This window comes from Leucothrix arctica, assembly GCF_003172895.1.
Classification (GTDB): Bacteria; Pseudomonadota; Gammaproteobacteria; order Thiotrichales; family Thiotrichaceae; genus Leucothrix; species Leucothrix arctica.
In genome coordinates, this window is sequence record NZ_QGKL01000029.1 from 173,015 (window position 1) to 230,685 (window position 57,671).

Annotated in this window: 53 protein-coding genes and 1 tRNA gene (2 of these 54 running past the window's edge); 26 read left to right on the plus strand and 28 right to left on the minus strand. The window is 43.7% G+C overall.

The annotated features are described in order from the left end of the window. The 7 genes from DKT75_RS09900 to DKT75_RS09930 all read right to left on the minus strand — a co-directional run. On the minus strand, positions 1-824 hold the 5' portion of the coding sequence (locus DKT75_RS09900; RefSeq protein ID WP_109823263.1) for an aspartate aminotransferase family protein. Its footprint begins 511 nt before the window's first position; the window shows 824 of its 1,335 coding nt (coding positions 1-824); its start codon is at positions 822-824; the stop codon falls past the left edge of the window. A gap of 111 nt (positions 825-935) precedes the next feature. Next, positions 936-2,156 (minus strand): CmpA/NrtA family ABC transporter substrate-binding protein, encoded by a 1,221-nt coding sequence (locus DKT75_RS09905; protein WP_109823264.1) that lies wholly within the window; start codon positions 2,154-2,156, stop codon positions 936-938. Further along, positions 2,156-2,737, minus strand: a complete 582-nt coding sequence (locus DKT75_RS09910) for an ANTAR domain-containing response regulator (protein WP_109823265.1) — start codon at positions 2,735-2,737, stop codon at positions 2,156-2,158. The genes DKT75_RS09905 and DKT75_RS09910 overlap by 1 nt, the downstream gene beginning before the upstream one ends. A 111-nt stretch (positions 2,738-2,848) precedes the next feature. Further along, positions 2,849-3,535: a tRNA (guanosine(46)-N7)-methyltransferase TrmB gene (gene trmB / locus DKT75_RS09915; RefSeq protein ID WP_109823266.1), complete on the minus strand. Its 687-nt coding sequence runs from the start codon at positions 3,533-3,535 to the stop codon at positions 2,849-2,851. Positions 3,536-3,677: 142 nt separating this feature from the next. After that, a complete protein-coding gene (locus DKT75_RS09920; protein WP_109823267.1) occupies positions 3,678-5,090 on the minus strand; it encodes an alpha/beta hydrolase family protein in 1,413 nt (470 codons plus the stop codon). 11 nt (positions 5,091-5,101) lie between these two features. Then, positions 5,102-6,484: an OmpP1/FadL family transporter gene (locus tag DKT75_RS09925; RefSeq protein ID WP_109823268.1), complete on the minus strand. Its 1,383-nt coding sequence runs from the start codon at positions 6,482-6,484 to the stop codon at positions 5,102-5,104. Positions 6,485-6,678: 194 nt separating this feature from the next. Then, positions 6,679-7,728: a DUF3549 family protein gene (locus tag DKT75_RS09930; protein WP_109823269.1), complete on the minus strand. Its 1,050-nt coding sequence runs from the start codon at positions 7,726-7,728 to the stop codon at positions 6,679-6,681. 133 nt (positions 7,729-7,861) lie between these two features. Between DKT75_RS09930 and DKT75_RS09935 the strand changes: the two genes are divergently transcribed. The 3 genes from DKT75_RS09935 (at position 7,862) to ubiA (ending at position 10,164) form a co-directional block, all read left to right on the plus strand. After that, positions 7,862-8,911: a hotdog family protein gene (locus DKT75_RS09935; RefSeq protein WP_109823270.1), complete on the plus strand. Its 1,050-nt coding sequence runs from the start codon at positions 7,862-7,864 to the stop codon at positions 8,909-8,911. A 70-nt stretch (positions 8,912-8,981) separates the two neighbouring features. Beyond that, positions 8,982-9,299 carry a (2Fe-2S) ferredoxin domain-containing protein gene (locus tag DKT75_RS09940; protein ID WP_109823271.1) on the plus strand — a complete coding sequence of 106 codons (318 nt, stop codon included), beginning with the start codon at positions 8,982-8,984 and terminating at the stop codon, positions 9,297-9,299. Further along, a complete protein-coding gene (ubiA, locus tag DKT75_RS09945) occupies positions 9,292-10,164 on the plus strand; it encodes a 4-hydroxybenzoate octaprenyltransferase (protein WP_109823272.1) in 873 nt (290 codons plus the stop codon). Before DKT75_RS09940 ends, ubiA begins: the two co-directional genes overlap by 8 nt. Before the next feature lie 51 nt (positions 10,165-10,215). On the opposite strand, the gene DKT75_RS09950 is transcribed toward ubiA, so the two are convergent. Both DKT75_RS09950 and dinB read right to left on the minus strand, forming a co-directional pair. Continuing rightward, a complete protein-coding gene (locus tag DKT75_RS09950) occupies positions 10,216-10,821 on the minus strand; it encodes an outer membrane beta-barrel protein (protein WP_158278832.1) in 606 nt (201 codons plus the stop codon). Between the two features lie 175 nt (positions 10,822-10,996). Next, positions 10,997-12,052 carry a DNA polymerase IV gene (gene dinB / locus DKT75_RS09955; protein ID WP_109823274.1) on the minus strand — a complete coding sequence of 352 codons (1,056 nt, stop codon included), beginning with the start codon at positions 12,050-12,052 and terminating at the stop codon, positions 10,997-10,999. 189 nt (positions 12,053-12,241) lie between these two features. On the opposite strand from dinB, the gene DKT75_RS09960 reads away from it, so the two are divergent. Both DKT75_RS09960 and DKT75_RS21815 read left to right on the plus strand, forming a co-directional pair. Beyond that, complete coding sequence (locus DKT75_RS09960; RefSeq protein ID WP_109823275.1) at positions 12,242-12,910, plus strand: hypothetical protein; 669 nt, start codon at positions 12,242-12,244, stop codon at positions 12,908-12,910. Positions 12,911-12,945: 35 nt separating this feature from the next. After that, entirely contained in the window at positions 12,946-14,244 is a 1,299-nt protein-coding gene (locus DKT75_RS21815) for a FimV/HubP family polar landmark protein (RefSeq protein WP_158278833.1), read from the plus strand. 135 nt (positions 14,245-14,379) lie between these two features. Here DKT75_RS21815 and DKT75_RS09970 read toward each other — a convergent pair whose 3' ends face one another. Further along, entirely contained in the window at positions 14,380-14,544 is a 165-nt protein-coding gene (locus DKT75_RS09970) for a 4Fe-4S dicluster domain-containing protein (RefSeq protein WP_211665344.1), read from the minus strand. A 16-nt stretch (positions 14,545-14,560) separates the two neighbouring features. After that, positions 14,561-15,580: an EF-P beta-lysylation protein EpmB gene (epmB, locus tag DKT75_RS09975; RefSeq protein ID WP_109823276.1), complete on the minus strand. Its 1,020-nt coding sequence runs from the start codon at positions 15,578-15,580 to the stop codon at positions 14,561-14,563. A 137-nt stretch (positions 15,581-15,717) separates the two neighbouring features. On the opposite strand from epmB, the gene DKT75_RS09980 reads away from it, so the two are divergent. The 4 genes from DKT75_RS09980 (at position 15,718) to DKT75_RS09995 (ending at position 18,340) form a co-directional block, all read left to right on the plus strand. Beyond that, positions 15,718-16,443 carry a hypothetical protein gene (locus DKT75_RS09980; RefSeq protein ID WP_109823277.1) on the plus strand — a complete coding sequence of 242 codons (726 nt, stop codon included), beginning with the start codon at positions 15,718-15,720 and terminating at the stop codon, positions 16,441-16,443. 69 nt (positions 16,444-16,512) lie between these two features. After that, positions 16,513-17,106: a HupE/UreJ family protein gene (locus DKT75_RS09985; RefSeq protein ID WP_109823278.1), complete on the plus strand. Its 594-nt coding sequence runs from the start codon at positions 16,513-16,515 to the stop codon at positions 17,104-17,106. Next, a complete protein-coding gene (locus tag DKT75_RS09990; protein WP_109823279.1) occupies positions 17,103-17,705 on the plus strand; it encodes a hypothetical protein in 603 nt (200 codons plus the stop codon). Before DKT75_RS09985 ends, DKT75_RS09990 begins: the two co-directional genes overlap by 4 nt. Before the next feature lie 20 nt (positions 17,706-17,725). Further along, on the plus strand, positions 17,726-18,340 hold the full coding sequence (locus DKT75_RS09995) for a DUF1007 family protein (protein WP_109823280.1): 615 nt from the start codon (positions 17,726-17,728) through the stop codon (positions 18,338-18,340). A gap of 19 nt (positions 18,341-18,359) precedes the next feature. Here the strand turns inward: DKT75_RS09995 and DKT75_RS10000 are convergent, their stop codons facing one another. The 3 genes from DKT75_RS10000 to DKT75_RS10010 all read right to left on the minus strand — a co-directional run bounded on the left by DKT75_RS10000 (position 18,360) and on the right by DKT75_RS10010 (position 20,117). Then, complete coding sequence (locus DKT75_RS10000) at positions 18,360-18,773, minus strand: hypothetical protein (protein ID WP_146201351.1); 414 nt, start codon at positions 18,771-18,773, stop codon at positions 18,360-18,362. Between the two features lie 167 nt (positions 18,774-18,940). Next, positions 18,941-19,348: a MerR family transcriptional regulator gene (locus DKT75_RS10005; RefSeq protein ID WP_109823282.1), complete on the minus strand. Its 408-nt coding sequence runs from the start codon at positions 19,346-19,348 to the stop codon at positions 18,941-18,943. A gap of 64 nt (positions 19,349-19,412) precedes the next feature. Further along, entirely contained in the window at positions 19,413-20,117 is a 705-nt protein-coding gene (locus DKT75_RS10010; RefSeq protein ID WP_109823283.1) for a M23 family metallopeptidase, read from the minus strand. 219 nt (positions 20,118-20,336) lie between these two features. Here DKT75_RS10010 and DKT75_RS10015 point away from each other — a divergent pair, with 219 nt between their 5' ends. After that, positions 20,337-21,659, plus strand: coding sequence for a ribonuclease J (locus DKT75_RS10015; RefSeq protein ID WP_245923157.1), 1,323 nt, complete (start codon positions 20,337-20,339; stop codon positions 21,657-21,659). Here the strand turns inward: DKT75_RS10015 and DKT75_RS10020 are convergent. From DKT75_RS10020 to DKT75_RS10035, 4 genes are all read right to left on the minus strand, one after another. Continuing rightward, positions 21,656-23,302 (minus strand): diguanylate cyclase, encoded by a 1,647-nt coding sequence (locus DKT75_RS10020; protein ID WP_109823285.1) that lies wholly within the window; start codon positions 23,300-23,302, stop codon positions 21,656-21,658. The two genes, DKT75_RS10015 and DKT75_RS10020, sit on opposite strands and share 4 nt — an antisense overlap. A 101-nt stretch (positions 23,303-23,403) precedes the next feature. Then, complete coding sequence (locus DKT75_RS10025; protein ID WP_109823286.1) at positions 23,404-24,162, minus strand: phytanoyl-CoA dioxygenase family protein; 759 nt, start codon at positions 24,160-24,162, stop codon at positions 23,404-23,406. A gap of 41 nt (positions 24,163-24,203) precedes the next feature. Beyond that, positions 24,204-24,965, minus strand: coding sequence for an ABC transporter permease (locus DKT75_RS10030; protein ID WP_109823287.1), 762 nt, complete (start codon positions 24,963-24,965; stop codon positions 24,204-24,206). After that, positions 24,962-25,888, minus strand: coding sequence for an ABC transporter ATP-binding protein (locus tag DKT75_RS10035; protein ID WP_109823288.1), 927 nt, complete (start codon positions 25,886-25,888; stop codon positions 24,962-24,964). The genes DKT75_RS10030 and DKT75_RS10035 overlap by 4 nt, the downstream gene beginning before the upstream one ends. A 368-nt stretch (positions 25,889-26,256) precedes the next feature. On the opposite strand from DKT75_RS10035, the gene DKT75_RS10040 reads away from it, so the two are divergent. From DKT75_RS10040 to DKT75_RS10050, 3 genes are read left to right on the plus strand one after another with little or no spacing between them, the layout of a single operon-like run. Continuing rightward, a complete protein-coding gene (locus DKT75_RS10040) occupies positions 26,257-26,883 on the plus strand; it encodes a vWA domain-containing protein (protein ID WP_109823289.1) in 627 nt (208 codons plus the stop codon). Positions 26,884-26,917: 34 nt separating this feature from the next. Continuing rightward, entirely contained in the window at positions 26,918-27,835 is a 918-nt protein-coding gene (locus DKT75_RS10045; RefSeq protein WP_109823290.1) for a hypothetical protein, read from the plus strand. A 23-nt stretch (positions 27,836-27,858) separates the two neighbouring features. Next, a complete protein-coding gene (locus tag DKT75_RS10050) occupies positions 27,859-29,004 on the plus strand; it encodes a TAXI family TRAP transporter solute-binding subunit (protein ID WP_109823291.1) in 1,146 nt (381 codons plus the stop codon). On the opposite strand, the gene DKT75_RS10055 is transcribed toward DKT75_RS10050, so the two are convergent. Beyond that, positions 28,964-32,425, minus strand: coding sequence for an acyl-[ACP]--phospholipid O-acyltransferase (locus DKT75_RS10055; protein ID WP_109823292.1), 3,462 nt, complete (start codon positions 32,423-32,425; stop codon positions 28,964-28,966). The genes DKT75_RS10050 and DKT75_RS10055 overlap by 41 nt on opposite strands. A gap of 143 nt (positions 32,426-32,568) precedes the next feature. Beyond that, positions 32,569-33,543 carry a hypothetical protein gene (locus DKT75_RS21820; protein ID WP_158278834.1) on the minus strand — a complete coding sequence of 325 codons (975 nt, stop codon included), beginning with the start codon at positions 33,541-33,543 and terminating at the stop codon, positions 32,569-32,571. A 189-nt stretch (positions 33,544-33,732) separates the two neighbouring features. On the opposite strand from DKT75_RS21820, the gene DKT75_RS10065 reads away from it, so the two are divergent. Then, positions 33,733-35,094, plus strand: coding sequence for an MFS transporter (locus tag DKT75_RS10065; protein WP_109823293.1), 1,362 nt, complete (start codon positions 33,733-33,735; stop codon positions 35,092-35,094). 88 nt (positions 35,095-35,182) lie between these two features. Further along, positions 35,183-35,971 carry a M15 family metallopeptidase gene (locus tag DKT75_RS10070; protein WP_109823294.1) on the plus strand — a complete coding sequence of 263 codons (789 nt, stop codon included), beginning with the start codon at positions 35,183-35,185 and terminating at the stop codon, positions 35,969-35,971. Positions 35,972-35,980: 9 nt separating this feature from the next. Here DKT75_RS10070 and DKT75_RS10075 read toward each other — a convergent pair whose 3' ends face one another. From DKT75_RS10075 to DKT75_RS10095, 5 genes are all read right to left on the minus strand, one after another. Further along, positions 35,981-37,462: a S1C family serine protease gene (locus DKT75_RS10075; RefSeq protein WP_109823295.1), complete on the minus strand. Its 1,482-nt coding sequence runs from the start codon at positions 37,460-37,462 to the stop codon at positions 35,981-35,983. 178 nt (positions 37,463-37,640) lie between these two features. Then, positions 37,641-38,123, minus strand: a complete 483-nt coding sequence (locus DKT75_RS10080; RefSeq protein WP_109823296.1) for a LysM peptidoglycan-binding domain-containing protein — start codon at positions 38,121-38,123, stop codon at positions 37,641-37,643. Positions 38,124-38,173: 50 nt separating this feature from the next. Next, the gene (locus DKT75_RS10085; RefSeq protein WP_109823297.1) at positions 38,174-39,289 is read right to left on the minus strand and encodes a cache domain-containing protein; all 1,116 of its coding nucleotides are present in this window, start codon (positions 39,287-39,289) and stop codon (positions 38,174-38,176) included. 18 nt (positions 39,290-39,307) lie between these two features. Continuing rightward, positions 39,308-39,949: a DUF8082 domain-containing protein gene (locus DKT75_RS10090; protein ID WP_109823298.1), complete on the minus strand. Its 642-nt coding sequence runs from the start codon at positions 39,947-39,949 to the stop codon at positions 39,308-39,310. A 27-nt stretch (positions 39,950-39,976) separates the two neighbouring features. Further along, on the minus strand, positions 39,977-40,930 hold the full coding sequence (locus DKT75_RS10095; RefSeq protein ID WP_109823299.1) for a GTP-binding protein: 954 nt from the start codon (positions 40,928-40,930) through the stop codon (positions 39,977-39,979). A gap of 328 nt (positions 40,931-41,258) precedes the next feature. Between DKT75_RS10095 and DKT75_RS10100 the strand changes: the two genes are divergently transcribed. Continuing rightward, on the plus strand, positions 41,259-41,690 hold the full coding sequence (locus DKT75_RS10100; protein WP_109823300.1) for a hypothetical protein: 432 nt from the start codon (positions 41,259-41,261) through the stop codon (positions 41,688-41,690). A 27-nt stretch (positions 41,691-41,717) separates the two neighbouring features. Here the strand turns inward: DKT75_RS10100 and DKT75_RS10105 are convergent. Both DKT75_RS10105 and speB read right to left on the minus strand, forming a co-directional pair. After that, positions 41,718-41,794, minus strand: a tRNA-Arg gene (locus tag DKT75_RS10105). A 53-nt stretch (positions 41,795-41,847) separates the two neighbouring features. Then, entirely contained in the window at positions 41,848-42,756 is a 909-nt protein-coding gene (gene speB / locus DKT75_RS10110; protein WP_109823301.1) for an agmatinase, read from the minus strand. Between the two features lie 187 nt (positions 42,757-42,943). On the opposite strand from speB, the gene DKT75_RS10115 reads away from it, so the two are divergent. The 5 genes from DKT75_RS10115 to DKT75_RS10135 all read left to right on the plus strand — a co-directional run bounded on the left by DKT75_RS10115 (position 42,944) and on the right by DKT75_RS10135 (position 48,828). Then, positions 42,944-44,125: a D-alanyl-D-alanine carboxypeptidase/D-alanyl-D-alanine-endopeptidase gene (locus DKT75_RS10115; RefSeq protein WP_245923159.1), complete on the plus strand. Its 1,182-nt coding sequence runs from the start codon at positions 42,944-42,946 to the stop codon at positions 44,123-44,125. 46 nt (positions 44,126-44,171) lie between these two features. Further along, positions 44,172-45,047, plus strand: a complete 876-nt coding sequence (locus tag DKT75_RS10120; RefSeq protein WP_109823303.1) for a DMT family transporter — start codon at positions 44,172-44,174, stop codon at positions 45,045-45,047. A gap of 22 nt (positions 45,048-45,069) precedes the next feature. Beyond that, positions 45,070-47,355: an EAL domain-containing protein gene (locus DKT75_RS10125; protein WP_109823304.1), complete on the plus strand. Its 2,286-nt coding sequence runs from the start codon at positions 45,070-45,072 to the stop codon at positions 47,353-47,355. Between the two features lie 380 nt (positions 47,356-47,735). Continuing rightward, the gene (locus DKT75_RS10130) at positions 47,736-47,924 is read left to right on the plus strand and encodes a hypothetical protein (RefSeq protein WP_109823305.1); all 189 of its coding nucleotides are present in this window, start codon (positions 47,736-47,738) and stop codon (positions 47,922-47,924) included. Between the two features lie 415 nt (positions 47,925-48,339). Continuing rightward, the gene (locus tag DKT75_RS10135) at positions 48,340-48,828 is read left to right on the plus strand and encodes a flavin reductase family protein (RefSeq protein ID WP_109823306.1); all 489 of its coding nucleotides are present in this window, start codon (positions 48,340-48,342) and stop codon (positions 48,826-48,828) included. Between the two features lie 184 nt (positions 48,829-49,012). Here the strand turns inward: DKT75_RS10135 and rapA are convergent, their stop codons facing one another. After that, positions 49,013-51,850, minus strand: a complete 2,838-nt coding sequence (gene rapA / locus DKT75_RS10140; protein ID WP_109823307.1) for an RNA polymerase-associated protein RapA — start codon at positions 51,848-51,850, stop codon at positions 49,013-49,015. Between the two features lie 236 nt (positions 51,851-52,086). On the opposite strand from rapA, the gene DKT75_RS10145 reads away from it, so the two are divergent. From DKT75_RS10145 to mutL, 5 genes are all read left to right on the plus strand, one after another. Beyond that, positions 52,087-52,926 (plus strand): c-type cytochrome, encoded by an 840-nt coding sequence (locus DKT75_RS10145; RefSeq protein ID WP_109823308.1) that lies wholly within the window; start codon positions 52,087-52,089, stop codon positions 52,924-52,926. 22 nt (positions 52,927-52,948) lie between these two features. After that, complete coding sequence (gene nadC / locus DKT75_RS10150) at positions 52,949-53,779, plus strand: carboxylating nicotinate-nucleotide diphosphorylase (protein ID WP_109823309.1); 831 nt, start codon at positions 52,949-52,951, stop codon at positions 53,777-53,779. Positions 53,780-54,264: 485 nt separating this feature from the next. Beyond that, a complete protein-coding gene (ftsE, locus tag DKT75_RS10155; protein ID WP_109823310.1) occupies positions 54,265-54,915 on the plus strand; it encodes a cell division ATP-binding protein FtsE in 651 nt (216 codons plus the stop codon). A gap of 5 nt (positions 54,916-54,920) precedes the next feature. Next, the gene (gene ftsX / locus DKT75_RS10160) at positions 54,921-55,883 is read left to right on the plus strand and encodes a permease-like cell division protein FtsX (protein ID WP_109823311.1); all 963 of its coding nucleotides are present in this window, start codon (positions 54,921-54,923) and stop codon (positions 55,881-55,883) included. A 10-nt stretch (positions 55,884-55,893) separates the two neighbouring features. Then, positions 55,894-57,671, plus strand: partial view of a DNA mismatch repair endonuclease MutL gene (gene mutL, locus DKT75_RS10165; RefSeq protein WP_109823312.1) — the 5' portion only. It continues 118 nt past the right edge of the window; 1,778 of the gene's 1,896 nt are visible here — the first part of the coding sequence; its start codon is at positions 55,894-55,896; the stop codon falls past the right edge of the window.

Here is a 57,671-nt window from a genome sequence, read left to right on the forward strand (position 1 = left end):
GCATAAGTCGTTAGATCAGCATGAATACCATACAGTGCCTGTGCGCCACCCTTGCCAACACGGAAGCCCGTTTTCACTTCATCCATAATCAACAAAGTACCGTTCGCGTTACACATGTCGCGTAATTTTTGTAGGTACTCTTGTGAAGACGCGATGCTACCGCAGTTACCTAAAATAGGCTCAATCACGATCGCGGCAATGTCATTTCCAACACGCGCGAATACTTCATCTATCGCTTCAAAGCTATTCAAAGGAACAGTCTCTAAATGCTCACGGCTAGCTTCTGGTATACCGACACCAAATGATGCAATTTCAGGGGCTTTACCCGACTTGTTGTCCCAGTTATCAACATCGGACTTCCACATCATTTCGTCATACAAGCCATGGAAACCGCCTTCTACAACCACAATTTTGTTACGGCCAGTAAAACCACGCGCTGTACGCACTGCACCTAGAACGGCCTCAGTACCTGAGTTTGCAAAGCGGAGTTTTTCGATGTTTGGACACATCTCTTTTATCAACTCGACAACTTCAGAGTCAAGGTCTGTGGAAAATCCTGAGATGGTACCGCGAGTCGTAATCGCTTCGACGACTGCTTGGTCAATACGCGTATCACGGTAACCCAAAATGATTGGGCCATAAGCCAAACGGAAGTCTACAAACGTTTGGTCATCTGCATCAGTAATGGTGCAACCTTCGCTGGACTTAACAAATACGGTGTTGTCTTCACCCCAGTAACGATAGCTGTCAGCAACACCCATAGGCATATTAGTATGGGATTGCTTAAGTAGGCGTTCGGTATTTGGCTTAGATGGGTTACTCATGGTGTCGTCTTCTAAAATTAAATATTGCGCGCATGATACAGCACACCTTTGACGTTCGTATGAAATATTACCCTGTTAGCAGTAGGTGTAATACTTTATCCAACGTTGAGGTTAAGGGTTAAGCTGACTCACCTGCCCCGACAAACGCGCCAATGTGATCTGTGAACTCCCCATCGCAATAGGCTTACTGGCTCGTTTCAACACCCAAGCAGATTGATTAACTGTTTCTGCTTTATGGTTATCCAATGGGTAAGGCAATCCGAGCTTTTCAGCAACATCTCGATAAACGTCAAGTTTATACACTGAGTCTAAAACAGCTTGTTGATCCACTGACTTTTTCAACTGGCCACCCTGTGACATCTGCTGTAAAAAGAAAGCACCATGTGAGTGCCAAGGAATCGTCGCTCCGTGACGGTAGAAGCAATTAAAGTCAGGCAAAGTACGCGCTGGTTCATCGAGTGAGAACTGATATTGCCCCATCAGTGGCCCTCTAATCTGCTCAAGCGGCACATTAAGATAGTCTTCACGCGACATCCATTCAGCGGTTTGCGAACGACCATGAGGATGATCTAACCATTGTGCAGCTTCCAGTAAAGCAGCCACGATCGCACGATGCGTTTGTGGATTCTGTGCTGCCCATTTCTGAGTCACACCGAGTACTTTACCAGGGCCATTATTCCAAATTTCGTAACTGGTAATCGCAACACTGCCGATGCCTTGTTGAACTGCGACTTGATTCCACGGCTCACCTGAACTGTAACCGTCAATTTCGCCACTCGCTAATTGTGCAACCATCTGCGGAGGTGGAATCACTTTCAGTTCAACATCATTTACAGGATCAATACCTGCGTCTTCTAACCATGCATTAAGCAGGTAATGATGTTGTGAATACGGAAATACATGCGCAAATACGAGTTTGCGATCAGGCTTAGCGTCAATGAGCTTTTTAAGGGCCGTCGCTTTTAGTGGTGTTGACTCGAAACAGTCAGAACAAATTGTTTTCAACTCATCCATTAACGTATTAGATAAGGTAATGGCCGAACCATTTAACCCCATACTAAAAGCACTTTGCATTGGTATGCCAAGCCCATCAATACCCAGTGTCGCAGCCAGTGGCATAGGTGCAAGCATGTGTGCCGCATCTAAACTACCAAATGCCACACGATCGCGAATATTTGCCCACGAGACTTCACGCTCTAAACTTACTTCTAAGCCGTACTTTTCAAACAAGCCACGCTCTTGCGCTGCTACTAACACGGCACAGTCAGTTAACGGTAAGAAGCCAATTTTGAGTTCGGTTTTTTCGGGTCTGAAAAGTGGTGCCGCATTCATTATGCGTCACCGAGTAATGACATCGCCGCAACAAAATTGCGAGATGCATCACCTATTTTCATGTTTCTATCCATCGCCATTTTGCGGAGCAACTGATAAGCCTCTTCTTCACTCAGGTTGCGGTGCTGCATCAGAATACCTTTTGCTTTATCCACATCCTTACGGTCTTGAAGACGTAGCTTAGTGTCTTCAAGTTCGATCTTTAACTTCTGAAAGGCTTTAAAATTGGCAATCGCCACATCCATAATCGAACTCAGACGACTAGCGGATAAGCCATCAACAATGTAAGCGCTAACGCCCGCATTGATGGCTGCTTCCGTCGTTTCATGATCACTGTGTTGAGCAAAGAAAACAACGGGCTTAGGTGTTTCGCGGTTAACCGTGCGCAAAGACTCAAGCGTGTCACGATCAGGACTCGCCATCTCGATAATAATCACGTCGGGCGCATGCTGTCGCACTTGCCCCATAAGGTCTTTACTACTATCAACGCAGATAACATCGGTCGCATCCATTGCGCTTAACTCATCTTTCAAGCTATTTGATCGTTCTGCGTTGCCGTCAACCAGCATTACTTTAAACATGTACTCAGCCGCCTTCACTAGGTTTACATAATTATATAAGCAACCTTTATGCCAGCCACTGGCGTTGCTTAAATCGGTAATAGAGTGGCCCGAAGTATTGGTACAGTAAGCTTAGACGCGTTCGAACAATAAGTCCCAAACGCCATGCCCAAGTTTTAGGCCACGGTTTTCAAACTTAGTCAGTGGTCGGTAGTCTGGACGTTCAGCGTAACCGCCTTCTGGGGCTTGGTTAGTATAATCAGGCGCCGTGGTCATCACATCTAACATTTGAATCGCGTAATCTTCCCAGTCCGTTGCTAAGTGCAGTACGCCACCTTTTTTCAACTTAGTCGCTAACAGCGCCACAAACTCAGTTTTGATAATGCGACGTTTGTTGTGGCGTGTTTTGTGCCAAGGGTCAGGGAAATAAACTTGAATGCGATCAATCGAGCCATCAGGAATCATCTGGTTGATGACATCGACCGCATCATAATGCATAACACGCACGTTAGTTAACTCGCCCTCACCAACTAGGTGCAATAAGTGGCCAACACCGGGACGATGTACCTCTAGACCAAAGAAGTCTCTTTCGGGTGCTTCTGTTGCCATATGTGCTAGCGATGAGCCATTACCAAAACCAATTTCTAAGGTAATCGGCGCTTCACGACCGTAAGTTTCTTTGAAGTCTAACGACTTGTCTGTGAACTCAATACCATACAGTGGCCATTGTGTTTCTAAGGCTAGCTTTTGACCTGAGGTAAGACGGCCTTGGCGAAGAACAAAGCTTTTGAGTCGGCGGTTTTTTAGCTGATCAGTCATGAATGTGTCGATTTAAAATAACGAAAGAAAGAATAATAAACCGAAACGGAGGTAGAAGGAAATTTGAGGAGAGAAAGACACAAAAAAACCGCAGATAGTGGTTAAACCATCTGCGGTTGTTTAGCGTTGTTTGCCTGAGTGCTTAGTTACTTTTTAACTGATTAAAGAGTGCTAAACCTGCAAACGAGCAATATACCCCTGTTTGACCATGAATATCTGCTAACCCAATATCAGCTGATTGCCATGCCTGCTGTACACCTACAAATGGGTAGTCAGGATTTAAGGCATCAGTAAGGTCTAGGTTAATAACCAAACCTCCTGCAACGTAAGGACTCCAGTGAGTAGCCATCGCGTCACTGTTTATCGAATGATAAACAACTGGATCAGTACTTGCACCACACATAAGTAACGGTGAAGACGGTGCCCATGAATCACGTAAATCCGCATCCTTCAGTAGTGAACGCACCTGAGTTACTGGCTCAGCACCATTCGTTAAATAGTCAGTCACATAGCTAGTTCTGAAGCTATCGGCTATTAGGTGATCTTCACCAAAAGCAGCGGTATTTTGAGCACCTGCTGGCGCTTCACCACTAAATAGCTGATATTCCGGCAAGCCAGACTCATCAAATCCACCCGGACGCGGCAATGCATTATCTGCAAAGCCTGCATACTGTTCTGCATAGACTTCACTTGGCTCATCATAGATATCGTTTGCACGATCTAAAGCAGTTAATAGCATCGGTGCAAACTGTGTCGCACCACCATTAACAAAACCGGCAAACACGGTATCCATAAAATCTAGTGTTGCATAAGGACCAGATACTGGCATTGACCCAGTAACCGTCTCATCTTTAGCTTCTAGGGCTTTATGTGTAGCCATTGCTACATAACCACCTTGAGACAGTCCAGATACAAACAGGTCTGATGACATAGTCGCTTCGAGCAGAGTAGAGTAACTACGTGCATACTCAAGGGCATCGATCATTTCAGTACTTTGCTGTGCTTCGTCAAGGTATGGGTGATAACCCAAATTTGAGTCAGCATAACCTGCGTAGTTTGGTGCTACGACGACATAACCTTGTGATGCATAGGATGCCAATAGCAACACTGCTTCGCTTGATGCAGGATTAGTTGAGTCAATTGCAAACTGAGACAAGTCATAATTTGTGTCAGTATTTGTGCCATGTGCGTATAGAACAACAGGACGTGCGCCAGAACATAGCTCATTATCACCTGTTGGTACTGGTGCCATAACAACACCGCTTGACGTCGCTGCTTCGCCTTTACCGCCAACTGTGTCATAAGTAATGCGACTTACTTTTACGTCACACAAGTCACCTGTACCACCAGAGGCAACAACCGTCGCCTTAACGCCCGCAAATAAAGCGGCACTTGCCGCGCCTTCTGCCGTTAGTCCAGCATAAACATTTGCGCCTGCATAAGCTGTTTGCTTAGGCCAGTCAACCGTACTTGGTTCATCACTACTGCCGTTACAACCTTGAAGCACGAAACCACTGCATAATAATAACGGTAGAACTTTGATTTTATTTAACATATTTCAGCCCCTTACTTAAAACGATAGTTAACTGACAACGCAGCAGAAAAAGCATCTGCTTCAACATCAGCACGGGTGTAATAATCAGTAGACCCTGGAGAGGTATAGTTAATCGTCGTATCGTCTGGGACAACAATTGACAAGCTACCATCAATACTCAGCTTCTTATTCATTTGGTGACTCATACCCGCTGAATACCACATTGAGTCTGCACGAGGTGCACGCGGTGTACGATGTAGAGAACTTGGCGTTGGGGTTGGATCGTATGCCACACCGGCACGCAATTTAGTTTTCTGAGATAACTGATAAGTTAAACCAGCACCGACACGAACCGTATCTTCCCACTCTAGGCTTGTGACTGAATCCTCTGCTGGCGTGTCAGGAAATACGATACGAATTTCAGGAACACTAGACCATTCTGTCCAAGTGACATCACCGTGAAGTGTCAACTTGTTAGAAAGCTGTGAGGCAAATGCTAAAGATAGTGATGCAGGTAGATCTAGATCAGTTGTAGTGTCTTGAGTACTTAAACCAAAGGCATCTAGTGCTGCGCTACTCACTGCATTTTCTAGACCATTGTGATCAAACTCAGCCTCACCATCCATCTCATATTTTACTGTTGAGCGATAGCCAACCGAGATAGTCGTTGCTTTCGTTGGGTGATATGCAAAACCAAGGTTTGCGCCATAAGCGATACCCGACGCTTCAACTGATACATCGGTGTCAGTTGTACTGTTTGAAGTAGATGTTAAGCCAGCATCAGTACACGCTTGTGTTGTAGTCCCCCCCAGTGAGGCAACTTTACGACACGCTAGAAATGCATCAACAGACTTAGATAGCGTCGCGCTACCGTACTGTAGGCTGACACCTGCACCAATATCTAGCTTGCTGTTTAAGCGCCATGATAATGCTGGGTTGATATTGATTGTCGTTAGCTGTGACTCAGTCGCTTCATAACGAGCGAAACTGTCATCTTCATACTCACTTGATACACCGAAAGGTACGTTAATACCCAAACCAAACGCCATATTACCAATATCACGTTTGTAGAATAGACTAGGAGCGACACTTATTCCGCCTGGCTCAGCCATACTCTCACCAATAACAGGTGTTCCACCGCCAGCGCTAGCAATTGTACTTCCCGTATTTTGCACATTTAAGTCAGCACCTATGATCGATAGTCCACCGTTGACTTGAGTGCCTTCAACTGAAGATAGTAATGCAGGGTTGTACCACATGACTGAAGCGTCTTCAGCCATCGCATGTCCTGTTGCCGAGTTTCCACCACCAGACGCACTTTGTACTGTCAAACCAAAGCCTGCTGCTTGTAGAGTTGACGTCGCTAGACTCAGGGAAATACATACAGCCAATGTGCTGTACCGATTAATGCTCATAAGATAATACTCCTCAGATTTATCTATTCTTATTTGTATAGCCGCTATTTGATAAGCCCACACTTGCCACTATCCGCGCAGGGTTACCGATCAGAAAATTACTGATCTTTCACGTTTTACACGGTGCAATATTTCCCGAGTATAACCAATGACAAAAGGCATCAAACTTAATGACAAATAAGTTCTGCACTTTTTTATTGAATAACGCCGCCCATAAATCCGCCGATTTTTTTACTCAGATCAACCGACCGTTCGGGATTACGCAAACCCATCAATACCTTGGTTCGCATATCAGGCAGTGTCATTAGGTCAACTAACAATATGTTAAAGACATTTTGCTCTTGCAACGCCGCAGCTTCCAAGAAGTTTTGTAATAAAGACTCCTCTTGTAAATCTAACCAGCAGCGTCCCGATATAGCGGCCAATAAGTCTATATTTCCCGCCAGTGTTGAATTAAGTAATTTTTTAATTATCACAACACGTGACTGTTTAGCCTCACTACTGGATAAAGCACGTAATAAAGAAGCCAACAATGGCGGCTGTGGTGACTCTTTAGCAGCCTCCTCTTCCAGCCTTGCAACAACAACTGCGCTTAGTTTCCCTGAAAACTTTACATGCTCCAATGCCTGCATAAATGTATCTAACGGCATATCTGGAAGCTTAGGAATCGCTGACGCAAGATTTGCAGCATTACCTTCTTGAGACAAGCGAGCAATAACATCTGCAACACCTTGCAAACCTAAACATTGCCACTGATCAAAGCCTAATTTCCCTGACAAATATTCGCGAGTATGTTCGTAGTGTTGTGATGGTGGCTGCTTAAGCTCAACAGTCGCCAATGCGTGAAACACCGCTAGTCGATCTTCCCGCGGCTTGAATGAAAACGGGCTTTCTTTCATCGTATCTTTATGATCGCCACCTTGTAGATTGGCTTGCATGTTTTCACCAACATTTTCGACCAAATCACGCATAAACGCATCGCGCGACTCTAGCTTTAACGAGCCCATTTCATCAATTGGGAAGCTCAAAAACCAAATAACGGGCTCTTGTTTTTTCTTCTCGTCCCACAGCAATATCGACAGCCACGCCTTTTGCTGAAATGGATAAGGGTATAATTCTTCTTGTGACTCAATCGCTGCAAACTTCTGATTAGAAATACGTTGGATCTTTCGTCCCATATCGAACACGCGGTATTGGAAGCCACTCATTTCCAAAAAACTACTGATTGATTCCAACTGTTCCATCACAAACCTCAAGCACACAAAAATAATTTGCGAATAATCGCACACTCACACCACTCTAACCAGCAACCACGGCTGAAATCTGAGCCAACCTTAGGGTATACTTGTTGTTTTTTGGATTAACGAAGAATTCATCATGCAAGAATACAGTATTGAAGAACTAAACCGTTTAGATGACGAAGCACTGAAAGTGTTGGACTGGAAGAACTTGAAATGTTTGAACGGTCGACTATTGGAGCTTCATGCTGAAGGGCAGCTAGGAAACGACACGTTTGCTAAATTACCTCGTAAACCTATCCTATGTATCGACCAGATCGAGCGCATAGACGAAGACGGTATTGACGCAACATTTACCTTCCCAAGTGACGCCGCTGACTGGGCTTATGACACAAACGAGTCGCTTGAAATGTTATTTCAAGATCAGCTAGATCAGTTAGTTGGTTTCTGGGGTTCACGTAAAGCTGACGGTATTGGTCGCGCACTTTCATCAGGAAACTGCACGCTGCACCAGCCACTTAAGTTTGAAGCGGGTAAGCAAATGACTTTCGCGATGACGCGTAAGAAGTGGGTTGTTAATAAGGCTACCGGTACAGGTACTGCTATTTTTGATGGCGCGATGCTTGATGCTGACGGCGAGATGATTCTTGAGACTAAGAAAGTGATCGTTGGTATTTTGCTACCTGAAGAAATCCACGCACTACGTGCTAAGTACGGCGGCGAGTTAGGTGTTAAAGCAGGTGCTGATGCAAGCACACTGTCTGGTTTAACTATTCCTGTTCATGACGAAGGCACGATGACTGTTGAAGAAACAGAAAACGGCTTTACCGTGAACGCGACTCAAGCGATTAACCCAACGCTTTGGCCATTGGCTTATCACTTTAAAGGTGACCCTGTTGTACCTGGTAACTTCGGTACTCACGGTATGATCACGCTGTTAAAGCAAGTGGCTAGAGAGAAACTAGGTATGTCTAACCCGACATTTAAGTCAATGTTTGCTAAGAAGTTCTCTGGTATGATTTTTGAAGATCCTAAGCAAATTCGCTTTGAGTTAACCGGTGTTACTAAGACGGAAGAAGGTACGGTCGTTGCTGCATTGGCAAGTTTGTACCTTGAAACTAGCGATGGTGAATTAATGATTGAAGCGCCTATCTACACATTCAAAAAGTTGACTGTTGCAGAAGCGTAAATAAAAAACCTATGGGCTAGTGACGCTGTGTTGCTAGCTCATATTGGAAAACCTACTACAGTAAATTATTATGCCTTATTACAAAAATCACGTATTTGTCTGCACCAATCAACGCACCGATGGCCGTGCAAGTTGCCAAGACTGTGGCGCACAAGAGTTACGTGATCACATGAAAAAACGTAGCAAAGAACTGGGCCTGCTAGGCAAAGGCGAAGTGCGTATTAATAGCGCTGGCTGCTTAAACCGCTGCGATGAAGGCCCTGTGATGGTGGTTTACCCACAAGGCACTTGGTATACCTTTATGGATAAAGAAGACATTGATGAAATCGTCGATGAGCATTTGATTAAGGGCAATGAAGTCGAGCGACTCAAGCTAGAGAATGATTAATCTCAAACAACAGTTTCCACACTACCTAAAACTCATTCGTTTTGATGGCCCGATAGGGACTTACCTATTGCTTTGGCCTACCTTGTGGGCGTTATGGTTTGCAGCAAGTGGCATACCTGATGTAAAGATTTTGATTGTGTTTGCCTTAGGCGTTTTTGTTATGCGTTCGGCAGGTTGTGCTATCAATGACTTTGCAGATCGCGACATTGACGGCCGTGTTGAACGCACAAACCAGCGTCCTCTAGCGACAGGTGCCATTAGTGCCAAAGAGGCCTTAGGTGTGTTTGCTTTTTTAGGTTTGGTTGCGCTGGTATTAGCGCTGCAATTGAACTGGCTTGCCATCAAACTATCAGTCGTCGCCCTACTGTTGGCCGCTAGCTACCCTTTCATGAAGCGTGTTCATATGTTGCCGCAAGTACACCTTGGCGTTGCATTTGCATGGGCTATTCCAATGGCACACGCTGCGGTCACCAATGAAATGCCTGACTTAAGTAACTGGTTGGTCTTTTTAGCGACGGTACTTTGGACAACCGCTTATGACACCATGTATGGCATGGCTGATCGCGATGAAGATTTAAAACTCGGTTTGAAGTCTACCGCTATATTATTCGGTGAAAATGACCGCTTGATTGTAGGTATCTTGCAACTTATAACAATATGGTTGCTGGCCTTCGCGGGGTATTTGAATGACTTGGGAGCGTTGTACTTTATTGGACTTGCTGCTGCTTCGACATTCTTTGTTTATCAACAGTATTTAATACGTAAACGCGACCCGTTGCTTTGCACAACTGCATTTAAAAATAATAATTGGTTTGGGATGGTTGTGTTTGGTGGCTTAGCGCTGGACTATTTAGTACAAACTTAACCGTAAAATAACAGGCTGAACTAGTTACAGTTCAGCCTGCAGCAGAAGCATTTAGAAGTTAAATGTTCCCGTTAAGTTAAGTGTATCAATATCATCAGCTGTGTTGTAACCAGCACCTACTGAGAACTGATTTGTGAAGTAGTATGCTGCGCCAAAACCGAAACCTGTTTCTGCATCATCTAGAACATCGATGTAACTAATCTCACCATTAATCTCGAACTTTGGTGTCATCATCGAACGAACACCGACACGTAAGCCATATCCACTTTCATCATCTACAGCTGCAGAATAAAAACCACCAAACCCAGTGGATATCGACAAATCTATTTTTTCATAAGAAACAATACCGTAGATATCTGTATTGCCTGCGACTGCTTTACGCGCACCAACACCCAACGATAAAAAGTTTAAGTCAGCATCAGCCTCATAACCAAAAGCATTGAACGTTTCTAGCGTCAGGCTAGAGTAGCTTCCAGCTAAAAAGAAATTTGAGTTAAGTAACTTAGTACCAGAAAGACCTAAACCATCGATATCATCATTATCGCCAACATCAGCCGATAAGTAAGAAATAGATGCTTGGTTCCAGTTCGGTCCTGCCATAACTTGCGTCGATGCAACTGACAATAAGACAGCAGCACCCAAAAGTACTTTATTCATGTGTATCTCCATGCCCGTATAAAAGTTGTTAGCTAGACCCGTGGGCAACGACCCCAACAAATTCATCCAGACTCTGCCTTATACTTAAACCTCTACAATCGTGTTGTCGATTATAAAGTTATGCAAAGCCTACTTCACTGAAGTAGCGTCGACGCCTTAATAAGTTCAGTTGTCGTTAAAAAACCAACTCCAATTGCTCAGGCATTCCCACTGGTGAAAACTGCACTCCAAGCCCAATCAACCTCACCGGCCGCTTTCCTCTCTGCCAAGCTTGCTCGCACAAATGCCTAAAGCCTTCTTCACTCGGCACTGTTCCGGCCATTTGAATAGTCGTCGTTTCAAAATCATCAAAGCGCAATTTAACGAATAAGGTACGTGGCCGTAAACTCATACGCTTTTGAGTACGAGCTAGTCGCTCCAAAAATTCCTGATACAACACAGGGACTTCATTTAAGCACCCCACCAAGTCAGCAATATCCTTCACATAGGTCTCTTCAACACTTAAAGACTTAGGCGTTCGATGTGTTGTGACTGGATGCTCATCAACCCCTCGCGCCAACTCATATAAACGCGAACCAAACACGCCAAATTGATCACATAAATGCTGTTTTGAGAAACCCTGTAAGTCACCACACGTTTCAATCCCCATATCTAATAAACGCTGTCCTGTGACTTTACCCACACCAAAGATTCGTTTTACAGGCAGCTCCAGTACAAACGCATCAATTTCATCAGGCTTTACTACGCATAAGCCATTGGGCTTATTCCAGTCACTGGCAACTTTAGCCAGAAATTTATTGGATGCTACACCAGCAGACGCGGTGAGTTTTTCAGTGGAGTAAATGCGGTGAAGAATCTCTTGCGCCATTAAGGTCGCACTACCGCCACAGTGCTCACTATTACTAACATCAATAAACGCTTCATCTAAAGAGAGCGGCTCAACAAGCTCGGAGTATTGGTAAAACAAAGCCTGTATGCGTGCTGACACCTCTTTATATAAATTCATTTGCACGGGTAGCAAAATCAATTGAGGGCATAGTTTAAGTGCTCGAGCGGTCGGCATCGCCGAATGCACACCAAATTTTCGTGCCTCATAAGAGCATGTCGCAATCACCCCACGTCGAGAACCTGAACCTCCTACGGCGATAGGCTTGCCTTGAAGTGATGGATTCTCCCTGACTTCAACTGCGGCGTAAAAGCAATCCATATCAATGTGAATAATTTTTCTCAACGATCAAACCTTTTAAGCATCATCAACGACTCATCTTGGTAGCTAATATACACGGTGGTATAGTGAGCAAGGGCTACTATTTCATTAATCTGGTTTATTGCACCTCATGCACTGCATAAGGATGTTAATTTGCACCTTGGACGCCGTAATCCGTATAATATCCCCCACAGTTTATACAAGGATGAGAATGTGACGAACTCCCGCAAACACTCTGAAAACACTACACAAACACAAGCAGCGAATAACACTCGCATTTTGGATGAGTGGCGAAGTCTCAGTTTAAACCTTAAAGGTCAGCCGAAAAACTACCAGCTACACAGTGAGCGTATATTATTTGCGCTACAGTCTGGCTTAAATCAGTTTTTAGCCGGCGCCTTACAAGATCTATTTATCGTACTTGGCTCACAAGGCCGCCCGCTACGTGATCGTATGTTTAGCCTCGTGCTTCCTTTAATAGATCAGCATGATCGCGAATACTTCCACGAATGGTTATCACATAACTCAGATTCAACACTGGGTTGTTATCGCGCATTAGGCTCAGTATTGATTAGTAAAACGTGTCAAGAAGACATGACAAGCACTGACCCATTCGTTGCAAAGACTACTGGTACGCTCATTGAGCAGTCTCGTTATGCTATTGCACAAGGTCGTGTCGAAGACGCTCAGGCACTACTCACTAAGGCTATTCATAGTGCTAAAGGAAAGCCTGACATTACTATCGTAGAAGAGCTATTGAGCCTTTTAGCTGCTACGCGCCAGAAGGATTCACTAGAAACTTTTGCTCGCAACTTAGACCAGCAAAACTTCAAACTATCAAAACACTGGAAACAGGTTCTGGAATCGTCCAAGGAGTGGTAATATCCACGACTAAAAGGGGAAGGACACCCATTCCAATGAAAAAAATTCAAGTACTGGATAATAGACGCATGCCACTAACAACTAATCTCAACCACCCTGTAAAGCACTTTGCGCTTGCCGTCACCTTGTGTGTCGCGGCTAGTTTAACGAGTGCGGCTGTTGCAGATGATAATTTCAAACGCACAGTTAAAGCGAGAGGCACGTTGAGCGCTATCGTTAACAAGAACTATATTGATGCAGGTGTTTCACGTAACCAGATCATGGTAGCGATTTTAGCGGCTAACCCTCGCGCGTTTAAAGGCGGCAATATTAACTTCATGCTGGGTGGCGAAGACTTACGCCTACCGACTGAAGCAGCCATTCAGGACATTTCTGAAAAAGATGCTCGTAGCTTGCTATCAACACATAATAAATTCTTTCGTAGCGGTAAAACAGGTGATTTAGCACCACCGTCATTTACTTCACTAACGAATGCAGCAAATGTTGAAAGTCTTGTAAAAGCGAAACAACAGCAAGACGAAAAGCTAGATAACATGGAAGGTGAGCGTGCAAAGCTAAGAGATTTAGTGGCTCGCCTAGAAGAAGAAAAAGCAAAGCGCGACACTGATTTAAAAGCGCTTGAACAACGTATTCAAGGTTTACAGTCATCATCTGACTCGCTAGGTTCAAGTACTGCTGACCTTAAGATGCAACTTACCAACGGTGAGTTAACGGGTGACGGCGCGGTACTGCTTGAAAGCTTGCAAGATAAAAACGAAAGCCTAAATGCTCAACTGCAAAGTGCTCGTAGCGAAATGGCAGAAAGCACTCGTATGGAAATTTCTCTAGAGCGCCGTATGCTTGACGTTCAAAGCGAAAACACTGTATTGGCAGAAGCGTTGAAAGCTAAAGGTGTATCACCTTCAGACATTAAAGCTCAGCTTGATAATAAGCGAGTACAGGATCAAGCGAACGGTACTGTTCCAGAACCTGCAGTACAAACAAATAGCGGTGCACCACAGTGGTTATGGATTTTGCTGCCAGTGTTCGGACTGATCGCTTTGCTAGCATTTCTTTGGAAGCTATTTGGCGGTAAAAAGAAAAAGACAGCACAACGTGTACAACAGCCTGCGCAAGTAGATGCATTTGCTGATTACAACCGCCCTATCGACCCTGCCGCTGAAATTGAGCAAGAGCCGCCATTAGAAGTTAGTATTAAAATGGATGTTGCACGTGCTTATATTGAAGCCGGTGACTATGAAAATGCTCGCCAGATGCTAAATGAAGTTATGGACGAAGGTAACACTCAGCAGATCTTGGAAGCACAAGAAATTTTGGGTCAACTTCCTGAGTAATAAGCTCAGTTTGCGCACTATCTAAAAGAAAGCCTGACTAAGTGAGCGCAGCCTAATAAAGCGTTACTCATTAGACAGATATAAAAAAACCTGCCACGTTAAATGGCAGGTTTTTTTCGTCTATGAACTATTCAATTACATGTTTGGATAGCTTGGCCCACCACCACCTTCTGGCGTTACCCTCGTAATATTCTGACTTGAATCTTTAATATCACTGGTCTTATAGTAGATGCAGTTTTGTAGGTTGACCTGTAATTCAGGTGTCGTAGACTCATTAAGAACAAGTAAATATAATTTCATGGATAAATTGTGTAAATTAAATGCTCGTTTTACTGGTTTCTTCTGGGTGTTCACGCACGAGCTTTGGCACCAAATATCCCGCTACTTGTGACTTTAATTCCTCAAGCAAAATCTTTGACGCATCATCACCGATATCAAAATGCGCAGCACCTTGCACAGCGTCAAATACATGAAGGTAATACGGCATCACATCACACACCAACAAGCGGCGACTCAATGCTTCCAAGGCTTCTACTGAGTCATTCACACCTTTAAGTAAGACACTTTGGTTAAGCAGTAAAACACCTATCGCAGCCAATTTGCCTAACGCATCTGCCACCTCATCATCTAACTCTTGGGCATGATTAGCATGAATAACCATCACTACTTTTAAGCGTGTTTTCTGCATCCATGATAGACAATGATCATCAATCCGCTGAGGAATCATAATAGGTAGCCGGCTATGCAGTCGCAGCGTATTCACGTGATTAATTGCCGATAAATCCTCACAGCGACGCGCTAAAACCTTATCCGTACAACTTAATGGGTCACCGCCACTAAAAATCACTTCTTGAATACTGTCATCAGCGGATATGTAATCCAGTATTTGCTGCCAATTTTCCGCCCCTATTTGATGCTCTTGGTAAGGGAAATGACGTCGGAAACAGTAACGGCAGTGAATGGCACAACTACCATTTAACACGATCAACACGCGCCCATGGTACTTATGAAGCAAACCGGGAACGGGCGTAAACTTGGCTTCTTCCAGCGGGTCACTCACATAACCTTCGGTGATGAGTAACTCTGCTTTCTGCGGTAGTGCTTGTAGCAACAAAGGATCATTCAGATCACCTGCTTTGATACGAGACAAATAGGGACGGGGAATACGTAGTGGAAATAACTCGCAAGCAGCCTTTAGTTGTTCTTTATCTACCCCACTAATGTTCAGGAGTTCACATAGTTCTTCAGGCTCGCGCAGCATATTGGCCATCTCTTTCTTCCACGCAGTAGCGGATACTTTTGACTGATGACTCATCACCACTATATTTTTCGACATAACAGGTACTTACAATAGGAGGTCTGATCAATTCTGCATGAATCCCTAAGCAAGGTCTAGATATGCTTTGTTGCGTACAAATCCGACAAATGGCACTATGAGTAAATAACTAATAATTAAAAAGGGAATAAATTGTTATGCGATTTTTGCGCTACTTTTTACTTATATGCACCGCACTTATACTCACAATCAATTCATTGCCACTTTACGCAGCAACCTCCGCACTTCCCACATGGGATAAACGCTGGCAATGCGGCAAAGAAATTCCTATCAAGAAAGCGACTATTCAATACCTGAAAGCACGAAAAAAGCTACTGGCTTATCGTCTAAAGGGTAAGGCCTTACCGTTGCTCATATCAGAAGATTACAATGGTACCGGGATGATCGTATTCACTCGGCTTAATAAACGCTGGCGGGCTTATCCGATTACAAAAAGTAGCATTCCTATGGGAGTCTACAGTACCGCATCACACTTTCGCATTAGCCTGTTTGCCATGAGCAATAGGCATCAATTCACTGCGCTTAATATTAAAAACCAACTGCGTAATATTCAATGCCGAAACCTGCCTGTTCCAGCTGGAATTAAACGAAACTCCATGCAATATTTGTCGGTTCAATATTTCAATGTATTACCATCTGGTAACGGACAGCTCATTAGTGCAGCTTACGATGCGAGTAAAGTTGGTAAAACAAAACTGCGCTGGTTTCGATCACATACCAATGACTGGGGCTATCACTGGGATAAGCCCGGCCCGATCCAAGCGCCGAAGAAGAAATACGTGTTAAAAGGCTCTTTTATTAAAGCCCAAGAATTTCCTGCACCATGGTGGTTAATCTCCAGCCTGCTAAAACAGGCACGTTGAGTCTGGTCGGCATAAAAACAGCGTGATAAACTCACTTTCTTATCAATTAGCGATTTTTAAAGGTCTCACATGAATGCTATTTTCAAGTGCTTTAGATGGGCACTTCCCCTGTTATTAGTTATTTCGACACCTGCTCTAGCGCATACGGGAGAAGGTATTACTGGCGGATTTATGTCTGGTTTTCTCCACCCACTTGCTGGTTTAGATCACGTGACTGCAATGGTCGCTGTCGGTATTTTAGGTGCTTTTTTAGGTCGTCCTGCTATTTGGGTTTTACCGGTGGTATTTCCATTAGTAATGGCTTTCGGTGGCGTGATTGGCGTTATGGGCATTCCAATGCCTTATATTGAAACAGGCATTGCTCTGTCTTCAGTAGTTCTTGGACTATTTATCGTGCTTGCACTAAAAATGCCGCTTTGGTTTGCCGCGATCATCGTTGGCGCTTTCGCTATTTTTCACGGCTATGCGCATGGTGCGGAACTACCGACTGCTGCAAACCCATTGGCATATAGCGTAGGTTTTGTTATTTCAACAGGTTTACTACATATTGCTGGTATCGGTATTGGTGAGTTAATTCGCTGGCCTGCTGGCGTTATTATTGCTCGCGCTATTGGCGGTATTATCGCGCTTGCTGGTGTTGGTTTTTTAACAGGCGCCCTATGAAAAAATTAACGGTATTAACCGCCGTTTTTCTTTGTTTATTTAGCCCTTTAGCAGCGCATGCTGCGGGGGCTAATTTCTTTGAAAAGGGTCTAATGCACCCGATGATGGTGCCGACGCAGCTCATTGCAGTATTTGCTTTAGCGCTACTGCTTGGTCAACAAGGCTGGCGACATATTCGCATCGTTATACCTGTGTTTTTGGTGACACTCAGCGCAGCATTAGTAATGACGCGCTATCATTCAGCTAGCTGGAATCCTGAAATGATTCTGCTACCGCTTGCGGCAATCACAGGCTTGGCCTTGACGCTCAAACATGAGTGGTTTGTAGCTATCTCTGTTGTTATTGCGATGGTTGTTGCTGTAGTAATTGGTTTGGACTCAAGCGTTCCAATGATTCCTGGGTTACAGGTACGCAAAATATATGCGCATTTGGCGGGAACGGCTCTCTGTGTTTCTGGTCTACTCGTTATCGTTACCTTAGTTGCTTACGCGCTACGTAACCTTATACAAGGCATTATCCTTCGTATATTGGGTGCATGGTCTGCTGCTGGAGCAGTTTTGGTTTTAGCTCTACTGCTAGCTAACGCTGCTAGAACTTAACACATAGAGAATACTGTCAGATGGTAAAGAAACAATTGAACACACTACTGAGCGCCGCCCTGCTTTGTTTATTATTTGTTACTAGCGCTACGTCTAGTGCTGCGGGGTTCCACTACCAGCTAAACCTAACAGCCCGCTTAGCGACAACACCGGCGGGTGAGTTAAGCGGTGTTGAGATGAGCTGGATATATGATCCTGAGTTATCAGCGACATTGATGGATGGCGAAGACCTATCGGAATCAAACCGTGAAGCGACACTAAAAAAACGCGCCGCTGACATTCTTGATGGCTTATTGGAGATGAAGTACTTCACAACCCTTTATTTGGATGAGAAAGTACTGCCTACCGTTGCCGTTGAACAGTACAACTTACAACTCACCAAAGAGTCACAGTTACAGCTGAATTTGACACTACCTTTAGCTGAAGCTCAACAGCTTAACGGTCATCTCCTAAAAGTTGTCGTGTCTGACCCGACTGCGGTTGGTCTAGCTACCTTTCTAACGGCTGATCGTTTAATACTAGACGAGTCACAAAAGAAAACATGCGCAGATCCAACATTAGAACAGAAGCAATTAGGTGATGTTGATGGCGGTCATACTTTGATGTCTGAAACGATGACGGTCGATTGCCGCTAAACACGTTAGTAAGCATACATTAGGAGGTTGGCTTTCCTTCCCAAGTCGCCTCCTCTAGTTCGTCATTACAATATCCCCAATGTGCTTCCCAGCGCGATGGAAAATCCTTATCTATAAAGCGAATGTGAAATCGCCCCCAATGACTCGTTGTTTCACCGTTTTGAGTGGGTCTTTGAGTTAAGCACTCTTTGATAGAGTCGTTTTGTACCCAATATCCTTCATAGCTTCCACGGTTTGTGTGAATACCCGCTAAACCCACTAGATGAATCAGGCCTACATAGTCCTCAGTACGGTAACTCCAGATAGCCGTCGGCCCTATATCTAACTCATAGACGACTTTGCCCTTAGTACTGTCCCAAATTTCATCCGCATTAATTGTTGTTGAAACTGCCAGCCCTAGTAGCGCTGTAAATATTATACTTATTGATTTCATTGCATCCCCAAACATCGTTACTCGCAATGAACATATTAGCAGCATTCGTCAACATGATGAGCACAAATTAGAGAATAACAATAACCTATTGATCATTATTTATATAATAACATGCAAACAATGTTCATACACAGAAAAACAGCATCAATACGACAATACAGTAAGAATTAAGAAGACTTGTTAAGGGTATGCTCTAGCTCTGTTAGGGAGTCTCTAGCTCTGCTACAGACACTTTCGATATCTACAACTGTCAACTCAAGCTCTTCACGCTGCAGCTTCAGCTCATCTAGACGCTTATCCATAATATCGAGTAAAAAAAGAATTTGCTGCTTCTCTCCTTCGACAGGTTTACTGTCATAGAGATCAAACATCTCTTTTACTTGTGCCAGGCTAAAGCCTATGCGCTTACTTCGAAGTGTTAACCGTAAACGAACACGATCCCGCTCTCGATAAATACGACGGTTTCCATCTCGCTCAGGCGCCAAGAGACCTGACTCTTCATACAATCGTATCGCGCGGGCGGTTACATCAAATTCTTTTGCTAGCTCTGAAATGGAGTAGGATTTAACTGTCATCGATGGCCTTTATCTACCAATTATTATTAGCGACTCAAGAACATAACATAAAAGTTCAGGCAAACTAACCATCACATTTTAATGGGTAAGTTAGACCGCTAGCCTTGTATGTTTTCTTAGGGTCGAAACAGGTTATTTTACCAACACCATCAGCCCAATATTTATGAGGATTTGGTGCATTCCAACCGTCGCCTACAAAATAAGACCAACCCCAACCGACCGGGATGCCATTTGGATTATGTGAGACTTGAAAGTGCAAGTGATGTAATCCACCACCGCAGCTGTTAAATAGGTCATTACCCATTTCAGCAATCTGCTGGCCACGCTTAACCTTGTCACCTGGTTTTACGTTCATGTTTCGCATGTGAGCATAAAGCCCATACAGCGGTTTGCCATTTTCAGCTGTGCCGTGATCAATCAGCATCGTCGGCCCCCAGCAGCTACCAACCTCTGCTAAAACAACCGTACCGTCTGCAGCGGCAATAATAGGTGTACCTGTATCATGATAGATATCAATACCACGATGCCAGCCGCCACGCTTATAACCATTAGCGCCAATACGACTACGGTAGTCTGAGGTAATAATAGAGGCATTAGGCGGGACACTCACTTTTACCGAGTGAGGGTTGCGGTTATGCGCTTTCCAGTGCTGTACTCGACCGTAATGGCCCTCACTTTTAAGTCTGTCTATCGACTTTGTGTGAGGCTGAGGTGCTGCGCAGCTCGTTAATAAAACCGAGCTTGTAAATAACAATATAAAGACTTTCAATACAGACCCTCTCGCACTCTTTGTAGGTAAATTAACAACTTAGTGAGGTGGATTATTTAATACACAAAACTTCATGTCTAGCAATTATCCATTTAAATACTAAATGCGTGCTGTCTGCGCTAACATAGAAGGATAATTCTAACTAATCTGAGCCCTCCTATGACCCCTGATGCATCTGACTTTTGGTTTTTACCCCTCGGTGGAACTGGGGAAATCGGAATGAATATGAATCTCTATGGCCATGATGGTCAGTGGCTAATGGTTGATTGTGGAATAACGTTTGCCAAACAAACTGACGAAGAGAAAGCGCTGGGCATACCTGCATCGGCTCCACCCATTCAAATGGCTGACCCCGAATTTATCGCTGAGCGTCGTGAGTCGTTAGTTGGACTTATCATTACGCATGCTCATGAAGATCATATCGGTGCGGTTGCGCATCTTTGGGATCAATTACGCTGCCCTGTATACACAACTCGCTTTACCGCTGAAATCCTCAGTCGAAAGCTACAAGAAGCAGGCCTTCAAAACAAAGTACCTGTCTACATTGTTGACCCTGCTGTCACGCTCGACATTGGCGTTTTTAATGTTCAATGGATTGGCCTGACACACTCTATTCCTGATGCTTATGCGCTAGTCATCCAAACACCAGTAGCGAAAGTATTCCATACTGCTGATTGGAAACTAGACCCAACTCCCGTACTCGGTGAACCTTATAGCGAAGCGACCTATCGATCAGTTGGAGAGCAAGGCATTGACGCAATGATTTGTGACTCAACAACGGCAAATGTCGTCGGCCACTCTATCTCAGAGGCAGTGTTATTTACTGATCTACAGAAGATCATAGAAAAAGCACCAGGCCGTGTTGTCGTTACCTGTTTTGGTAGCAATCTAGCCCGTATGAAAACCCTCTATGATATTGCGGAAACCTGTGATCGACACATCGCCCTACTCGGACGCTCCATGATCAATATGGCAGAGTCAGCAAAAAAAGCAGGTGTCTGGATCAACCAAAAGAACATCGTCGATACTCATTACCTGTGCTACCTACCTAGACAATCTGTACTGGCAATAGCAACGGGAAGCCAAGGCCAAAGTCGAACTGCCTTACACAGACTGAGCAATGACAATTATTTTGATATGCCACTTGAAGCGGGTGACACCGTGATCTTTAGTTCACGCGCTATTCCTGGTAACGAAGACGAAATCCAAGAGATGATTGATCGCCTTGAAAGCCTTGGTATCACGGTCATTACTGTTGAAAATACGGAGTACCTCATTCACGCATCAGGCCACCCTGCGATTGATGAATTGAAAATGATGTATGACTGGGTTAAGCCTACGATGTCGATCCCGGTTCATGGTGAACCGCATCACATAAAAGCACACGCAGCACTCGCTAAATCACTGGGTGTTCCTCACCAACAAATGGGACAGAATGGCGATATGTACTTTATTGCGCCTTACCGTGGTATTCGTCGTAATGCAGTGAAAACGGGGCGACTAGGCTTAGTAAATAGAAAGTTATCGAAAATTGAAGACTAAAGAATACACACATCATGTTGTGTAGATACGCGATTTCGGCCTTGTCGCTTGGAGTTATAAAGTGCTTGGTCAGCTAAGCTTAAGCTTTGTAGGATGTAATTATCATCACCAGACACTTCAACAACACCGACACTGATAGTGACCGTTATTAAGCCTTGGTCCGTCAACACTTCATTACCACTCACTGTCTTTCTAATGCGCTCACAAGCGGCTGTCGCAACAGCTAAGTCGGCATCAAATAAGATCAGTGCAAACTCTTCCCCACCATACCTGACTAACATGTCTGAGTTCTGTGAAACGCGTAACATCCGCTGACTGATAGAAACCAACACCTCGTCCCCAATCGGATGGCCGTAGGTATCATTAATTTTCTTGAAGTGATCAATATCAATCATCGCCACGCATACCGAGTGCCCTTTGCGATGAGATTCTTTAGTCATCTCATCGCCCAAACTCGCCAAAGCGCGTCGGTTATATAAGCCAGTCAACGAATCTCGAAGCACACTTTCTTGCAATTCACTAACAGGTCTCAGGAAACGTAACGCTAAGAAAAAAGCACCTAGCGTGATTAGTAAGCTAAACGCGATGGCTATAGTAATTTTCCAATACTGTGCCGCTCTAATATCACCAATAAAGTCACTTTCTGGAGCCGTCACAACCACAGTCCACCCGAGCCCTGACTTTCTGTAGGAATGAAAAACGGCATGATATGGCTTATTATCAATGTCAAAGTCTACATCGCGAATAGTCGTCGAAACAAAGTCTTGGCCGCTCGCTCTCAACTCTTCCAACGCCTGTTCAATCACCTGACTCCTTAATTCATCCACTTTAATCAACCTAAAGTCTGAGTCTCCATTTAGCTGAGCGAGAGTCAGAGAGTCAATATCAGTGTGTGCCACCATACGAAAATCAGTATTGGCGATAAATGCTGAGCTATTAGCACTTAACTGATTTTTACTTAGGTAGTAAGACAAATTACTAATTTCAATATCAATACCCAACACACCTATTGGCTCACCGGAGTCAGATGACACGGGGATAGAAACAGTAATGCCGGGAATTTGACTCGTAAAAAACAAATAAGGGTTCGTCCATTGCAACTTCCCTTTTATCAGTGATTCAAACCAAGGCCTGTCGCGCGGGTCATAAGTATCATTAGGCTCGGGGTGTGATGCAAGCATTTCGAAGTCATCACCTCGGCCTATAAAGATACTCGTCTTATTGCCGTTTTTAGTGGTAATAAATTTAGTATAGAAAGGGTTGTCGGGATGGAGTTTATTGGCATGAGCGACCTGTAAGAAGTCGCCATTTACCCACCCAAAATACATGCCAGTAAAGTTATTGTTTTCATTAATCTGTTCGAAGAAGTATCGCTCTAACTCTGTATTCGCTTCACGAGGAATAACCCTCGACTCCATTAACGCGCGAGTCGTATTCGCTAAGCGTTCAGCAGGAACAAGCAAGCTTTCAACGCTTTGAACTGACTCTGTTGCAACCGTCCTCATGAGGCCGCTAACATGCTTCAAATAAGCACTTTCACCCCAATAATGGCTGACTAAGAGGATAATGCCGACGGTTAATACTTGTAAGCCAAGCAGCAGCGCTAAAGTGACCTTTGCGATCGATTGTTTACTGCTATCCATTTATGCGCATACAAATATATTAGGTTAAGTACTCATCTAAAAAGCAGATTTTATCAGCAAACCACAGATAGAATAAAAATTATTTTAATCCATCTAATTTATTAAATAATTCGAATATCAGGAAAGCGAGATGATTTAGTATTTTGCACAGGTAACGTCACTTCACCGCGATAGGTAAAGACTAAAGAGCACTTTACATCATTCGTTTTACAGCGGTCTGCCGCGTGAAATATGTAGGGGCTAAACAAAAGAATATCACCTGCATTTAAGTTGACGTAAATGGCCTTCGCCAACTGCACCTGATTACCTTCGTAGTCTAGCTTTAAGAATTGCAGATCATCCAAGCCTTCGTCATCTACATGCCACAGATGGGAGCCAGGAATCACCTTCATTCCACCATTAAGTTGGTGCTCTGGACCAAGCGCCGTCCAAGCGTTTATTAAGCAGTTATCCGAATAGTGCCAATAACGAGTGTCACGATGCCACAAAGTGTCGCTACTATACTTAGGGTGCTTCGTCATGACGGTATTGTGATGATTAGGCGTCAGCAACAGTTGCTCACTACCCAATAGCTGCTGAATGCACTCTGTGACCGAAGTATCTTCTGCCCATGCTTTAAAAACAGCGTCACGCTCGTAAGCCATTAACAATCGTCGTGCTGTTGCACCACCAGGGTCATCGACACTTTTCGGCGCCCCCGGATAGTTAACTTCAGACTCTAACTCAATCGGTTCTTTTTTAGCCTCAAGATGAGAAAAAGTCACCGCACGAATGGCAGCAACCGTTTCAGCATCAGCAGCGCCCGGCAGTACCAAGAAGCCCTGTTGATTAAATATATTTACTTGTGCTTGCGTCAACATAACCCTACCCCAAAATGAAACTCACCTTTCGGCAACACTAATTACTGCTTGAGACGATAACCAGTTTTAAACATCCACCAGACAACACTCAAACAAAGTGCCAAGAACACACAAATCATTATTATGCTGGTTACAACAGGTACATCACTAACACCAAAGAAACTCCAACGAAACCCACTAATCAAATACAGCACTGGGTTGAACAAGGTAATGCTCTGCCAAACAGGTGGCAACATACTGACCGAATAAAAACTACCGCCTAAAAACACCAACGGCGTGATTACAAGTAATGGTATTAGCTGTAGCTTTTCAAAGTTAGTCGCCCATAGGCCAATAATAAAGCCGAACAAACTAAACGATATGCAGGTTAATATCAGAAATGTCACCATCCAAACGGGGTGCTGAATCTCTAGATCAACAAAAAACCCTGCTGTGCACAGTATGATAGCACCGATGATTAATGACTTACTTGCTGCCGCGCCAACATAACCAATAATAATTTCAAAGAATGAAATAGGTGCCGACATAACTTCATAAATAGTCCCCGTAAATTTCGGGAAGAAGATACCAAATGATGCATTAGAAATGCTCTGAGTGAGCAGTGACAACATGATCAGTCCAGGTACGATGAACGACCCGTAAGGCACACCATCAACCTCTTCAATGCGACCACCAATAGCACCACCGAACACCACAAAATACAGACAGGTCGACAACACTGGTGATGCAATAGTTTGCAGTAACGTATTCCATGCACGCTTCATTTCATTAAAGTAGATAACTTTTATAGCTTGGTAATTCATACGTCATCCTCGACCAATTTAACAAAGATGTCTTCCAAAGAGCTTTGCGTCGTTTTGATATCTCTCAATGTTAAACCTGCAGTATTTACCGCTTTCAGAAGTGTCGTAATACCCGTGTATTCCGCATTGGTATCGTACATGTAGGTCAACGCACTGCCCTCTTCATCCAATAACAAGTCGAATTCGACGAGTGAGTCTGGAATAGCGTTCAAGTTTTCACGGATCTCAATCCGCATTTTCTTCTCACCCATTTTATTCATCAGCGTGTGTTTATCTTCAAGCAATAACACTTCGCCTTTTGCGATTACACCTACACGGTCAGCAATTTCTTCTGCTTCCTCAATGTAATGAGTTGTCAGGATAATCGTCACCCCAGAGTCACTCAGCTTGTTGACGATTTTCCACATATCTTTACGCAGCTCAACGTCTACACCTGCCGTTGGCTCATCTAAGAACAATATTTTAGGCTCATGCGATAAGGCTTTAGCAATCAACACACGGCGTTTCATACCGCCAGACAGCGTCATTAGCTCGTTATCTTTTTTGTCCCACAACGACAGATCTTTCAGCAGTTGCTCTATATACGCAGGATTTGGTGACTTACCAAACAAGCCTCGACTGAACTGAACCGTATCCCACACCTTGTCAAACGCGCCAAGCGACAGCTCTTGAGGCACAAGACCTATATCCTTTCGAGTCAGTCGGTAGTCTTTAATAATGTCATTACCATCAACCGTCACTGTGCCGCTAGTAGGTGTTACTAAGCCACAGATAGTGGAAATGAGCGTTGTTTTACCTGCGCCATTCGGCCCAAGTAAGGCAAGAATCTCGCCTCTTTCAATCGTTAAGTTGACCGATTTTAATGCTTGAAAACCTGTGTCGTAGGTCTTGCACAAATCGACGATAGAGATAATTGCAGGCATAGCGTAACCGTCGTAATTTAAAAGTAGCTGTTCATAGCTGATTTTACATACTAGTAGGTATGTAGTTGTAGCTCAATGAGTTTATAAGCCATTAACAATATTGATAAAGCGCTAATCTCGGCACTAAATACAACTCTTTTAGACTCACTTTATGCATCAATAACCTAAAATAAAAAGCCATGCTGAACACTTAATAAACAGACATAAATAAAACTTTTCTACCTTATAAGCAAACATACACACCAATTCGTAAATAACTGAAATATGGACTAAAAATAAACAGAATAAAAAATCCAGTATGATAAAGTCCAACAAACTAGGCGTAGGTAGCACAACTTAAAAACCACTCACAATCATTGGAAAATAGCATGTTCCAACCAGAAAGAGGGGCAGGCCAAAAAGATGCACATATCGTCTTTCTATGCGATGCATCAGGGTCTATGTCTGGCGATAAAATAACTAATATGAATAATGCGATTGGCGCTGCACTAGTAACAACCCAGTCGGTTATTTCAACATTAGATCATGTAATCTTTGACGCTATCGACGTTTCCGCTATTCGTTTTTCTGATACGGCAGACTGGCATACGGTACCCAGCAAACTGCATGATCAATTTGTTTGGGGTGATTTACAACGACCAGAAGGGGTTACCAATCTTGGGCAAGCTTATACGCTGCTTGATAATTGGTTAAGCAGTGGCGCTGTTAGTGGTGCGATGCATACCTTAATCGTTGTGTTAATAACGGACGGTATGCCGACCGATGAGCCAAGTATTTTCCCTCACTGGTTGAAAGATAAAGCGGTCGCTGAAAATTTTGAGCGAATTGCATTTGCACTGGGCAGCGATGCAGAGTCTAGTTATCTCGATGAATTTGTTAGCAATGAAGACAATCTCTACATTTTAAGGAATGAGTTAATGCTTAAAGACTTATTGGCCAGAGCACTCACTAAGACCATTAAGAAGATACCTGACGACAAGCATCGTCAACATTAAATTTACACCATCAGGGTTAGGGAAAACCGCGCATATGAACAATAAAGCACATACAATTCTTGTTTCAGTCATGGCCAGTTATGGTTCAAAATTGACGACTAGCACAGCAAGCTGCAAAGCTTTTTTAGCTGATTTTTTGACTGACTACGCTGACGAAAAGAATGTGCTGGTTGAGCTTCATCATCTGCAACTGACAAAAGCACTCTATACCTTTAAAGGGGACGCAATCGATAAAAAAACCCTTATTGAGTTTATTGATCAAATTGAGGCACGTTCTGACCTCTCAAAGCAAGAATTAGCATGGGGTGTTGATGCGTGGGCAAATGCTGTTGATATTGATATCAAAGCACGCCGAATGATACGTAAGCAGTGTTTTAGTCATACTAACCGTGACTTACACATGGTCACCATCCGCCCGATTGAAATGAAAGCAGAAACCGTCCCTGAAGTCCCTGCGATGGTTGTTGAAAACGCTAGCCAAGCAGCCCTCCCTCGTATGGCGCTAATGGGTGTTGTGACACTGATCTCTACCTTCTCCATATTTCAAGCGATTAAGTCAAAACTACCTATAGACACTGCACCAGCTCCCGTTGCAATTGTGCAACCCATTAAGGTTGATGTAGCACCTATAGCAATCAAGGCACCGCTACATAACCTTGATACAGCCCCCGTCGCAGAAAAGACTCCAGAGCCATTGCCTAAGGTAGTCGTCATTGCGCCACGCAGTACGAGTGTAGCCATTGAACCTGAATCGTCTCAAATTAGTCATAGACAAGACAAACCAGAACCAATAGACATTGAAAAGCTCAGCGGCAAGCTACAGGCAGAACAAGCAGCGATTGAAGTACCTGAAACAAGTATTGAATTTGCAGCGGCCGATACTACTGAACTACCTGAAGTAGATGATGAGAAGCTGCAAGCAGACATTGAAGCTTTCTTGACTCAGGACTAACCCACTAAAACGGACTTCTTCAGATGATTAGAGTCAGCTTTTTACTCAGCGCATGGCTGCTCGCAGCTAACGCGTCTGCTGCTACCAATATGCCAACAGGTGCAGAAGGTGGCACATATCACGCTATTGGCGTTGATATTTCGCGCATAACACCACTCTATGGCGTTGATATCAATGTGATAAGTTCGGTTGGTTCTGTCGATAATATTCGTCAGCTATTTAAGAATAATGAGGTTGATTTATCACTTGCTCAATCTGATGTTATCGCTGCCTTTAAAAAAAGCCCTCAAGCGACTACTCAATCTGCAATACAAAATTTGCGGTTGGTGCTGCCCCTCTACCAAGAGGAAGTCCATATACTCGCGAACAAATCTATTCAAACGATCTCAGACTTAGCGGGAAAGCGCGTTGGTGTTGGCCGTATCGGCAGTGGCACGCATATCACTGCAACAAACATTCTCAGACTTCTTAAACTAAAAACCCTACCTAATAACAAGCTAAGCCCTCTTGACGCTTATAAAGCCTTATTATTTGGCGAGCTAGATGCGGTGTTTTTTGTCAGCGGCAAGCCCATTAATTTTATTCAGGGCATGCTAGAAATGAACGATCGTCAAGACTTGAAAAGCTATGTAGCCGGCATTCATTTACTCGCAATTGAGGATGATCGTTTAAACGAGTCATACGATATAGCGAGCATTGATCCGAATGACTATGTCAGTAAAAACCGCAAACACAAGCTCACCAATATTAGTATTCCAACTATTTCTGTGACCGCCGCATTGGTTACTAGAGTATTTCCTGATGATAACAAATGGGTCACAGGTAAACGCTGTCGTGAAATTGGTCGAGTGCATAGAGCAATTAGTAACAGACTCCACTTTCTTGCTTCTGGTGGAACCGCTAAAAACAAGTTCCACCCAAAGTGGGCCTCAGTTGATTTAAAGCACCCCATTGACCTTGAGGTGAGCGACTGCGTTAAAGCTAAAATCGCCACGAAGAAAGTCATTAAAGCGACCACCTCTTCCGAGATAGTCGCACCTGATCAAAACAAGGTTGAAGTACATCTGAATGCCGAAGAAATTGCAGAAGCACATTGCTTACTCACCACTCATAAGCCTTGTAGTAGCGCTACGATTCCAGATGACTCAACGCTAGAGCCTTTGCTTTAACAAAATCAGTTTTCCCCGAACCAAGCTTCGGCAAGGTTTCAACTTGAATGATTTTAGCTGGGATTAATAGCGGATTGACTGACTTGTCCAACATCGCTTGGCGCAACGTTTTCAACTCTAATCCGCTATTGTCTAGCAAGACAACCTTCTCACCTTTTTTATCATCGGGCACGTTCATCGCGATGACATCTGCAGCCTCATCACCTAGATATTCCTGAATCGTCGCCTCGACCTCACTCAGACTAATCATTTCCCCACCTAGCTTGGCAAAGCGTGAGTAGCGATCAACAATCACTAAGAAACCGTCATCATCAAGGTGGCCTTTATCACCACTGACATACCAACGAACACCCTCGATGTCATGAATCACTTTGCTGGTTTTTTCAGGATCATTGAGATAGCCCTTCATCACCTGCGGACCACCGATCAAAATCATGCCATCTTCTTTTGCCGTTAGCTCTTCTAGCGTCGCAGGGTCTACGATTTTAAAGCTAGAACCTGGTAATGGCATACCCACTGTGCCGCGTTTGCCACCCAACTGTACGTTCCAATTATTAAGGTCTAACGCATCCGGTAAGTTCACGCTAGCCACTGGCGCAGTTTCTGTCGCGCCATAGCCTTCGTAAACATCCTTCGAGAACTTCATTTTAAATGCTTCACGCACATCAGGACTCAGCTTTTCCGCTCCGGCAACCACTAGTCGCAAGCTATCGAACATTAACGGCTTAATTTTTCTGTCGCGGCTATATAAGCGCAAGAAGGTTGAAGTACCAAACATGACCGTCGCACGATATTTTGCAACGGCTTTGGCTACACCAAACCCATCAGTAGGGTCGGCATGACACACCATTGGCAAGCCTTCGACCAGCGGTAAAAACTGTGTCGCCGTCAAGCCGAACGCATGGAATAACGGCAGTGACGCCATAATCACATCATCCCCGTCTGCATTTAGCACTTCCGCTACTTGCTTTAAGTTGGCTATAATATTTTCGTGACTTAGTTCAATACCTTTCGGTGCACCCTCACTACCACTAGAGAATAGAATGGCTGCGGTTGCTTTAGGGTTATTACTGCGACAGAAAATCCACTTTAAAACACGCGCAGGCAGTACTGCAGTACCAATCAGAGTAGACACCATCTCTAGCTTTGAGATCTCTTTCTTTAGCTCTTCCAAGTAAACCACATGAGTCTTTTCAAGCACGGTACTTAAGTCGACACCCCGCTGCTCCAGCTTTTTAATAAAACGAGCGGACGTATAAACTGTTTTAATTTCTGCTTGCTCGATGGCAGAGGCTAACGCCTGAGTGCTTGAAGTATAGTTAAGGTTAACTAAAGTTTTACCTGCCAATAGACCCGCCATATTTGCAATGACACCGCCGCTGCTGGTTGGTAATAACAAACCAATATTTTGCTCAGGGCTAAGCTTACTGATCTTGCGTGAGAATGCAGCAGATGCGGTAAACGCCTTTATAGCCGACAGCGGCTCACTCATCGTATCGGCTAATGCCATTTCACCACCGACTGACTTCACTGTATCAATCCAAGCATTAGGCAGCGTTTGCAATGACTCTGAATAGCTTTTCCATGAGCTGATAGATAAATCAAACACACGACGCTTCAATATAGTCGCTGGTGTATCTTTACTTAACCTCGCACCAAAACTGACAAGAAGCTCTCGACGCATACCCTTTACTTGGTTACTTCTTAACTTCTCTGAAGACCGTGAAAATTGACTACCCCACAACCCTCGTAAGTAGAACGGTACAATCACAACATCATCATTCGCTAACTTGGCAGCCTTCTCATAGCCACGCTTGAACTCACCTAAGTGACCTGTACGGCTGAGCGTTCCTTCTGGAAACAGACACACAACTTCACCATTGTTTAACAACTCAGCGACTCGATCTAACGACTTTGAACTCGCTGGCCCTGACTCTATTGGAATTGATCCAAATAACTGAAAGAACCACTTTAAATACCAACGCTCATAGATATTACGAATCATCACAAAGCGTACTGGACGAGGTGATGCCAACTGCACAATCGCCCAATCTATCCAACTCACATGGTTTCCTAGCAACAACACACCGCCATTAGCTGGAATATTTTTCATACCTTCTACTGCAACTTTGTACTTCATGTTCATGAAATAAGTCAAAATGAAGCGCACTAAACTCTGCGGTAACTTATAAACCGTAAAGCTAAAACCTGCGACTGCAACGGCTGATATAAATAACAATAACTGTGAACTTGCGATGTTTGCTTTGGCAAAAGCGACAGTTACCAACAAGAAAAACAGCATTCCTAGGTTTTGAACTAGATTATTAGCCGCTAGCACTCGCCCTAAGTTGTTTTCTTTTGCGTGGTATTGGATAAGTGAGTTCAAAGGAACAATGAAGATTCCACCCATAATACCAATAAACATGAAATCTAAACCCATGAATACTTTACTGCTAAGTGTTGGCAGGATAAATAAACCCAGCGCCACACCCGCAGCACCAATAGGCACTAAACCTGTTTCGATATAGTTTTTTGACATGCGTGCAGCAATCGTTGAGCCAATAGCAATACCGACACCCGACATCGCCAATATAGCTTGGATAACAATCGTATTTGTCTCGCCTGTTTCAGCCTTAAGAAACGCAGGGAAAGCAGCCAACATAACTTGGCCGATCGACCAAAATACTGTCAGACCGATAATCGATAAAAAGATCACTTTATTGCTCAAAGCATCTTTCAAATTCTTTCGAGTCATCGCCCCACTTGTTAGCGACTTAAAGTCAAATTGATAATCTGCTTTGAGCTCATCAAGTTGCGGCAAGCGATACATCATCACCAGCTCGAAAATACTGGTTGCGATCAAAATAAAGCCGACAGGAACTAATGATCTAAGAATGAAACCTTTATCCGTCGTACCAGCTGGAAACCATGTTTCAAACAGAATAGAGAATATTAATGTGCCGACTAAAATACCGATAATGGCAACCGCCTGAACGAAGCCGTTGGCCTCGGCTAGTCGCTCTTTACCAAATAGGGATTTGATATAACCAAACTTAGCTGGCGAATAAATCGCAGACTGCACAGCTAGTAAGAAAGTCATGGCAAACGATGCCCAAAACCAGCCCATCGCATAACACACGGTGATTGCAATGGTTAGGCCAACAGCAGCCCAAGCCGAGACTCTCATCACCTTGTTTTTAGGATATTTATCCGCTATAAAGCCGGCGGTACTGAACATAAGTATGAACGGGAGGAGAATGAGCGCATTTACTATCGCGGTTAAGTAAACCTGATAGCTGTCGTCGTATACCTTGAATAGGGTGTTTTGAATAACAATTTTATGACCCAGATCAACCACGGTATTAAGGAACACCGCGATTAAAAAGGGGATCGCACCAACGACCTTTAGTAACTTACTCATGACCACTTTGCCTGCTTAGATTAACTGCTTAAAAGCATAGTGAGCAAGTGGTGATTATTTCTCAACTTTATTCGATAAAGTTGAAATTGAGCGTACTAGAAGTATTATATATTGATACCTTAGCGTTTCATGTCACGATAAGTCTATTTGAATAGATTATCTAGGTCGCCTTTGATAGAGTTTACAACCGCACGACTTGGTCGCTTTGCAGCCTCTTTGCTTGAAGCAGTAACTACCTTTTTTTGCACCTTAGTCACTGCTTTGACTTGCTGTTTAGCAACCTTAACGTTTGCAGCCGCTTTCTTTGAGGTTTTCTCAACACGCACTGGTGACTCTTTAGTTTTTGCAACAATCTCTTTTTCGCTAGGTAGTTGTTCTACAGCTTCAGCAATCGACTTAGTAAGAAACACATCAAGTACATCCGCTTGCTCCTCAACCTCGTCACCTTGCATATCAAACTCTAACACCACGTCAAGCGCCGGAACGTTAAGCTCACTCTTAACTGCTTCAACTGCTTCAACTGCTTCAACTGCTTCAACTGCTTCAACTGCTTCAACTGCTTCAACTGCTTCAACTGCTTCAACTGCTTCAACTGCTTCAACTGCTTCAACTGCTTCAACTGCTTCAACTGCTTCAACTGCTTCAACTGCTTCAACTGCTTCAACTGCTTCAACTGCTTCAACTGCTTCAACTGCTTCAACTGCTTCAACTGCTTCAACAAGCGTATCCGGAGTTGATTTGGTTTCAAGTCTTTTATATGCAGTTGCAGGCTCTATTATTGGCATTGTAATTAAAGCATCAGGCTCAATAACCTTTAGCTCATCAGCCACTGCCACTAAGGCTTCACCCTCAATAATTCCTTGAATTAATCCCAAAGGACTTTCTATATTATGCTTACCCGCAAGCGGCAGCCACACAAGTGCGTACAAAGCCCCGCTTAGTACAAGTAGTGTAACCAGCACGAGTGGCCACTTAAATAGTTTACGTATAACCGTTGAGATACCATTTCCCTCAGCAAAGAAATCTTGATCAAGAGGCGATTGTCTCTTCTCTTCGATCAATGACTCGAAAGGGTTATTTCCACCCTCCAAACCATTTAACTTATTTATAGTCTTCAAAGTTATCCCCTATAAAGACCGCATTGGCTTTATTTTAATACATTTAGTGTAGTTAACCCTAAGCATTCTTAGCTGATCATCATGACAAATGACCTAAAGTACGCGACCAAACAACAAGTACGAATAAAGCCTTCTCTATCCACGATCCAGCAGTGATAATAAAAGTTACCTCGATATGGGCTGATAGACATGAGTAATGACATCAAACAAAGCGTTTCTAAGAAAGGAATCTGGGGATGGATGCTATTTGACTGGGCGGCCCAACCTTTTCATACGCTAATTCTTACCTTTATATTTGCACCCTACTTCACCAGTCAAGTGGCCAACAATGACATTATTGGTCAAAGCTATTGGGGTTACGCAATTGGCATTACAGGGATTTTAATCGCCTTGCTTTCACCAATACTCGGCGCCTTGGCCGATACAACAGGCCCAAGAAAACCATGGATTTTTGGTTTTGCCATCATCGGCTGTATCGCGTCATTTTGCCTTTGGTATATTCCACCACAGGCAGACACCAGCACCATGATTTGGGGCTTGATAGCCATAGGCTTTGCCCTACTTGGCTTTGAGTTTTCAGCCGTGTTTAACAACGCCATGATGCCCGACCTTGTTCCAAGAGAAGAACTAGGAAAACTCTCAGGTAGCAGCTGGGCACTCGGTTATATTGGCGGCCTTTTTTGCTTGGTACTTATGCTGGGTTTCATGGTTGGAGATACAGAAACAGGCAAAACCCTGCTCGGCTTCTCACCTATATTTGGACTAGATTCGGCAAGTTCAGAAGGCGATAGAGCCAGTGGCCCCCTCACCGCAATCTGGCTCGCTATCTTTATCATCCCGCTATTGTTATTTACCCCAGACAAAAGCAGAGTAACTAGCCACTCCGGTGCAATTCGCAAGAGCTTAACAAGTCTAAAAAACACACTACGCTCCCTGCCAAAACAAAAAAGCCTCACCTCATTTTTACTCTCTAGCATGCTGTACCGAGATGCACTTAATGGCCTCTATGCCTTCGGTGGAATCTATGCAGCGGGCATATTGCAATGGTCGATTATTCAAATAGGGATCTTTGGCATAGTCGCCAATATCGCTGGTGCAGTTGGCGCATGGTTTGGCGGAAAAATGGACGCCCGATTTGGCTCGAAAACGGTTGTGACCTATTGCGTCTGGTTGCTAATTTTTGCCAGCGTCATCATAGTCAGCACCGACCAACAGCATGTTTTATGGTTAAACGTGGCTGACGAAGCAGGACAAACAAACCTACCGAATATTGTATTTTATCTATGTGGAGCCATCATTGGAGCCGCAGGTGGCTCACTTCAAGCCTCATCTCGCACGCTGATGGTTGATCAAGCAGATCCGAATAAAATGGGTGAGGCATTTGGTCTATATGCACTATCAGGCCGAGCAACTAGCTTTATAGCCCCAATATCTATCGCCTTCTTTACCAGCTTATTCGCCAGCCAACGCATAGGTATAACACCTGTTATTGGGCTATTTGTCCTCTCACTATTTTTACTGCCTATGGTTCACTCGCGCTTAACGAAATAAACGGTATAACATCAGCGAGGAACTTTTTTTAAACATAAAGCCTCCAAGTACCACTAGATTTAACTAACAATAATAAAGGCAGACTATTGTGCAACTTTCCTTAAACAAGCTCTTCGTAATAACCGCTAGCTACTTACTTTTGAACACTGCTGCGATAGCAAACCCACCAGCACTGCTCGCAATGAACCAGCCAATTGCTCACGACGCATCAATCACCGACAGTTTTTTAATGGGAAAATACACGGCAAGCAAGCGCGGTGATTTTGTCAAAATAAGCACACGTTATGCCTCTAGAAGTGGCATGTATATGCAAAGCCTTCCGTATGACGCTTTTAAAGCGATGTACAACGACGCTAAAAGTAGTGGCGTTAACCTAAAAATCATTTCGGCGACTCGCAGCTTCTATCACCAAAAATCCATTTGGGAAGCTAAGTGGATGGGAAAACGTAACGTCGGCAACATTAAAAATGCAGCACGCAGTATAAAGAACCACCAACAACGTGCGGTAAAGATTTTAGAGTACAGCTCAATGCCAGGAAGCTCCCGCCATCACTGGGGGACAGACGTTGATTTGAATGCATTTACCAATAAATACTTTGCCTCAGGACAAGGCAAGAAGACCTACGACTGGTTAGTGAAAAATGCCGCACGTTATGGATTTTGTCAGCCATATACGGCTAAAAGCCAAAGACGCGCCACAGGTTATAACGAGGAAAAATGGCACTGGTCGTTTCAACCACTATCACATCAGTATACTCAGCAAGCCCAACTGCGCTTAACTGACAAGAGCTTTACAGGCTTTGCAGGCTCAAGTACCGCAACACGTATCGGCATTATCAACAAATACGTACTGGGTATTGAGCCAAGCTGCAAATAAGCTAAACCCTTATTGTTTGAGAACTAATTTTTGGGTGGGAGCTTTCTTCCACTCATCAATTTCAGCAGAGTGTGCTTTTTGAATACGGTACTTTTTCAGAAGCTCCGCTTGCTCAGACTGTGCACTTTCACGGTCAATAGCAATCTGATAGCCATTCTCATTTTCAAGCAAGATGACAGGAGCCGCATCTTTAGACAGTAACTCGTAGAACCCTTTAAAGTTCTTAAACGTCTTACCGTTTACCTTATTAATCACCGTATAAACACTGTCATGAAAACCTCGATTAGACGATGAAGCCAATACTTGGCTAACCACTATTTCATCTTCTTGAAGGTCATCTTTTGTCTGTAGGTACTCTTCTTTACTCAAACACGGTGCCGCTAGCGCTTTAGCCACAAGAACAAACCCACCAAAGATAATGTAACGCGGGTCTTGGTCAAAAATAAAGGCTGACTCTAAGGTCTTAGTCAGTGGGATTTTCACCGTCATCGCCTCACCGTCACGTACCAAACCCAACTCAACAGACTCACCAACTAGGTGAAGCTGCACAAAATGTTCGAAGTCGACACGCTTACGCTGGCTCGTCATCACCATGCCATTATTTTCTATTTTCTTACCATCGATACTGCTAATAATATCGCCTTTTTTCAGGAACTTATCTGTCGGCGTATTGAAGCAAACTTTGCTCACCAAAACCCCTGACTGCTTTTCCTTTAAGTTATAACCTTTACGCAACGCTGGACTCACCAATCGTTGAAAGCCTGCTGATAACTCAGGAAAACCATCATAATGGCCGTCTTCCATATCCGCTAAAAAGCGATTCAAAATAGTGACCGGAATCATGTAGCCAATATTATCCTCACGATTTCGCGACTGCATCACAATACCAACCACCTTCTCATCAACTAGTGCCGGCCCACCGCTATTTCCGGGGTTAATCGCCGCATCGACTTGAATCGCTTGAAAGTTCAGGTAACTGTGCACATACGTCTGATGCTCTATACGAGAAATAATACCCTTGGTGATACTCAATGCTTGACCACCCACAGGGTAACCATAAACCGTCACTTCTTGATGAATTTCTGGTAGGTCGCCCAACTCTAACGGCTTAATACTTTTAAACACTTCGGGGTCTTTTAGCTTAAGAATAGCCAAATCAACTTCATGAGCAATAGCGATGACCTCTGCTTCAAATCGCTTTGAGTCACCGTCACGCTGAACTTCGATAAAAGTATGTTTTTCAACGACATGTGCATTAGTGATAATACGACCACCGTCTAATACAAAGCCTGACCCAGAGCCGGATATCGTACTAGAACTCCACGGTGCACGAATATTATCTGACTTAGATGTTGCGTAAATCATGACGACTGAATCGGATAGACGATAACTATCCTCTGCCTCAGATGCTGCCAAGGCTGTATTCATGATCCCCAACATGAATACGATACAAAAAACGCTTAAGGTATTTCTTACACTGACTTGCTTCATAGCTGCCCCCCTTCAACTGCCTAATATTTATTTTATTTCAATAACTTAGGCAGTAACTTTGTTTAATTTAAGATCAGTATACTACTATGATCAAAAAAAGATCATAGATAAATATAACGCCTACTAACCTGTAATAACAAAGAAAAATATCAGCATGAGGGGCATTTTTTCTGAAGACTTATTCGGGCAATTTAAGCACAGTGCCTTCTGGGATAACATTGATGTCCTTAATCACATCTTTGTTATATTCATAAATATCCAAATAGCGACGGCCATTTTCTGGACCATAGATACGCTTTGCCACACTAGAGAGTGACTCATTAGGCAGCAACACAGTAGTTAGTGGCACGGTGCGTGTTACTACTGGAGGCGTAAATGGCTTACCTGTTATTTCTTCCATCGTAAGACTGACAGCTTCACGAATCTCTTCGATAGGCTTACCCGCGTGCAAAGCCTCGCTCACAACCTTTTCCAAGCTCATACTCAGAAGCTCAGGCTTTGACTTATCCAGCATATTCAACTTTGTAAGCACACCAACGGCAACCGTTTGGGTAAGCTGTTGAATATGACTAGGGTCCACGGGTTTTGACATGACCGGCGTGAGGCATACTGAGCTTACCAATACGATATTTAAAAGTTTAATCAATGCGTTATTAGACATGTCTACATCCTTGTAAGGCTAATCTATTACAATAATGAAGGTTGTTGTAACTACACCTTCCGTGACCTCTTCATCAAAATGACCATCGACTTTCTTAACAACTCCATCGCTTGCGACAAGTCACCAATTTCATTCTTAGTCTCTGTTTTAATCGGCGTTTCAAGATCACCCTGACTAAAGTTTTTCACTTTTTCAGTTAACCGCAGCAATGGTTCTGATAAAGAATTGGATAGAATCATAGCAAATATAAAACTCAAAAATAAGCACACTGTAACAATAATCAGTGAAATTGATAAATAATCTCGCACAGACTTAAATAGTGCTGACTTTGGAGCGACGCTAACGAGGTGACCTAACACGCCTTTTTTATCACCCAAAGAAACCGACATTATCAGGCTAACCTCATCCTCATTAGCGACTGATTCATCAGTGAAGATATTCAATCTAGACTCAGTCGTCTCAGACGATAAATTACCGTCCTTACCTTGAGTGTAAATATAGCCTTGTGGGTCAGAAAATAGAGTGCGCCACCCCTGCTCAGTCGTTGAAACTGCTTGCGTAATTAAGTAGTCAGCATCAAGGTTTAATACCAGCACGCCTTGTGATCGACCATCCGCAGTCTTAACAGTACTAGCGTAATGCATCGTCGACACGTTAGGAGAGATTACTTCACCACTATCACGGCTTAGTTCAATCGGTGAAATATAGATATCACCCTTGCCTAGCACCAATGCCTCAGGAAAATAACGCTCGCCACTCTGATCCATTAAATCACCCTTGTCAGATAAGCTTTTTGCTAGGCCATTTTGGCGCTCTATATAAATTACTTCATGCCCTGCCATATCCAACAAACGAATCGATGAATAAATGGGTTGTTGCTGTGCAAATAGCTCTAGCGCATTACTAAGCCCCACTAATGGCTGTTGCTTAGCCATATAAAGCTGCATTATTTTTGACTCACGCAGAAATAATAAGTCCCGCTCGGCATTACTCAGTAGTGTTTCTATATGCTGCTGGGTTCTGGCCAAGTGGTTTTGCTGATCCTTTAAGGCAGCTTCACGCAGTGCTTCCGATGTTGTGTAAAAACTGTAACCGCCAATTAATAACACTGGCAGTAACGTTAACAACATCATGGTAAATAATATTTTGTTACGGATATTTTTCATTATTGTATGTAATTCCTTTTACATCGCTGGTGGGAGAACTCCAGCTGCTTTTGTAGAAAATGCTTGTCGCTCTTGAGGTGAATCCAATTCAGCCTCCAGTAACGCCAATAAATACGGCAAGTTTTGAGCGCGCTGCACATAAGTTTGCTTCCATGTATCAATAGCATCCTCAACCAAAATCTCTGCAGCTGGGCCCAAAAAACCAGTCAATATTTTGGTGTAGCTATTAAACACAGGTCTCAACGACTCCTCTGTCGGCACGGCTGACACAGTCGTTGACTGACTAGCAGATAGAATTGCTAGGCGGTCTAACTCCGCTTGTTCTTGTTGTACCAGCTGCTTAATACTTTCTGAGGCTGACTTAACGCCCATACTCATCATTGGAAAGTTAATTTTCTTCTCAGTCATTAACAACGCGATATAACCAGAGTGCAATCGAAAGCCGGCAAGATAACCACTATCTACGCCAATAAAGATCTCATTATGTGTCTTTCCTATTGCCTCAGCAGCCGAAAATATTTGAGCGATGACGACACTGCTCTTTATTAAAGATGCTTGTTGCGCCTTTGTTAGGCCGCTGTAAATTAGCTTCCCTTGCTTATAGATTGCAGCATGACGTACCCCTTTTAAGGCGCACAACGAATCGACAATTACTTGCATTTTATAGTGTGCCCTTTGAATAAGTTGTTACAACCATTGCAGCATATCCTCGACTTGCTGGCTTAAGCTGGGTACAGACACTGAGCGCTCAGAACATACCCCCAGCGACCGCTCATCCTCTACAAATACAGTGAGATTATTATCCTCTGGCCCGCGCAGCATAATGCGATTAATAGGCCCGAGTTCAGCTGCTTCCATAAGGTTGGGAGATAGACCCGTTAAATAAGCAATGAAGTGATTAAGCGACTCATCATCCATTGTAGAGTCGATTAATTCGCCCATATTATTGGTAATAGTGACGCCAGTAACACCACTTAAACCACTAATAGCCGACATCGCTTTTTGGTTTAGATCGAGATTGTTTTCTATCGGACGTGGCGTTGTAGCTTGAGTAGCAGAAGAAACTGCACGACTAAGCATTACGTCAGGCGCTTGCTCAGCGACTACCTCGAGAGGTATCAAGTCTAAAACCTTATGTACTAACCCCAACACATCTTGTTTTTCACGAGGGTCAATATTAATGATTTCAGCCTCAAGACCTAACTGCTCCATCCAGTCTTCATACACTTCTGGCAGCAACGGTTCACGAACATCTAAGCGCGTTATGCCGATGATCAATCGCCCTTTGTTTTTTATGAAGTCAGCAAATTGCTCAGAGAAGTATTTAAGATCGCGATAAGGGTAGTTACGGTTATTATCTAGCAAGATAACTAAAGCATCCGCACCTTCTGTGAGGATCTCCCACATGAAATCAAAGCGCTCTTGCCCCGGTGTCCCGTAGACATGAACGACTGTATCGTCTGCATCTTTTATACGTACTGTGCCGTAATCCATTGCAACCGTTGTGGTGCTTTTACGTGCCAAGGTCACTGAGTCAGAGACAGGCACATCTGTTCTCACCGCTTTTTGATCAGTGAGTGAGTCTATAGCCGTCGTTTTACCTGAGCCAACAGGCCCAGTGATGATGAGTTTGTACTGCAAGTGGTGATATTCCTTATCTTAACCAATCATTAAAAATAACGTTGGTAACACTTATGTGTGCTATTACTTAATCAGCAGCAGACGTAGCTACTTGGAGGCTTTAAGCCAAATTATTATTTAGAAAGTAACACTCGTTTTAAATGACTTTTCGCATTGGGGGAGCAACAAGATCATTGTTTTCATTAGTTTAATCGCTAAACACTCTTTGAGCAATATACTTAAGAGTTGAACCTTTAAGCTAAATCTATGGACCAACCATCAGGGCTGAAATTGAACCCCGACACCCTTCTCTATAAAAAGATGAGGGAAACATTAAAGGATTATTCCGATGAAATATTTATTATTAGCAAGCCTAACATTGCTGCTTAACGCATGTGCTTCCTATGACTTCGTTCCAACGCCAGTACCTGAGCTGATCTCTAAAGTGACTTATACCACTACTGACTCATCTGGAAATAATACTTGGCAGCTAGATAACGACACATTAAACGTTCGCCACATGAAACTATCAAATAGTGGCCAACTTATTTCACAGCGTGTTACTAAAGCAACACCTAATGAATTTAACATCATTGCGACTGGCTTTGAAAATGCTGACTTCAAAAAAGTAACATCACAACAGGGCAGAAGAAACGCAGGCGTAAAAGAAAAATTAGTGATTGAGACAGCTGAAGGCAGCCGTGTATTCACACAAGATGAGAATTCAAGCTTTCCAGCAAAAATCAATGAAGTGACGAAGACGATTCCACAGCTGTTTTAATGTGAGGTCTAACGTATAAAGCGGAAATGGCGCACCTGATCGGAGTCGAACCGATGACCTTCGCCTTCGGAGGGCGACACTCTATCCAGCTGAGCTACAGGTGCTTTAAATTGGTTTGCGGAGTATACCGCATCTATCAGGAATGAAGAATATAAACTTACCTGACAGAAGAAGCCATCACGTACAGCATTTCTAACGCCAAAGTAGCCCCTGCCAGAGCAGTGATTTCAGACTGGTCATAGGCAGGGGATACTTCTACCAGATCCATTCCAATAAGATTAATCCCTTGCAAGCCTCGAATAATTTTCAGGGCTTTATCCGTCGTTAGCCCTCCAGGAACGGGAGTTCCTGTACCGGGAGCATAGGCTGGATCTAAGCAATCAATATCAAATGTTAAATAAGTTGGTGTATCCCCTACTACCGCTTTAATCTGCTGAACAATTTCATCGGCACTTAGGTCGTTTGCCTCTGCACCATCTATCACTTTGAATGGGTGGTCTTTAACTGTGTACTCGGTACGAATACCGATCTGTACTGTTTTATCTGGGTCAATCAACCCTTCTCTAGGCGCATGGTAAAACATACTCCCATGATCATATTCACAGCCCGCTTCTGAATAAGTATCGGTGTGTGCGTCAAAGTGAATCATTGCCAACTTGCTATGCTGCTTTGCATGAGCACGCAGCAACGGCAGTGCAACGAAATGATCGCCACCAAAGCTTAATATTTTCTTCCCCGCTTTTAGTAAGCGACCCGCATGTTCTTCTACCTCCTCTAAAAGCGACTCATGGTTGCCCGTCAGCGGCTCTAAATCACCATAGTCAGCAACCCTCATTCGTTCAAATGCAGCAAAGCTCCACGGCCAACGTTTCTCCTCCCAACGAATATGTGCACTCGCCTGACGAACAGCCATCGGCCCTCCACGCGCACCGGCACGACCCGTTGTTGCTAAGTCATAAGGAATACCCAACACAAAGACATCCGCACTATTTAGCTCGCGAGACAGTGGCAAGCCCATATAGGTAAATGCATTGGCATAATTTGAAAGACTAGTAATAGGTGACATAAATCATATCTAAGATAGAGACAGTCCTTCATTATAAATTAACTATCGCGGCATTTGCACTTATCCCGACTTTTCCTGTCTACTGTAGCGATACCTAACTTTTATTTAATTAAAACCATCGCGATAATTCAGCATGTGTCAGGTCAAAAATAATAAACTTAATAATAAAACGACAATGGGGAAAATAATGCTTCGATCACTCTTGATAGGCGTATGCTTTACGTTACTAGCCAGTCCATTAGCGCACGCTAATGCCTTAAATAAGTTCTCAGAACTCAAAAATGCCGGCATATTGGTTGTTGATACCCAAGGCCGTCGCTTACTGTCCGACAACCGCAACCGTGCCTTTATTCCGGCATCGACAACTAAAATAGTGACCGCATGGCTAGCGCTAAACCGCTGGGGTGAGCAGCACCGCTTTAACACCGACTTCTACTATGACCAGCAACAAGCTAAGTTATGGGTGAAAGGAAGTGGTGACCCGTTTCTGGTGTCAGAAGAACTATCATCTATCGCACTACAGCTGCAACAGCGCGGCATTAGTCACGTTGCAACACTCGCCCTAGATACTTCTGCGTTTACCGCAGGCTTGGTTCTACCGGGAACGAGTAAGACAAATAATCCGTATGATGCCGTACCCTCTGCACTGGCTGCTAACTTTAATACTGTTAACTTGAGAACAGTGAATGGTCGTATTCGTTCTGCAGAAACACAAACACCATTGACCCCGATTGCAAAGTCACTCGCAAGAGGATTTAAGAAGAAAAAGATTCGCGTTAATACTGGTCGCGATCCAAAGGTAGCAGAACGTTATTTTGGCGAGCTATTTTTAGCACTGCTTAAAAAACAGGGTGTTACGCATGACAACCGCATCGTTTTTGAGCAATCGCCGGCAAAAGCACCTTTTTACCAACACAAAAACAGCAAGACACTCGGCGATATGATTCGCCCTATGATGAAGTACTCAACTAACTTTATCGCCAACCAGCTTGCGCTAATAATGACTGCTGAGCACCTTGGACGACCGGCTTCCGTACGCGACGTTCAGCAGTATATGGAAGGCACATTGAAAGCTAACTTCAATTGGGAAAACATTACATTCAAAGAGGGCGCGGGACTATCTAGAAGTAATCGTATCTCCCCTGTCCAACTTGTTGAGTTATTAGAGCGATTCCGCCAGTGGCGTCATTTACTTCCTGAAGTAGAAAAAGGTGTCTTTGCAAAGTCTGGGACATTAAAAAAAGTAAGTACGTTAGCGGGTTATATTGTTGATGGTGGGCAATGGAAACCCTTTGCATTAATGATGAATCAATCGGTGCCTTATAAGTTGAGAAACCGCATTGCAAAAGAGTTAAGACAAACACTGTAAATGCTATACACTGCCAGCTCTTATACCGTTGGCAGTGGTTTACATCATGCAGACTCGTCATGTTTTAGCCTTAATATTTCTCGCTGCTATTTGGGGAGCTTCATTTTTATTTGCGCGTATTAGCTCACCCGAGTTTGGTCCATTGCCCTTCGCTTTTTTGCGTGTCGGTATTGCAGCGCTAGCCTTAGCACCCATATTATTTATGGCGAATCACTGGCAACTGCTGCGTCAAAACATTGTTATTATCTCTATCATCGCACTGCTTAATTCTGGCATTCCATTTATTTTATACGGCTACACTGCCCTATATTTAAATGCCGGTATTACCTCCGTTTTAAATGCAACAACACCTATTTTAACGGCCGTCATTGCCCATTATTATTTAAAGTCACGATTAACACGCAAACAGTTAATTGGTTTATTTATTGGAATTATTGGCGTCACGATATTAATGTCCGAAAAAATCAGTTGGTCGGGGACTAATATACTGCCCTTGCTCGCGCCGATAGCAGCCTGTCTTTGTTATGCGATTAGCGCAAATATGACAAAGAAAAAACTGAGTCATATCCCACCAAAATTAATTGCAGCTAGTAGCATGTTGACTGCTGGGATGATATTGATGCCCTTTGCTCTAATGAACCTGCCCGACAAGCTCCCTAGCCTATTAGCTTGGAACTCGATGTTCGCTGTTGCCTTAATATCGACCGCACTCGCTTATTTAATATTCTTCCATTTAATTAGAGAAATAGGGCCTGCTAAGACGGTTAGTGTCACCTTAATCATTCCAATTTTTGGCATCTTATGGGGGGTATTATTTTTAGATGAAACAATTACTTTTACAGTTGTAGCAGGTACACTTGTTATCTTGATTGGGGCATATCTATCTTTATCGCTAAATTGGTTTACTGGCTTACGGCTATAAATCTGTGTTTAGCCGCTTTTTTATGATTAGAAATTTAACAAATACATCATTAAAAATGGTATGCATAATACTATTTTACCTATCTTCTGTGTATGCAAACCTCTCACTTGCCGCGCCCGAGCGCTCACTAAACTTAAACCTACATGAAGAAGCTTGGCTCCTAGATAACCCTACAATACGTTTAGGAATAGATCGCGCCTTTCCACCCTTCGGCTCAATAGACAAAGACAATAATTATACTGGCTTCACTGCAGACATAATGGCGCTTATAGCTCAAAAATTAGATATCGAATTTGATATCAAGAAGCAAACACCTTGGAGCGACACTATCAAGCTCGCTCAACAAAGCGAGATAGACATGGTCGCTGGCTTGGTGATTACCCCAGACCGCGCAAACTATTTACACTTTACGTCTAGCTATATCAAAAACCCTTCAATTATTGTTAATAATTTAGATAAAAATGGCTACATCGGTAACCTTAAGAATCTATATGGCAAGACCGTCGCGGTAGAAAAAGGCTCATTTTCATCTGATGTGCTAGCACGTGACCACCCCGAAATAAAACTACAACAAGTTAAAAATACAGAAGTAGCACTAGAGCTAGTATCAAAAGGAAAGGCTGACGCTTATGTTGGAAATGCAGTAACCGCTAGTTTCCTTAGCCGAAGACTGGGGTTGAATAATTTATTTTTTTCTGGGAATACAGAATACTCCAGTGATCACAGCATCGGCATTGTAAAACCTAATTTGCTATTAACGTCCATCATGGAAAAAGCACTGGCTTCTATTGACCTAGAAACGCGTGAGCAAACAGCTAATAAATGGTTTGGACTTAGGGTAAGACCCCATATTCAGCGTAATACAGCGATCACTTTAGGCTCTTTAGCTGCGCTATTACTGTCAATTGCTGCTATCTGGATCTATACGTTAAATAGAACAAAAAAAGCATTAAGCCTTAGCGAGCAAAAAATTCGACAGCAAGCTAACTTTGACTCGTTGACAGGGTTATTAAATAGACGACATTTTAATAAAGTTCTTGCTGAGGAAATGGACAAGACAACGATCAACCCTTTCGCATTGTTATTTCTCGACATCAGTCAGTTTAAGGAAGTAAACGACACATTAGGACATAGCATCGGTGATATTTTGCTTAAGAGAGTATCTAGACGCATTAAAAATAGTGTTAGAACCTCTGACATTGTTGCTCGACTGGGTGGTGATGAATTCATCATCATTGTTAAACGTGTCAACAGCCGCGAGACGATTGAAAAAGTTGCTCAAACCGTTCGCGCTGCACTTAAGTCTGAGTTTATGATTGAAGGTCATAGCATCCATATTTCATCAAGTATTGGTGTGACGTTATATCCTCAAGATGCAAGAACGCACGATGAGATTTTAATTAATGTCGACCAAGCGATGAATGCGAGTAAGCAACGCGGCCCAGACAGTTTCACCTTCTTTGATGAGTCCATGCGTGATGCTTTACGTTTAAAAAATGCAACACTGAGAGACTTAAATAGCGCTCGTAAAAAGGGCCAGTTTGAGCTTTTCTACCAGCCTATTATCAACTTCGAAACAGGGCAAATAACAAAAACTGAGGCACTAATACGCTGGCAACACCCTGAGCGTGGAATGATTGGTCCAATGGATTTCGTGATGCTAGCGGAAGAAAGCGGCTTGATTCATGAGATGGGTGAGTGGATATTTGAGACTGCCACTCAGCAGGTAGCCGAGTGGAGGAAACAATTCTCCCCCAACCTTCAAGTCAGCATTAACACCTCACCACTGCAGTACCGTGAAAATGGTATTGATGTGAAAGACTGGCAGCAGCAGCTAGAAGCATTAAACTTATCAGGTAGCGCCTTAGTGTTGGAAATTACTGAGAACTTACTAATGGATACCAGCAATAGCGTTAAGGGCAAACTCAAAGAGTTGTCTAATGCTGGGCTTGAAGTAGCGATAGATGACTTTGGTACAGGCTACTCTTCACTGTCTTATATGAAAAAGTTTGATATCGACTATCTTAAAATAGATCAGTCTTTTGTTAAAAATCTGACCGCTGACTCTGAAGATATGGCACTTTGCGAAGCTATTATTGTAATGGCTCACAAGCTTGGATGTAAGGTTGTGGCGGAAGGGATCGAAACAGAGCAACAATGTAGCCTATTGAAACAAGCAGGATGTGACTTTGGTCAAGGCTACTTGTTCTCTCGACCTATTAACGCTGCGGGTTTTGAGGTTCTTCTTAAAAACGGACAACATACATTAGACCCAACTGCTAGCCCGCAAATTTCACTTCATATTTAAAGCTTTTCCACTACGGAAGATCTACTTTTAAACTCACTATCCTAGAAAATAAACTCATCTGGCATTTGCAGATAGGCAGTTGTATGTATTCAAAAACCCAGTTCAATAGCTGAGCTAACTCCATAAACCGTCAACGTATTTTAGGATTGGATACCCGTTAAATTTTCACCAAAAAATTAGTTGAACAAACTAATGGTATTGAGTGTCGAAAAAGATAAAGGCGAAATGGATATAATCCCTAGCGCTTACAAAAATTTCAATTAAGTCATAGAAAACCAACATGATCTTGTTAAAATCGTTCATACCTTGAAGCAGACTATCTGTGTAAAAGGTAAATAACCATACCGGTTCAAATTGCCAAAACCTTGAAGGAGGTCCAAATGGCTAAAGTAAAGCGGAACAAACCGCGCAATCCTGTCGCCGTCCTGCCAATAATGCGCAAAGGCGGCGTTCATGAAAAGAGTCGTTCTGCTGAGCGACAACAAGGGAAACAGAAGCTTAAACAGCTTGTTTCTAAAGTTGAGGCCGGTCTTTCCGGCCTTGATTGCGTCTGGTGTATGGCTTTTTAATAACTCACTCAGCTACTTTGCTACCATTTAAAACAAGCTACTCGATAAATACAATCAATCACAATAACCCTCTTCCCAACTCACAAAACACAACGACTTCCGTTACCATAGTTGAAACACACTAGAGAGGAAATCACATGTACAAGCAAATGACATGCAGCCGGTGCTATAAACCGATGCTCCCCAGAGTGATCAGTGAAAAGTCTGCCACCTTACTTATCGAACAAGAAAGCCTATACTTTTGCTCACTATGCGGCCATGAACAAGCACCTGTTGGTGGCAAACTAAGGGGATGGGTTAAAAAACTCTTAATCGTGCTCGTCATGTTTATATTAGTCACCAGCTTCCTATATGCCATATAATCACTTTATTCGGCTGAACTAATATAGCCATTACCTAATTTGAGAGTATATGCATGCGACACCAGCCATTTGATCAAAGTGATTTTCGTCAAGGCTTAGGGCTTTTTCCAACAGGCGTCACGATTGTAACCACACAGTCAGATACCGGCGAACCTATCGGCATGACCGTCAGTAGCTTCAACACCGTATCACTCGACCCACCACTAATTTTGTGGAGCATCGACCGTCGTTCACTCAGCCTTGATACTTTCACCAATTGCGAACACTTCGCTATTAATGTCTTGAGCAAAGGTCAGCAAGACCTATCAAACTTATTTGCCAGTAAAGGCGCTGATAAATTTGCAAATACACCATTCAATCAAGGCGTCGGCAAATCACCACTATTTAGCGGCTGCATCGCACAGATGGAATGCAAAACGTGGAAAACCTATGACGGTGGCGATCACGTAATCATTGTTGGTGAAGTACTAAGCTACCACTACAACACAGACCTAGAGCCACTCGTATTCTACTCAGGAAATTACGCTGAAATAAGGTCGTAAGCGACTCGAATATTCAAACACAAAAAAGCCGTCAAACCGAATGCTAATAATTGCACTCAGTTTGACGGCTTTTTTATATTTCAAGCTAGATCTAAAAAAGATCTGACTCTCATCTGCCGAAAAAACAACTTACCAAAATAACAAACACTTCAATACCAAAGCATTATTATTCAAGGCAACGCTACTAAGTTGTAATCAAAACTCGAACAGCTTGAAGCTCGAGTATTGCACGACCTAGATGCTCTTCAGCAACACTAATCTGATCAGTAAAGTGAGCAATCTCTTCATCACGAATCGCAGGATTAACCTTCTGTAGAGCGGTCAAACGCGCCACCTCAGTTTCCAAACGCTCACGACTTTGCTTCTGTGCACTTTCAATCAAAGCAGGTAAACGTGTTGCAGCCAAGGCATCTGCCTTTTCAATCACACTTTCAATATCACTACGAATCGCAGCAATACCCGCTTGAGCTGTTGCTTTCTTAACACGCTCAGCGCGTCCGTTAATCATGTCATGCGTAATCTTTTCAGCATAATCAGTCCCCTTAGCCGTCAACAACATACGTGTTGGCGTCAGGGGTAAACAACTTTCAAGCTGTAGCGACTTAGGCGCGATACAACGCGTACCGTAAATAACTTCTAGCAATAACGACCCCGGTGGCAGACCTTTAATAGCAAGCGTCGCAACCGTCGCATTACCCGTCTCACCACTTAAAATCATATCCATCGCATCAGCAACCAAAGGATGCTCCCAGCTCAAGAAGTCCACATCTTCACGACTCAAACCAAATAGTCGGTCAGTAGTTACCGTCATATCGTCATCACGCAAACCGGGGAAAACATCAGACAACATCTGCTCCGTCGGACGAAGTATCAATGCTTGTTGAGAGTGATATTCCTGATCGATATTGAAACAATCAAATAATAGCTCTAGGTAATCATCCAATGCTTCAGGTGCTTCAGCCGCTTCGATCTTAGCAATCAAATCAGCAGCAACGTCCTTATTACAGGAGTTGATTTCAAGTAAACGATCACGTCCCTGCTCCAAGCTATCACGCATTTCTTGCGTATAACGGGCAGTATCACTAATTAAATCTGCTAGCGCTTCATCAGGATGTGTCAGTTGCTCATGCAACTCACCAGCAAAGTTCTCATAGATCGCTTTACCTACTGCACAACTATGCGTGAATTGGTTCAAGCCTTCTGAATACCACTGAAATAACGTTTCTTGCGCACTATCTTCAAGATAAGGCACATGAATTTTAATTGTGTTTTTCTGTCCAATACGATCCAAACGACCAATACGCTGCTCTAGTAAGTCAGGGTTTAACGGTAGATCAAACAATATTAAGTGCTGCGAGAACTGGAAGTTTCGACCTTCGCTACCAATTTCAGAACAAACCAATACCTGTGCGCCGTTCTCTTCATCAGTAAAGTATGCGGCTGCACGGTCACGCTCAATAACAGACAAACCTTCATAGAAAGCAGCACTGCGAATACCCGCACGAAGCTGTAAATAGCCTTCCAAAGCCACCGCTGTTTCTGCATTTGCACAAATAACTAAAACTTTCTCAGGCTTGAGTTCTTTCAGCTTTTCTTCTAGCCACTTCACTCGTGGGTCGCCACTCAACCAAATCAACTCATCTGACTGCGCTTCAGGTGTTAAACCTTCAACGCCACGTAGCTCATCATCACTATAAATACTTGGCGCAGGTAGCGAATAGCCGAGCAATAGACGCTCTGGAAAGTCAGGAATCGCAGCACGTGTATTTCTAAACAACACACGCCCTGTTCCATGCTGATCTAATAGCTGACGTACCAGCTGACTCACCGAACCAGTTCCTTGAACCGCACCACTCAAGTAAGGCTTAAGTGGCGCAAGTTGTGCATCAGTCAACACCGTATCTTCTGGTAAAGCCAATAACGGCTGCACAACCTCATTCAACGCTTGATAACCTGCTTCTTCTTTGCAGAAAACATCAAGGTCATGAAAACGAGAAGGGTCTAATAAGCGCAAACGCGCAAAATGACTTTCAATACCTAGCTGCTCAGGCGTCGCTGTCAATAACAACACACCTGGAATAACATCCGCTAACTGCTCAATACATTGGTACTCAGGACTTGCTTTCTCAGGCGCCCACTCTAAGTGATGCGCCTCATCCACAACCAACAGGTCAAAGCCTGCTGCCTTTATTTGTTCTTGTCGTAACGGAGACTTGGTCACAAAATCCAAATCACATAAAATTAATTGCTCAGTCTCAAACGGGTTCTCTACCGCGTCCTTTTCTTCTTCCTCACCAAATGGGTCATCTGTCCCATCAAGCAACAAACGTGCTTCGTTGAAGATAGAGAAGTTCAAGTTAAAACGACGACGCATTTCCACCAACCACTGATGTACTAACGAAGGTGGCAATACAAGCAGTACACGACTAGCTAAGCCAGTATGCAATTGCTGGTGAATAACCATACCCGCTTCAATCGTCTTACCCAGACCCACTTCATCCGCTAATAAAACGCGAGGTGCAAAACGCTGCGCTACTTCATTGGCAATATAAATCTGGTGGGCTAAAAGGTTAGTACGCGAACCCATCAATCCAGTCACACCTGATTGCTGTAAACGGTGTTTTTGGTCGAGCGTTTTCACACGAAGGCGGAACGAGTCACCTCGATCTAGCTGACTACTGAAGAGTCGCTGCGCTGGCGAGGTAAATTGCACGAAGCAATCTAACTGTGACTCTTGCACAATTTGCTGCATGCCACTGTCATCTGCCGCAAAGTAAATGTACAAGCCGTTATTCTCAAGGACTTCCTCAATCACTAACTGCTTTTCATCGATCGTACGAATCGACTCACCCTCTTTATAAGTCACTCGACTTAACGGAGCATTTTTAGCTGCGTAAGAGCGTTCTTCTTCCACCGCTGGAAAGTTAATTGTAATCAGTCGATCCGCAACTTCTGAGACGACACCCAACCCTAATTGCGCTTCGGTATGACTAACCCAACGCTGACCTACAACAAATTCCATAGTACTGAACAACTCTCTGATGACTGATCTAAACACTTATTCGACGCAACTGTACCAACTCTAGATAAGAGTGCAACGCTAAAAACAACATGCTATAAAATTTATACAGCTTATAGTCATTATTCCAACTTACTATATAGAGACTCTTGAATCTTTCACCTATAATCTCGCTATTCACGCAACAACCTGACGTGTTGCAGCTCCTTTCCGGGTGCACATTCATTACTGGAGTAAATATGGAATACAACCCTCAAGAGAATAAGTCTCTTAGTCTCATCCTTTTCATTGCAGGTGCTGCAGTACTTGCAATAACTGTTATTGCATTAGTTACAAACCTTGGTTCGACTATTTCAAAGAATAGTGTCGATGGTGACGCTAAAGCGGAGTATCGTCAGCTAGCAATGAACAAGATATTAGAGCCAATCGGATCAGTTGTTTCAGTAGACAAGTCACTTGCTCCTGTTAAGCGTACCGGTGAACAAGTTTACACAGCTGTTTGTGCGGCGTGCCATTCAACGGGTTTGTTAAACTCTCCAATGTTTGGCGACAAAGCTAGTTGGGCACCTCGTGCCGCATTAGGCTTACAAGGTTTGGTTGCATCAGCGATTGCTGGAAAAGGCTCTATGCCTGCTCGTGGTGGTAACCCAGCAACAACTGACGAAGAAATTCGTGACGCGATCCTACACATGACCAAAGACACCGGGCTTGACCTTGAAAAGGCAGGTGGCGAGTCAACTGAAGCCGCTGCTACGGCGACAGAAGAAGCGCCAACAGAAACAACTGTTGCTGAAAAGGTTGCTACTGAAGCCGCGGCTCCAGTCGTCATGGTTAATAACGTAAAGGGTATCGACGTTTACGCTAAGAACTGTTTTGTCTGCCATGACAATGGTGTTTTAGGCTCGCCAAAGATCGCTGTTAAAGCCGATTGGTCTGCTCGAATTGCTAAAGGCACCGATGCTCTTCATGCTTCAGCAATTAATGGCTTAGCGTCTATGCCTGCACGTGGTGGTAACCCATCATTAGAAGACGACGCTATCAAAGCAGCTGTTGACTACATGGTTAGCACTGTAAAATAACTAAAATAGTTAGGAACACACGATGACATTACCCGACAACATAGCGACTAGCGTACAACAAGCCTTACTTGAAGATATCGGTACTGGCGATGTTACTGCTGATTTGATTGTAGAAGTCAGTCAGTCTGAAGCTACCGTTATTTGTCGTGAAGATGCCATATTGTCAGGCTGTGCTTGGTTTGATGAGGTTTTCAAACAAGTTGATGCCAGCGTAAAGGTCGAGTGGCATTTTAAAGATGGCGATAACGTTCCAGCCGACGCTATTCTTTGCAACCTAAGTGGCTCATCTCGTTCGTTACTGACAGGTGAGCGTACTGCTCTGAACTTTGTGCAAACATTATCTGCAACAGCCACTGCAACAAATGCCTTCGTTAAACTTATCAAAGGCACCAAGGCCGATATTCTAGACACTCGTAAAACGCTACCCGGACTTCGTCTTGCTCAAAAGTATGCGGTGACTTGTGGCGGTGGTGCAAATCACCGTGTTGGTCTGTATGACATGATTTTGATTAAAGAGAATCACATCATGGCGGCTGGCTCGATTACTAAAGCCATCGCCAATGCGCGAAGCTTGCACCCAAGTATTAAAATAGAAGTAGAAACAGAGACACTTGCCGAGTTTGAAGAAGCGTGTGCCGCAGATGCTGACATCATTATGTTAGATGACTTTGACTTAGAGACGATGCGAAAGGCTGTTCAGAACAACCCTAAAGGTATTCCTTTAGAAGCTTCTGGTAATGTGAATTTAGAGACTGTCGTGAACATTGCAGAAACAGGTGTAGATAGAATTTCTATTGGTGGAATTACTAAAAGTGTTGAAGCAATTGACCTATCGATGCGCTTCAAGCTCTAACACGTCACACCTCCTGTCACATACATACAAGCCTTGTCACATTTCGACAGGGCTTTTTTTATGCCAACCTTAACAGAAACCAAACAAACGATTAAAATCAACAACTTAAAATAACGTGAACTTTTGGCATAGCTGTTGCTACCTATTAATCAGCAACACAACAACAATAATATGCAAACGAAGACAATGTGTAAGACGAAGACAGGCAGCTAGATAACTAATAACAACAAACGAATAATAAAAATAATGCCTGTATAACAAAATCAATAATTTCAGTCTTACCGACTTTAGAACACGCCACCTCGCTCCCTCGAGGTGGCGTTTTTATTTCTGCGATCTCTGTAACTCCCCCTTTTCTAAATTATCAACTCGATACGAGTGTCGTGACTGTGCTTTACCCTATAAAAAGCGTAGAATCAGCAATAATTTTAAGAATCCCCAATAGTCATTAATATTAATCAGGGGAAGCATATGGGCATCATTGAATGATTGAGCTGCAGGACGTAAGCAAAAAATACCCCACAGGGCAAATTGCACTCTACAACGTAAATCTTAGGCTACAACAGGGCGAAATGGCATTTCTAACGGGCCACTCTGGCGCGGGTAAAAGTACCTTACTAAAACTAATCGCTCTTCTCGACCGTCCGACACAAGGAAAAGTGTTGATTGATGGTTTTGATATTAGCCAACTAAAACAAAACCAAGTGGCTAATTATAGACGAAGCATCGGTGTTATTTTTCAAGACCATCATCTGCTGTCTGACCGTACCATTTTTGATAATGTTGCGTTACCACTCATGATATCAGGCATGCGCCCTGCTGATATCGAGCGTCGCGTGCATGCAGCATTAGATAAAGTTAATTTAATGTCCAAAGAAAAAGACTACCCAATGATGCTTTCTGCAGGAGAAAAGCAACGTATTGGTATCGCTCGCGCGGTTGTTAATAAGCCCAGCATTATTTTAGCCGATGAACCAACGGGTAATCTTGACCCTGGCTTGGCTTCTGACATTATGCAAACTTTCCAACAGTTTAATGAGCTTGGTGCAACCATCCTGATCGCCAGTCATGACCAACCGCTGATTGAACGCATGGGCAAACGCATTATTGCGCTACAAAAAGTTAAGGGCCGGTGAGCAGAATGAGCAAAACTAAAAAACAAGCGACCTCACCTATTCGGAGCGGCGTTAGCCAGCACAAACAAGCATTCACTCATAGCTTGATGCACCTTTGGCAAAACCCGATATCGACATGGATTACGCTTGCGGCGATCGCTATCGCTTTATCGTTACCTGCAGGCTTGTACATTTTATTGGGTAACCTCAAAACGCTAACTGATGATAACCGTGAAGTACCGACGATCTCGCTTTACATCAAACAAAATATCACTGAGCAGCAAGCACAAGATCGTGCCGAACTTCTCTCAGAGTTAAAAGACATAGAAAATGTGAAGCTCGTTCGTCGAGAAGATGGCCTTAGACACATGCAACAAATTGCAGGTGTGCAAGACATTATCGATACCGTTGGTGGTAATCCACTTCCTCACGTACTCGTCGTTACGCCCAAAATGAGCTTATTCGGTGACTCCGGTGTGGACTTGGAGTCACTTGCTTTACGACTCAAGAACTACTCAGAAGTCGATACCGTACAAATGGATATCGAGTGGGTTCAACGACTTAGAGCCATTTTACACATTGCAGAACGTGTTGTATTGGTGGTGGCGTTCCTTTTAGGACTCACCGTATTACTGGTTGTGGGCAACACCATTCGCTTGAATATTGAAAATAGGCGAGAAGAGATTGAAGTCACCCGATTAGTCGGTGCGACGACAGCCTATATCCGTCGTCCTTTCTTGTATGGTGGCCTTTGGTATGGGCTATTTGGAGGCGCGATGAGCTTAGTCATCGTCCACTCTTCCTTATTGTTTATGATTGCCCCTGTAAACCGCCTTGCTGAACTCTATGGAAGTCATTATTCCGTCTCAGGTCTTGGCGTATCAGTCACACTTATTATATTGTTCTGCAGTAGTTTACTAGGACTGTTTGGTGCATGGTTAGCCATGGCTCAACACCTTCGCAAGAAACACCTAATGCAGGAGTCATAAGGCACCACCTATGTTTATCAAACAACTCCCCCCCCATCTGATTAATCAGATCGCTGCTGGCGAGGTTGTTGAGCGCCCTGCTTCTGCAATCAAAGAGTTACTTGAGAACTCACTGGATGCAGGTGCGACACAGATTGATATCGACATAGAGCAAGGTGGCGTCAAACGCATAAGAGTGCGTGACAATGGCCGAGGCATTAATAAAGAAGAACTCTCTTTAGCCCTTAGCCGTCACGCAACCAGTAAAATCGCATCACTTGATGACCTTGAAAGTGTTTTATCCTTTGGCTTCAGAGGAGAAGCACTGCCAAGTATTGCATCAATATCTAGATTGGCGGTCAGCTCTAAGTCTCAGGACGAAGACCAAGCCTGGCAACTCCAAGGTAACGGCCAAGAAGAGTTCGATGAACCGACACCCTGCTCACATGCTACCGGCACGACGATCGACGTTAGAGATCTTTTCTTTAATGTCCCTGCTCGACGTAAGTTCTTAAAGACCGAAAAAACTGAATTCCGTCACCTTGAAGATGTTGTTAAAAAAGTAGCGCTGAGTCGCTTTGAAACAGGCTTCACACTCAGACATAACCAAAAAACGGTACTCAACTTACGCCCTGCGACAACCTTAAAAATGGCTGAGCGCCGCGTTGCTGAGATATGTGGCCCGGCATTTACCGAGCAATCCATTCGCGTTGAACACGAAGGTGCGGAACTGACGCTGACTGGCTGGATAGGCCTGCCAACGTTCTCACGCTCACAAGCAGATTTACAATACTTCTACGTTAACCATCGTATCGTAAGAGATCGCGTCGTCACTCATGCAGTGAGACAGGCATATCAAGATGTCTTGTATCACGGTCGCCACCCTGCTTATGTATTGTTCCTAGAAATAGATCCAACGAAGGTTGATGTCAATGCACATCCAACTAAACATGAAGTGCGCTTTAGAGAATCGAGCCTTGTACATGGATTTTTATATAGAAGTCTTCATCGTACATTGGCGGAACTTCGCCCCCAAGACCAACTACCCGATCAAGTAGGCCACGCAAGCACTACAACAAGCTTGGCAGATACTACCCGTAACTCAATGGTTTACCCATCGCCATCTGATCAACAAAATCTCAAAATCCCTGTCAGAGATCAGGTAGATTTATATCGCCGCCTACATGGAAATGACAGCGTTGGAGAATCACCTGCTCAATCATTATCAACCGGTAATTCGTCTGGCACTCATACGAGTCAGATGCACACGCCACAGCAAGCGAGTACTGGCTTTAATTCAATGCCCGTACAGCAACTTAGCAACCCCGCAGAAACAGGCGAAGCACCTCCTTTAGGTTTTGCACTAGCTCAACTGCATGGCATTTTCATACTCTCTCAAAATGAGCACGGCCTAATTATTGTTGATATGCACGCAGCGCATGAGCGCATTACCTATGAATACCTAAAGCGCAGCATGGCAGCAGATAGTATTCGCTCTCAGCCTTTACTAGTTCCTCAGGCAATTGCTGTCAGCAAGAAAGAGGCAGACTGCTCTGAGGCCAATAAAGACACATTTGAGAAGCTTGGCTTTTTGCTAGACCGACTATCACCTGAGAAGCTAACCATTCGCGCTGTACCTAGCCTACTTAAAGACTCTGACGTTGAAGGCTTAGTTCGGGATGTATTATCTGACTTACTGACGCATGGCAGCAGCGAACGTATACAACAAGCGATGAATGAAATACTCTCGACCATGGCATGCCACGGCTCAGTTAGAGCAAATCATCGCCTGACGGTGCCCGAGATGAA

What these genes read in the sequence shown, in the direction of transcription:
- DKT75_RS09905 (WP_109823264.1), bottom strand. Translation starts at nt 2,156, where the DNA reads ATGAATGCGGCACCACTTTTCAGACCCGAAAAAACCGAACTCAAAATT.
- DKT75_RS09910 (WP_109823265.1), bottom strand. Translation starts at nt 2,737, where the DNA reads ATGTTTAAAGTAATGCTGGTTGACGGCAACGCAGAACGATCAAATAGC.
- trmB (WP_109823266.1), bottom strand. Translation starts at nt 3,535, where the DNA reads ATGACTGATCAGCTAAAAAACCGCCGACTCAAAAGCTTTGTTCTTCGC.
- DKT75_RS09920 (WP_109823267.1), bottom strand. Translation starts at nt 5,090, where the DNA reads ATGTTAAATAAAATCAAAGTTCTACCGTTATTATTATGCAGTGGTTTC.
- DKT75_RS09925 (WP_109823268.1), bottom strand. Translation starts at nt 6,484, where the DNA reads ATGAGCATTAATCGGTACAGCACATTGGCTGTATGTATTTCCCTGAGT.
- DKT75_RS09930 (WP_109823269.1), bottom strand. Translation starts at nt 7,728, where the DNA reads ATGGAACAGTTGGAATCAATCAGTAGTTTTTTGGAAATGAGTGGCTTC.
- DKT75_RS09935 (WP_109823270.1), top strand. Translation starts at nt 7,862, where the DNA reads ATGCAAGAATACAGTATTGAAGAACTAAACCGTTTAGATGACGAAGCA.
- DKT75_RS09940 (WP_109823271.1), top strand. Translation starts at nt 8,982, where the DNA reads ATGCCTTATTACAAAAATCACGTATTTGTCTGCACCAATCAACGCACC.
- ubiA (WP_109823272.1), top strand. Translation starts at nt 9,292, where the DNA reads ATGATTAATCTCAAACAACAGTTTCCACACTACCTAAAACTCATTCGT.
- DKT75_RS09950 (WP_158278832.1), bottom strand. Translation starts at nt 10,821, where the DNA reads ATGAATAAAGTACTTTTGGGTGCTGCTGTCTTATTGTCAGTTGCATCG.
- DKT75_RS21815 (WP_158278833.1), top strand. Translation starts at nt 12,946, where the DNA reads ATGAAAAAAATTCAAGTACTGGATAATAGACGCATGCCACTAACAACT.
- DKT75_RS09970 (WP_211665344.1), bottom strand. Translation starts at nt 14,544, where the DNA reads ATGAAATTATATTTACTTGTTCTTAATGAGTCTACGACACCTGAATTA.
- epmB (WP_109823276.1), bottom strand. Translation starts at nt 15,580, where the DNA reads ATGTCGAAAAATATAGTGGTGATGAGTCATCAGTCAAAAGTATCCGCT.
- DKT75_RS09980 (WP_109823277.1), top strand. Translation starts at nt 15,718, where the DNA reads ATGCGATTTTTGCGCTACTTTTTACTTATATGCACCGCACTTATACTC.
- DKT75_RS09985 (WP_109823278.1), top strand. Translation starts at nt 16,513, where the DNA reads ATGAATGCTATTTTCAAGTGCTTTAGATGGGCACTTCCCCTGTTATTA.
- DKT75_RS09990 (WP_109823279.1), top strand. Translation starts at nt 17,103, where the DNA reads ATGAAAAAATTAACGGTATTAACCGCCGTTTTTCTTTGTTTATTTAGC.
- DKT75_RS09995 (WP_109823280.1), top strand. Translation starts at nt 17,726, where the DNA reads ATGGTAAAGAAACAATTGAACACACTACTGAGCGCCGCCCTGCTTTGT.
- DKT75_RS10000 (WP_146201351.1), bottom strand. Translation starts at nt 18,773, where the DNA reads ATGAAATCAATAAGTATAATATTTACAGCGCTACTAGGGCTGGCAGTT.
- DKT75_RS10005 (WP_109823282.1), bottom strand. Translation starts at nt 19,348, where the DNA reads ATGACAGTTAAATCCTACTCCATTTCAGAGCTAGCAAAAGAATTTGAT.
- DKT75_RS10015 (WP_245923157.1), top strand. Translation starts at nt 20,337, where the DNA reads ATGAATATGAATCTCTATGGCCATGATGGTCAGTGGCTAATGGTTGAT.
- DKT75_RS10020 (WP_109823285.1), bottom strand. Translation starts at nt 23,302, where the DNA reads ATGGATAGCAGTAAACAATCGATCGCAAAGGTCACTTTAGCGCTGCTG.
- DKT75_RS10025 (WP_109823286.1), bottom strand. Translation starts at nt 24,162, where the DNA reads ATGTTGACGCAAGCACAAGTAAATATATTTAATCAACAGGGCTTCTTG.
- DKT75_RS10030 (WP_109823287.1), bottom strand. Translation starts at nt 24,965, where the DNA reads ATGAATTACCAAGCTATAAAAGTTATCTACTTTAATGAAATGAAGCGT.
- DKT75_RS10035 (WP_109823288.1), bottom strand. Translation starts at nt 25,888, where the DNA reads ATGCCTGCAATTATCTCTATCGTCGATTTGTGCAAGACCTACGACACA.
- DKT75_RS10040 (WP_109823289.1), top strand. Translation starts at nt 26,257, where the DNA reads ATGTTCCAACCAGAAAGAGGGGCAGGCCAAAAAGATGCACATATCGTC.
- DKT75_RS10045 (WP_109823290.1), top strand. Translation starts at nt 26,918, where the DNA reads ATGAACAATAAAGCACATACAATTCTTGTTTCAGTCATGGCCAGTTAT.
- DKT75_RS10050 (WP_109823291.1), top strand. Translation starts at nt 27,859, where the DNA reads ATGATTAGAGTCAGCTTTTTACTCAGCGCATGGCTGCTCGCAGCTAAC.
- DKT75_RS10055 (WP_109823292.1), bottom strand. Translation starts at nt 32,425, where the DNA reads ATGAGTAAGTTACTAAAGGTCGTTGGTGCGATCCCCTTTTTAATCGCG.
- DKT75_RS10065 (WP_109823293.1), top strand. Translation starts at nt 33,733, where the DNA reads ATGAGTAATGACATCAAACAAAGCGTTTCTAAGAAAGGAATCTGGGGA.
- DKT75_RS10075 (WP_109823295.1), bottom strand. Translation starts at nt 37,462, where the DNA reads ATGAAGCAAGTCAGTGTAAGAAATACCTTAAGCGTTTTTTGTATCGTA.
- DKT75_RS10080 (WP_109823296.1), bottom strand. Translation starts at nt 38,123, where the DNA reads ATGTCTAATAACGCATTGATTAAACTTTTAAATATCGTATTGGTAAGC.
- DKT75_RS10085 (WP_109823297.1), bottom strand. Translation starts at nt 39,289, where the DNA reads ATGAAAAATATCCGTAACAAAATATTATTTACCATGATGTTGTTAACG.
- DKT75_RS10090 (WP_109823298.1), bottom strand. Translation starts at nt 39,949, where the DNA reads ATGCAAGTAATTGTCGATTCGTTGTGCGCCTTAAAAGGGGTACGTCAT.
- DKT75_RS10100 (WP_109823300.1), top strand. Translation starts at nt 41,259, where the DNA reads ATGAAATATTTATTATTAGCAAGCCTAACATTGCTGCTTAACGCATGT.
- speB (WP_109823301.1), bottom strand. Translation starts at nt 42,756, where the DNA reads ATGTCACCTATTACTAGTCTTTCAAATTATGCCAATGCATTTACCTAT.
- DKT75_RS10115 (WP_245923159.1), top strand. Translation starts at nt 42,944, where the DNA reads ATGCTTCGATCACTCTTGATAGGCGTATGCTTTACGTTACTAGCCAGT.
- DKT75_RS10120 (WP_109823303.1), top strand. Translation starts at nt 44,172, where the DNA reads ATGCAGACTCGTCATGTTTTAGCCTTAATATTTCTCGCTGCTATTTGG.
- DKT75_RS10125 (WP_109823304.1), top strand. Translation starts at nt 45,070, where the DNA reads ATGATTAGAAATTTAACAAATACATCATTAAAAATGGTATGCATAATA.
- DKT75_RS10130 (WP_109823305.1), top strand. Translation starts at nt 47,736, where the DNA reads ATGGCTAAAGTAAAGCGGAACAAACCGCGCAATCCTGTCGCCGTCCTG.
- DKT75_RS10135 (WP_109823306.1), top strand. Translation starts at nt 48,340, where the DNA reads ATGCGACACCAGCCATTTGATCAAAGTGATTTTCGTCAAGGCTTAGGG.
- rapA (WP_109823307.1), bottom strand. Translation starts at nt 51,850, where the DNA reads ATGGAATTTGTTGTAGGTCAGCGTTGGGTTAGTCATACCGAAGCGCAA.
- DKT75_RS10145 (WP_109823308.1), top strand. Translation starts at nt 52,087, where the DNA reads ATGGAATACAACCCTCAAGAGAATAAGTCTCTTAGTCTCATCCTTTTC.
- nadC (WP_109823309.1), top strand. Translation starts at nt 52,949, where the DNA reads ATGACATTACCCGACAACATAGCGACTAGCGTACAACAAGCCTTACTT.
- ftsE (WP_109823310.1), top strand. Translation starts at nt 54,265, where the DNA reads ATGATTGAGCTGCAGGACGTAAGCAAAAAATACCCCACAGGGCAAATT.
- ftsX (WP_109823311.1), top strand. Translation starts at nt 54,921, where the DNA reads ATGAGCAAAACTAAAAAACAAGCGACCTCACCTATTCGGAGCGGCGTT.